At 69.0% G+C, this 57,671-nt stretch carries 50 protein-coding genes and 1 pseudogene (2 of these 51 running past the window's edge); 20 read left to right on the top strand and 31 right to left on the bottom strand.

All coding sequences use genetic code 11. The annotated features are described in order from the left end of the window. Both AB0E69_RS17645 and AB0E69_RS17640 read left to right on the top strand, forming a co-directional pair. A protein-coding gene (locus tag AB0E69_RS17645) for a YciI family protein (protein ID WP_360146274.1) crosses the window boundary here: on the top strand, nt 1-170 show its 3' portion. 226 nt of this gene lie to the left of the window's left edge; 170 of the gene's 396 nt are visible here — the last part of the coding sequence; its start codon lies off the left edge, out of view; it ends in the stop codon at nt 168-170. Continuing rightward, nucleotides 171-1,382 carry a sigma-70 family RNA polymerase sigma factor gene (locus tag AB0E69_RS17640; protein WP_360146271.1) on the top strand — a complete coding sequence of 404 codons (1,212 nt, stop codon included), beginning with the start codon at nt 171-173 and terminating at the stop codon, nt 1,380-1,382. Here the strand turns inward: AB0E69_RS17640 and AB0E69_RS17635 are convergent. The 7 genes from AB0E69_RS17635 to AB0E69_RS17605 form a co-directional block, all read right to left on the bottom strand. After that, a complete protein-coding gene (locus AB0E69_RS17635) occupies nt 1,346-2,716 on the bottom strand; it encodes an FAD-binding oxidoreductase (RefSeq protein ID WP_360146268.1) in 1,371 nt (456 codons plus the stop codon). The two genes, AB0E69_RS17640 and AB0E69_RS17635, sit on opposite strands and share 37 nt — an antisense overlap. A gap of 276 nt (nt 2,717-2,992) precedes the next feature. Continuing rightward, a complete protein-coding gene (locus AB0E69_RS17630; RefSeq protein ID WP_360146265.1) occupies nt 2,993-3,403 on the bottom strand; it encodes an HIT family protein in 411 nt (136 codons plus the stop codon). Nucleotides 3,404-3,769: 366 nt separating this feature from the next. Then, a complete protein-coding gene (locus tag AB0E69_RS17625; RefSeq protein WP_360146262.1) occupies nt 3,770-5,533 on the bottom strand; it encodes a proline--tRNA ligase in 1,764 nt (587 codons plus the stop codon). Nucleotides 5,534-5,648: 115 nt separating this feature from the next. Continuing rightward, nucleotides 5,649-6,473 carry a GNAT family N-acetyltransferase gene (locus tag AB0E69_RS17620; RefSeq protein ID WP_360146259.1) on the bottom strand — a complete coding sequence of 275 codons (825 nt, stop codon included), beginning with the start codon at nt 6,471-6,473 and terminating at the stop codon, nt 5,649-5,651. 46 nt (nt 6,474-6,519) lie between these two features. Next, complete coding sequence (locus tag AB0E69_RS17615; RefSeq protein WP_360146256.1) at nt 6,520-7,764, bottom strand: MFS transporter; 1,245 nt, start codon at nt 7,762-7,764, stop codon at nt 6,520-6,522. Between the two features lie 33 nt (nt 7,765-7,797). Continuing rightward, nucleotides 7,798-8,451: a VOC family protein gene (locus AB0E69_RS17610; RefSeq protein WP_360146253.1), complete on the bottom strand. Its 654-nt coding sequence runs from the start codon at nt 8,449-8,451 to the stop codon at nt 7,798-7,800. Then, a complete protein-coding gene (locus AB0E69_RS17605) occupies nt 8,448-8,612 on the bottom strand; it encodes a CopG family transcriptional regulator (protein WP_360146250.1) in 165 nt (54 codons plus the stop codon). Before AB0E69_RS17605 ends, AB0E69_RS17610 begins: the two co-directional genes overlap by 4 nt. Before the next feature lie 167 nt (nt 8,613-8,779). Between AB0E69_RS17605 and AB0E69_RS17600 the strand changes: the two genes are divergently transcribed. The 4 genes from AB0E69_RS17600 (at nt 8,780) to AB0E69_RS17585 (ending at nt 20,107) form a co-directional block, all read left to right on the top strand. Beyond that, complete coding sequence (locus AB0E69_RS17600) at nt 8,780-15,202, top strand: RHS repeat-associated core domain-containing protein (protein ID WP_360146247.1); 6,423 nt, start codon at nt 8,780-8,782, stop codon at nt 15,200-15,202. 16 nt (nt 15,203-15,218) lie between these two features. Then, a complete protein-coding gene (locus tag AB0E69_RS17595) occupies nt 15,219-15,554 on the top strand; it encodes a hypothetical protein (RefSeq protein WP_360146244.1) in 336 nt (111 codons plus the stop codon). Nucleotides 15,555-15,635: 81 nt separating this feature from the next. Next, nucleotides 15,636-19,676 carry an RICIN domain-containing protein gene (locus tag AB0E69_RS17590; RefSeq protein WP_360146241.1) on the top strand — a complete coding sequence of 1,347 codons (4,041 nt, stop codon included), beginning with the start codon at nt 15,636-15,638 and terminating at the stop codon, nt 19,674-19,676. 65 nt (nt 19,677-19,741) lie between these two features. Beyond that, on the top strand, nt 19,742-20,107 hold the full coding sequence (locus tag AB0E69_RS17585) for a nuclear transport factor 2 family protein (RefSeq protein WP_360146238.1): 366 nt from the start codon (nt 19,742-19,744) through the stop codon (nt 20,105-20,107). Nucleotides 20,108-20,113: 6 nt separating this feature from the next. Here the strand turns inward: AB0E69_RS17585 and trxA are convergent, their stop codons facing one another. The 9 genes from trxA to AB0E69_RS17540 all read right to left on the bottom strand — a co-directional run bounded on the left by trxA (nt 20,114) and on the right by AB0E69_RS17540 (nt 28,442). After that, the gene (gene trxA / locus AB0E69_RS17580; protein WP_360146235.1) at nt 20,114-20,449 is read right to left on the bottom strand and encodes a thioredoxin; all 336 of its coding nucleotides are present in this window, start codon (nt 20,447-20,449) and stop codon (nt 20,114-20,116) included. Continuing rightward, nucleotides 20,446-20,814: a MerR family transcriptional regulator gene (locus AB0E69_RS17575; protein ID WP_360146232.1), complete on the bottom strand. Its 369-nt coding sequence runs from the start codon at nt 20,812-20,814 to the stop codon at nt 20,446-20,448. The genes trxA and AB0E69_RS17575 overlap by 4 nt, the downstream gene beginning before the upstream one ends. 70 nt (nt 20,815-20,884) lie before the next feature. Then, nucleotides 20,885-22,486, bottom strand: a complete 1,602-nt coding sequence (locus AB0E69_RS17570) for a thiamine pyrophosphate-binding protein (RefSeq protein WP_360146229.1) — start codon at nt 22,484-22,486, stop codon at nt 20,885-20,887. Continuing rightward, nucleotides 22,483-23,244, bottom strand: coding sequence for a cyclase family protein (locus AB0E69_RS17565; RefSeq protein WP_360146226.1), 762 nt, complete (start codon nt 23,242-23,244; stop codon nt 22,483-22,485). The genes AB0E69_RS17570 and AB0E69_RS17565 overlap by 4 nt, the downstream gene beginning before the upstream one ends. A gap of 63 nt (nt 23,245-23,307) precedes the next feature. Then, the gene (locus AB0E69_RS17560) at nt 23,308-23,856 is read right to left on the bottom strand and encodes a nucleosidase (protein WP_360146223.1); all 549 of its coding nucleotides are present in this window, start codon (nt 23,854-23,856) and stop codon (nt 23,308-23,310) included. Beyond that, nucleotides 23,853-25,001 (bottom strand): flavodoxin-dependent (E)-4-hydroxy-3-methylbut-2-enyl-diphosphate synthase, encoded by a 1,149-nt coding sequence (gene ispG / locus AB0E69_RS17555; RefSeq protein ID WP_360146220.1) that lies wholly within the window; start codon nt 24,999-25,001, stop codon nt 23,853-23,855. The genes AB0E69_RS17560 and ispG overlap by 4 nt, the downstream gene beginning before the upstream one ends. 28 nt (nt 25,002-25,029) lie before the next feature. After that, nucleotides 25,030-26,340: a M50 family metallopeptidase gene (locus AB0E69_RS17550; protein ID WP_360146213.1), complete on the bottom strand. Its 1,311-nt coding sequence runs from the start codon at nt 26,338-26,340 to the stop codon at nt 25,030-25,032. After that, nucleotides 26,337-27,557, bottom strand: a complete 1,221-nt coding sequence (gene dxr, locus AB0E69_RS17545) for a 1-deoxy-D-xylulose-5-phosphate reductoisomerase (RefSeq protein ID WP_360146210.1) — start codon at nt 27,555-27,557, stop codon at nt 26,337-26,339. Before dxr ends, AB0E69_RS17550 begins: the two co-directional genes overlap by 4 nt. 39 nt (nt 27,558-27,596) lie before the next feature. Beyond that, complete coding sequence (locus AB0E69_RS17540; protein WP_360146207.1) at nt 27,597-28,442, bottom strand: FHA domain-containing protein; 846 nt, start codon at nt 28,440-28,442, stop codon at nt 27,597-27,599. A 78-nt stretch (nt 28,443-28,520) separates the two neighbouring features. On the opposite strand from AB0E69_RS17540, the gene AB0E69_RS17535 reads away from it, so the two are divergent. From AB0E69_RS17535 to AB0E69_RS17510, 6 genes are all read left to right on the top strand, one after another. Then, complete coding sequence (locus AB0E69_RS17535) at nt 28,521-29,201, top strand: type 1 glutamine amidotransferase (RefSeq protein WP_360146204.1); 681 nt, start codon at nt 28,521-28,523, stop codon at nt 29,199-29,201. 65 nt (nt 29,202-29,266) lie between these two features. Then, on the top strand, nt 29,267-29,842 hold the full coding sequence (locus tag AB0E69_RS17530; protein ID WP_360146201.1) for a DUF1707 domain-containing protein: 576 nt from the start codon (nt 29,267-29,269) through the stop codon (nt 29,840-29,842). 34 nt (nt 29,843-29,876) lie between these two features. Continuing rightward, nucleotides 29,877-31,040: an acyl-CoA dehydrogenase family protein gene (locus tag AB0E69_RS17525; protein WP_360146198.1), complete on the top strand. Its 1,164-nt coding sequence runs from the start codon at nt 29,877-29,879 to the stop codon at nt 31,038-31,040. Nucleotides 31,041-31,107: 67 nt separating this feature from the next. After that, complete coding sequence (locus AB0E69_RS17520; RefSeq protein WP_360146195.1) at nt 31,108-31,401, top strand: DUF6458 family protein; 294 nt, start codon at nt 31,108-31,110, stop codon at nt 31,399-31,401. A gap of 34 nt (nt 31,402-31,435) precedes the next feature. Continuing rightward, a complete protein-coding gene (locus AB0E69_RS17515) occupies nt 31,436-31,828 on the top strand; it encodes a nuclear transport factor 2 family protein (RefSeq protein WP_360146192.1) in 393 nt (130 codons plus the stop codon). A 10-nt stretch (nt 31,829-31,838) separates the two neighbouring features. Continuing rightward, complete coding sequence (locus tag AB0E69_RS17510; RefSeq protein ID WP_360146189.1) at nt 31,839-32,279, top strand: group II truncated hemoglobin; 441 nt, start codon at nt 31,839-31,841, stop codon at nt 32,277-32,279. An 82-nt stretch (nt 32,280-32,361) separates the two neighbouring features. On the opposite strand, the gene rny is transcribed toward AB0E69_RS17510, so the two are convergent. From rny to AB0E69_RS17495, 3 genes are all read right to left on the bottom strand, one after another. Beyond that, nucleotides 32,362-34,047: a ribonuclease Y gene (gene rny, locus AB0E69_RS17505; protein ID WP_360146186.1), complete on the bottom strand. Its 1,686-nt coding sequence runs from the start codon at nt 34,045-34,047 to the stop codon at nt 32,362-32,364. Nucleotides 34,048-35,181: 1,134 nt separating this feature from the next. After that, the gene (locus tag AB0E69_RS17500) at nt 35,182-35,628 is read right to left on the bottom strand and encodes an Rv0909 family putative TA system antitoxin (protein WP_360146183.1); all 447 of its coding nucleotides are present in this window, start codon (nt 35,626-35,628) and stop codon (nt 35,182-35,184) included. A 141-nt stretch (nt 35,629-35,769) separates the two neighbouring features. Continuing rightward, nucleotides 35,770-37,995 (bottom strand): excinuclease ABC subunit UvrA, encoded by a 2,226-nt coding sequence (locus AB0E69_RS17495; RefSeq protein WP_360146180.1) that lies wholly within the window; start codon nt 37,993-37,995, stop codon nt 35,770-35,772. Nucleotides 37,996-38,056: 61 nt separating this feature from the next. Here AB0E69_RS17495 and AB0E69_RS17490 point away from each other — a divergent pair, with 61 nt between their 5' ends. Further along, nucleotides 38,057-39,010 carry a WYL domain-containing protein gene (locus AB0E69_RS17490; RefSeq protein ID WP_360146177.1) on the top strand — a complete coding sequence of 318 codons (954 nt, stop codon included), beginning with the start codon at nt 38,057-38,059 and terminating at the stop codon, nt 39,008-39,010. Here AB0E69_RS17490 and AB0E69_RS17485 read toward each other — a convergent pair. From AB0E69_RS17485 to recA, 4 genes are all read right to left on the bottom strand, one after another. After that, a complete protein-coding gene (locus tag AB0E69_RS17485) occupies nt 39,007-39,396 on the bottom strand; it encodes a hypothetical protein (protein WP_360146174.1) in 390 nt (129 codons plus the stop codon). The genes AB0E69_RS17490 and AB0E69_RS17485 overlap by 4 nt on opposite strands. Before the next feature lie 53 nt (nt 39,397-39,449). Then, the gene (locus tag AB0E69_RS17480; protein ID WP_360146171.1) at nt 39,450-39,965 is read right to left on the bottom strand and encodes a regulatory protein RecX; all 516 of its coding nucleotides are present in this window, start codon (nt 39,963-39,965) and stop codon (nt 39,450-39,452) included. Nucleotides 39,966-40,078: 113 nt separating this feature from the next. After that, nucleotides 40,079-40,288, bottom strand: a complete 210-nt coding sequence (locus tag AB0E69_RS17475) for a hypothetical protein (protein WP_360146168.1) — start codon at nt 40,286-40,288, stop codon at nt 40,079-40,081. Between the two features lie 1,787 nt (nt 40,289-42,075). Then, nucleotides 42,076-43,149, bottom strand: coding sequence for a recombinase RecA (gene recA, locus AB0E69_RS17470; RefSeq protein ID WP_360146165.1), 1,074 nt, complete (start codon nt 43,147-43,149; stop codon nt 42,076-42,078). A gap of 243 nt (nt 43,150-43,392) precedes the next feature. On the opposite strand from recA, the gene AB0E69_RS17465 reads away from it, so the two are divergent. The 3 genes from AB0E69_RS17465 to AB0E69_RS17455 are packed head-to-tail and all read left to right on the top strand — an operon-like array spanning nt 43,393 to nt 44,777. After that, nucleotides 43,393-44,184 carry a hypothetical protein gene (locus tag AB0E69_RS17465; RefSeq protein ID WP_360146162.1) on the top strand — a complete coding sequence of 264 codons (792 nt, stop codon included), beginning with the start codon at nt 43,393-43,395 and terminating at the stop codon, nt 44,182-44,184. Nucleotides 44,185-44,212: 28 nt separating this feature from the next. Further along, nucleotides 44,213-44,494: a GrpB family protein gene (locus tag AB0E69_RS17460; RefSeq protein ID WP_360146159.1), complete on the top strand. Its 282-nt coding sequence runs from the start codon at nt 44,213-44,215 to the stop codon at nt 44,492-44,494. A 10-nt stretch (nt 44,495-44,504) separates the two neighbouring features. Continuing rightward, the gene (locus AB0E69_RS17455) at nt 44,505-44,777 is read left to right on the top strand and encodes a GrpB family protein (protein WP_360146156.1); all 273 of its coding nucleotides are present in this window, start codon (nt 44,505-44,507) and stop codon (nt 44,775-44,777) included. Nucleotides 44,778-44,807: 30 nt separating this feature from the next. On the opposite strand, the gene AB0E69_RS17450 is transcribed toward AB0E69_RS17455, so the two are convergent. Beyond that, nucleotides 44,808-45,002 carry a DUF3046 domain-containing protein gene (locus AB0E69_RS17450; RefSeq protein ID WP_360146153.1) on the bottom strand — a complete coding sequence of 65 codons (195 nt, stop codon included), beginning with the start codon at nt 45,000-45,002 and terminating at the stop codon, nt 44,808-44,810. Beyond that, nucleotides 44,999-46,162: a hypothetical protein gene (locus tag AB0E69_RS17445; RefSeq protein ID WP_360146150.1), complete on the bottom strand. Its 1,164-nt coding sequence runs from the start codon at nt 46,160-46,162 to the stop codon at nt 44,999-45,001. The genes AB0E69_RS17450 and AB0E69_RS17445 overlap by 4 nt, the downstream gene beginning before the upstream one ends. Before the next feature lie 148 nt (nt 46,163-46,310). On the opposite strand from AB0E69_RS17445, the gene AB0E69_RS17440 reads away from it, so the two are divergent. Genes AB0E69_RS17440 through AB0E69_RS17430 form a run of 3 tightly spaced genes read left to right on the top strand, consistent with a single transcriptional unit; the run spans nt 46,311 to nt 52,300 of the window. After that, nucleotides 46,311-50,957: an ATP-dependent helicase gene (locus AB0E69_RS17440; protein WP_360146147.1), complete on the top strand. Its 4,647-nt coding sequence runs from the start codon at nt 46,311-46,313 to the stop codon at nt 50,955-50,957. Nucleotides 50,958-50,968: 11 nt separating this feature from the next. Beyond that, a complete protein-coding gene (locus tag AB0E69_RS17435) occupies nt 50,969-51,754 on the top strand; it encodes a DNA-formamidopyrimidine glycosylase family protein (protein WP_360146144.1) in 786 nt (261 codons plus the stop codon). 60 nt (nt 51,755-51,814) lie between these two features. After that, nucleotides 51,815-52,300, top strand: a complete 486-nt coding sequence (locus AB0E69_RS17430; RefSeq protein WP_360146141.1) for a DUF4262 domain-containing protein — start codon at nt 51,815-51,817, stop codon at nt 52,298-52,300. 23 nt (nt 52,301-52,323) lie between these two features. On the opposite strand, the gene AB0E69_RS17425 is transcribed toward AB0E69_RS17430, so the two are convergent. From AB0E69_RS17425 to AB0E69_RS17405, 5 genes and pseudogenes are all read right to left on the bottom strand, one after another. After that, nucleotides 52,324-52,614 (bottom strand): helix-turn-helix transcriptional regulator, encoded by a 291-nt coding sequence (locus AB0E69_RS17425; protein ID WP_360146138.1) that lies wholly within the window; start codon nt 52,612-52,614, stop codon nt 52,324-52,326. A gap of 163 nt (nt 52,615-52,777) precedes the next feature. Continuing rightward, the gene (locus AB0E69_RS17420; protein ID WP_360146135.1) at nt 52,778-53,272 is read right to left on the bottom strand and encodes a CinA family protein; all 495 of its coding nucleotides are present in this window, start codon (nt 53,270-53,272) and stop codon (nt 52,778-52,780) included. A gap of 47 nt (nt 53,273-53,319) precedes the next feature. Further along, nucleotides 53,320-53,943 carry a CDP-diacylglycerol--glycerol-3-phosphate 3-phosphatidyltransferase gene (pgsA, locus tag AB0E69_RS17415; protein WP_360146132.1) on the bottom strand — a complete coding sequence of 208 codons (624 nt, stop codon included), beginning with the start codon at nt 53,941-53,943 and terminating at the stop codon, nt 53,320-53,322. Then, nucleotides 53,940-54,158, bottom strand: coding sequence for a hypothetical protein (locus tag AB0E69_RS17410; RefSeq protein ID WP_360148489.1), 219 nt, complete (start codon nt 54,156-54,158; stop codon nt 53,940-53,942). The genes pgsA and AB0E69_RS17410 overlap by 4 nt, the downstream gene beginning before the upstream one ends. 357 nt (nt 54,159-54,515) lie before the next feature. Then, nucleotides 54,516-55,931, bottom strand: a pseudogene (locus tag AB0E69_RS17405) (radical SAM protein); the annotation flags it as partial. 154 nt (nt 55,932-56,085) lie between these two features. On the opposite strand from AB0E69_RS17405, the gene AB0E69_RS17400 reads away from it, so the two are divergent. Further along, nucleotides 56,086-57,108, top strand: coding sequence for a threo-3-hydroxy-L-aspartate ammonia-lyase (locus AB0E69_RS17400; protein ID WP_360146129.1), 1,023 nt, complete (start codon nt 56,086-56,088; stop codon nt 57,106-57,108). Between the two features lie 270 nt (nt 57,109-57,378). Here AB0E69_RS17400 and AB0E69_RS17395 read toward each other — a convergent pair whose 3' ends face one another. Then, nucleotides 57,379-57,671 carry the 3' end of a RodZ domain-containing protein gene (locus tag AB0E69_RS17395; RefSeq protein WP_360146126.1) on the bottom strand. The gene runs 481 nt beyond the window's last position, so only the last 293 of its 774 coding nucleotides appear in the window; its start codon lies off the right edge, out of view; it ends in the stop codon at nt 57,379-57,381.

Below are 57,671 nucleotides of genomic sequence, written 5' to 3'. Positions count from 1 at the left end.
AGACCAAGGAGTTCCTGGCCGGGGCGATCGTGGTCGACTGCGCCTCGCTCGACCGGGTGCTGGAGCTCGCGGCCCGGATCCCGCTGGTGGAGCTGCGCCGCGTGGAGATCCGCGAGGTCCACCTCGACGAGGAGGACTTCATCTCCGCCGCGGAGATCGCCGGCCTGTAGATGGCGCCCCACGTCGAGGCGGCGATCCGGGCGGGGGCGCCGCGGGCGCTCGCGGCACTGGTCCGGCGGTACAGCGTGTTCGACCAGTGCGAGGACGCCGTCCAGGAGGCGCTGCTCGAGGCGTTCGTGCGGTGGCGCGCGAACGGCGTACCCGAGCAACCAACCGGTTGGCTGATCAGCGTGGCGACGCGCCGGCTGATGGACGGCTGGCGGCGCGACAACGCCCGCCGGCGACGCGAGCTCAACGACTTCCTCCGCGAGTCGCCGGCTGACGCCGAGGACTACCACGAGGACTCCGACGACACCGTTCGGCTGCTCGTGCTCTGCTGCCACCCGGCGCTGACCCCGGCGTCGCAGATCGCGCTCACGCTGCGGTCCGTCGGCGGTCTCACCACGGCCGAGGTCGCCGCGGCGTTGCTGGTCAGCGAGACCACGGTCGCGCAGCGGATCAGCCGGGCGAAGCGGTTGATCGCCGGAGTCCGCTTCGAGCTCCCGACCGCGGCGGAGTACGACGTCCGGCTGCGCGCCGTACTGCATGTTCTCTATTTGATCTTCAACGAAGGGCACACCGCCAGCACCGGCGACAAACTGCAGCGCGTAGACCTGGCCGAAGAAGCGCTGCGCATCACCCGCCTGCTGCACCGGGCCAGCCCGGGCGGGGAGGTGACCGGACTGCTCGCGCTCATGATCCTCACGCATGCCCGGCGCGACGCGCGGACCGGTCCCGGCGGTGATCTGATTCCCGCCGATCGGCAGGACCGGTCGCAGTGGTACGCCGATGAGATTGCCGAGGGCACGCGGCTCGCCGAGGACGCGCTCAGCTCGGGCGCCGTGGGTCCCTACCAACTGGAGGCGGCGATCGCGGCCGTGCACAGCGAGGCCGACTCGGTCGAGAGCACGGACTGGGAACAGATCGCCGGTCTCTACCGGATCCTCGAGCAGGTCGACCCGGGGCCAATGGTCCGGCTGGCGTCCGCGGTGGCGATCGCGATGACCGAGGGCCCGGAGGCCGGGATCGCGATCGTCGAGAAGCTTGCCGACGACCGCTACCTCGGCGACCACCATCGCCGGCTGTCCGTCCTGGCGCACCTGCACGAACTGGCCGGCCGCCCGGAAGTGGCCCGTGACAACTACCAGGCGGCCCTCGACCGCACCCGCAACACCGCCGAGCAGAACTACCTGCGCGCCCGCATCGCCCACCTCAGCAGATGACGACGACCACCGGTCCACTCCTGCTTCGGTAGGTCGAGACCCGCCGGCGGTACGGCGAGTGCGCTCCGGAACACGTGGCCGGGGTCGACCCGCTGCTTGAGCTCGGCCAGCCTGGTGCGGTGCGGCTCGGGGTAGCAGGTTGCGAGGTCGGCCTCGGTCGGGTGGGACAGGAAGTTGACGTATGCGCCGTTCGGTTCCAAGGTCTGCCACCACGCGTCGAAGTCGGCGGCCTGGGAGCTTTGGTCCAGCAGCACCGTGTTCACCAGGAAGCGGGCGTCGCGATGGGCGAAGGCGGTCGCGTCCGCGGGCATCGCGCCGTACGCGCCACCGAGCGCGCGGATCTCCATCGCCAGCGCGGGCAGGTGCTGACGGGCGTAGAGGAGCTTGGCGGCCAGGTCCGGCGACCACTCGTCGAAGAGGCCGTTCCGGATCCGGGGCGCGAAGCCCGGTGGCATCGTCATGTCCTCGAACACCTTCGGGTACGGCACTTCGGCCACCTTGTCGGTGAGCAGCGTGCCCAGTCCCCGCAGTGGTTCGAGGATCTTGTCGACGTCGCCGCCGGTCACGCAGGCGATGACCGCGACCGGGACCTGCCGGTCGGCCATCATCGTCGGCGCCAGCTGCAAAGTTGACGTCAGCTCGTCCGGAGCCTCCGTCATGTGCGCCGCCCACCCGGCGAGGGCCTGCTCCGTCTGCGTCCACGGGAACAGCAGGGAGCCGTAGTGCACGGTCAGCTGCGGTACGGCGGTCAGCTCGTACGACGTGACCACACCGAGGCTCCCTGCTGCGCCTCGTACGCCCCAGAACAGCTCCGGGTCCGTGGCGGCGTCAACTCGCCGTACCGTTCCGTCGGCGGTCACCAGCTCGGCGGCGATCACGTTGTCGATCGCGAGCCCGTACTTGCGAACCATCCAGCCGATCCCGCCGCCGGCCAGCAATCCGCCGACCCCGACGCCGGCGGTGTCGCCCGATGAGATCGCCAGCCCATCCTTCGCCAACCGTTCAGCCACCTGCCCCCAAGTAGCGCCCGTCCCAATCCGCACCACGCCGTCGCCCAGCACCTCGACGGAGTCCATCGGCCGGACGTCGATGACGACCCCGCCGTCGTTGGTCCCCAGCCCTGCCGCGTGGTGCCCGCCACTGCGCACCGCGATCGGCAGATCGTTGGCCTCGGCAAACTTCAACGCGGCCGCCACATCGGCCGCCGTCGCACACCGCACCACCACCGCCGGCCGGCCAGTCGCAACCATCGTCCGCCCCGCCACCTCGAACCCGTCATCCCCGGCAACAAGCACGTCACCCGTCACGACCCCACGCAGTTCCATTTCCCGCATCTCACTCCTCAATCCCGGCACCCCCTCAGGCACCACACCCCCAGATCGCACCCAACCTCCATTCCTCGACATCACGCCGCCCGCAACATTCACCGAATGTTCCGCCGGGTGTACCCCTGAAGAGATCTGGGGTGTGGGGGCGGGACGCCGGAGGGCTGGGGTGTGGGGACCGGGTGCCGGATGGCTGGGGTGTGGGCGTGAGGACCGGTGGACGGGACCCGGCGTGGGGCGGGACGGGGCGTGGGGCGGGTGGGGTGCGGCTTGGTGGTGTGGGGATTAAGTGGTTAGGAGGTGGTGGGTTGCGGGCAGGTTGTCGCGGGCGGTTTGGTCGGCGGTCCAGTTGGTTAGGGGGTGGTCGGCGGTCCAGCGTGGGATTAGGTGGAAGTGCAGGTGGAAGACTTCCTGGCCGGCGGCGGCTCCGTTGGCCTGGAGGAGGCTGACGCCGTCGGCGGGTAGGCGTGTCTTCAGCAGACGCGCCGTCTTCTGCAGCGCCGGGCCGACTGCAGCGACAGCTTCCGCGGCGTCGTCCGTCGTCAGGTCGGATACGTGGCGACGTGGTACGACGAGGGTGTGGCCGCGGCGCAGCGGGCGGATGTCGAGGAACGCGCACGCCGCGTCGTCCTGGTAGACGAACCGACCCGGCACCTTCCCGGAAAGGATGTCGCAGAACACACAGGACTCGTCCACAGGCCTCCTCGTACTCTCGCTCGCCCCAGCCCCCGCCGGTCTCTCAAACTCCCCAGCACCGCGCCAACGGCCCCAGCCCACCACCCAGCGCCCGCCGGTTCCCGACCACCCCAGCCCCCGCCGGTCTCCCCAACTCCCCAGCACCGCGCCAACGGCCCCAGCCCACCACCCAGCGCCCGTCGGTTCCCCGAACACCCAGCACCCACGGGTTTCCCGAACACCCCAGCACTCGCCGGTCCCCCGAACACCCGCTGGGTTCCTCGTGCTGGAGGTGCGTGGAGTTCGTGGAGTCGTGGCAACGTGCTGCTGGTTAACGACGCCGGCCCCCACTCCGGGGTGGAGTGGGGGGCGGGCGGAGTGGGTGGGTCAGCCGCGGACGGTGGTGACCAGGTGGTCTACGACGTCGGCGACGGGGACGTCGGTGCGGTTGCCGGAGCGGCGGTCTTTGACTTCGATTGTGCCGTCGGCGAGGCCCTTGCCGACCACGGCGATGGTGGGGATGCCGAGGAGTTCGGCGTCCTTGAACTTCACGCCCGGTGAGACCTTCTCGCGGTCGTCGTAGATGACCGTGAGACCGCGGGACTCCAGCTCGGCGGCGAGCTCCGCCGCCTTCGCGAAGACCTCGGAGTCCTTGCCGGTGGCAACGAGGTGGACGTCGGCCGGCGCGATCTCGCGCGGCCAGACCAGGCCGAGGTCGTCGTGGTTGCCCTCGGCGATCGCGGCCACCGCGCGGGTGACACCGACGCCGTACGACCCCATCGTGACCGTGACGAGCTTGCCGTTCTGGTCCAGGACCTTCAGGTCCAGCGCGTCGGCGTACTTCCGGCCGAGCTGGAAGATGTGGCCCATCTCGATCCCGCGCGCCGCCTCTAGCGGGCCGGAGCCGTCCGGCGCCTGGTCACCGTCGCGCACCTCGGCGGCCTGGATCGTGCCGTCCGCGCTGAAGTCCCGCCCGTACACAAGGTTGATGACATGGAAGCCGGTCTTGTCCGCGCCCGTCACCCACGCCGACCCCTCGGCCACCCGCGGGTCGAGCAGGTACCGGATCTTGGACGTGTTCTCGGCACCGAGCACACCCGGCCCGATGTAGCCCTTCGCCAGCGACGGGTGCTTCTCGAAGTCCGCCTCCTCGAACGCAACCACCTCGGCGGGCTCCACCTGCGCACCGAGCCGCTTCTCGTCGATCGCCCGGTCACCCGGCACGCCGATCGCCAGCGGCTCGCGCGAACCGTCCGGGTGCACCAGCATCACGAGCACGTTCTTCAGCGTGTCGGCCGCGGTCCAGTCCCGGCCGTCGGTCCGCGGGTGCTTCGCGTTCAGCGCGTCGACCAGCGTATCGATGGTCGGCGTGTCCGGCGTGTCCACGACCTCGGACGCCGGTACGGCGGACGCGTCGACGGCCGGCGACTGCGGCACCACGACCGCCTCGACGTTGGCGGCGTACCCACCCGGCGACCGGACGAAGGTGTCCTCACCGTTCTCCGCGATCGCGAGGAACTCCTCGGACCGCGACCCGCCCATCGCGCCGGACATCGCCTGCACGATCACGTAGTCGAAGCCGAGCCGGTCGAAGATCTTGATATACGCCTCGCGGTGCTTCTCGTACGACGCGGCGAGACCCTCGTCGTCGACGTCGAAGGAGTACGAGTCCTTCATCACGAACTCGCGCCCGCGCAGCACGCCGGCCCGCGGCCGCGCCTCGTCGCGGTACTTGTTCTGGATCTGGTAGATCGACAGCGGCAGGTCCTTGTACGACGAGTACAGGTCCTTCACCACGAGCGTGAACATCTCCTCGTGGGTCGGACCGAGCAGCATGTCCGCGCCCTTGCGGTCCTTGAGCCGGAAGATGTTCGGCCCGTACTCCGTCCAGCGGCCGGTCGCCTCGTAGGGCTCCCGAGGCAGCAGCGCCGGGAAGACCAGCTCCTGCGCGCCGATCGCGTCCATCTCCTCGCGGACGATCTGCTCGACGTTGCGCAGCACCCGCAGACCGAGCGGCAGCCAGGTGTAGATGCCGGGCGCGGCGCGACGGATGTACCCGGCGCGGACGAGCAGCTTGTGGCTCGGGACCTCCGCGTCCGCCGGGTCCTCGCGAAGGGTGCGGAGGAACAACGACGACATACGCAAAATCACGGGAGTCTCCAAGCGGGCAAAGTCAGGAACAGGACATCACAGAGAATATCGGTCCGCCGGTGATGCTCTCACCAAGTTATCCACAGGTCACTCGCGGGAAACCATGGGGCGGAGCTTAGAACAAGATGGTCGCAAAGGTTTCGATGGTGCGGAATCCGACTCGTTCGTACGCTGCGCGTGCGGGCAGATTGAACGCGTTGACGTACAACGTCACCACGGGCGCGATCTGCTGGGCCAGCTCGACCACGGCTGCCATCCCCGGCGCGGCGAGGCCGCGGCCGCGGTACTCCGGGTCGACCCAGACGCCCTGGATCTGGCACACCCCGGTCCCCACCGAGCCGACCTCGGCCTTGAACACGACCCGCCCGTCCTCGATCCGGGCGAACGCCCGCCCGGCGCGGATCAGCTCGGCCACCCGGGACCGGTAGAACGTACCGTCCGGTCCGGTCTGCGGCGGTACGCCGACCTCCTCGGTGTACATGGCCACGCAGGCCGGGTAGAGCACCGGCAGCTCGACCGGCTCCACCGCGCGCACCAACGGGTCCGGCACGACCAGCGGCCGGCCCTCGATCTCCATGAACGGCTGGTTGTCCCGCACCTCGCGGGCCGGACCCCAGTGCGGCTCGAGGATCGTCCACAGCTCCTCCACCGCGCGGGCCTGGCCGAGGATCTGGAAGCAGTTCCGCCCGCGGCGGATCGCGTACGCCGCGAACGCGCGCAACGCGGCGTCGTCGGCGCCGACCGGGACCATGTTGCCGCCGGCGTGGCAGAGCGCCTCCAGCGAACCCTTCTCGACGTACCCCCAGACCTCCGCGCCGCGCCGCGGGTCTAGCCCCGACGCCTGCACGAGGCTGTCGACGAACACGTTCACGACCGGGTCGCGGGCGATGACCGCGCGCGCCGCCGCGAGGTCACGAGGACCGAGAACCCGTACGCCCACGCGCAGAACCTAACCGATGCCGGCCCGAAACCATGCAACCAGGGCGTCAAACCGCCGTCGGATCGTGCGCGGCGGCGATCTTGCGCAGCGGCGAGGTCCACGCCACCACGACCCCGGCGAACGCGCACAGCCCCATCAGCACCATGCCGGACCTGATCCCGACCGCCTTCCCCAGCAGGCCGCCGGCCACCGAGCCGAGCGTCCAGCCCACACCCCAGGACAGCATCCGTCCGGCCGTGTTGACCCGGCCGAGCAGGTGCTCCGGTGTCACCTGCTGGCGGTAGGAGATCGCGTTGACGATCACCAGCACGTACGCCGAACCCCACACCAGGAGGGCGACCGCGGCGACGACCCAGTTCGGTGACAGCGGTGAGAGTACGCCGAGCAACGCGGACACCGGCAACGCGTAGAGCGTGATCGCCGCCGGCGGCCGTCGTTTCAGCAGCCGCGGCAGGCTCACGGCCGCGATCATGCCGCCGATCCCCCACGTCCCCCAGACCAGGCCGAACCGGAGTCCCGACGTACCGACCTGCAGCACGCGGTCGCACCAGACCACGATGAGCGCCATGAAGCCGCCGCCGGCGAACGACTGCACGCTGCCGATGATCGTCATCGTCCGGACGCCCGCATGGTGAATCAGGTAGCGCAGGCCCTCGCCGATGTCACGCAGTACCACTCTCGGACGCAGCGGCGGCAGGTCGGCACGCTCCTCGGACAGCGCACGCGCGATGCCGCGGACGGCGAAGGCCGAGGCGGCGAAGCTCAGTGCGTCAAGGGTCAGGAGGCTGGCCGGGTCGAGTACGGCGAGCAAGAGACCGGTCAGCGGTGGCACGAACAGCTCGATCAAGCTGGACGCCGTCCACACCGCCGAGTTGGCCGCCGCGACACGCGCCCGGCCGACGAGAACCGGGAGCGCGCCGAAGTTCGCGCCGTCGAAGAACGTGTAGACGGACTGGACGGTGAACGCGACCACCAGCACCTGCGCGACCGACAGGACGCCGAGGAGGTGTGCCAACGGCACCGAGCCGACCAGTACGGCGTTGACCAGGTCGGCGCTCACCATCACACGTCGACGGTTCCAGCGGTCGGCCAGCGCGCCGGCGAACAGGCCGGTCAGCAGGTACGGCGCCGACTCGAGAGCCGTCACCAGAGCAGTCAGCACGGTCGACCCGCTCAGCCGGTACACCAGCACCGGTAGCGCGATCGCCGTCACCATCGACCCGGTGACCGACAACGCGCGGGCGATCCAGTACCTGCGGAAGTCGGGGTCGTCCCGAAGCCGTTCAGTCACAGGCGCATCCTGCAAGTTCATCTCCACTGGAGGTCAACGATTCGGGTGTACTACGACAAGTTGGCCATCGGGATCGGTGATCTCCAGGCCGGTGGCGGTCCGGGTCACCTGCAGGCCGTCGAGGCGGCGCGCGACCTCGTCGAGATCCTCGGTCGTCGTCAGCTCGAGCCGTACCGCGAACGGCTCGTCCGACGGCCCGAACCGCACGGCCGCGTCGGCACGCAACCCCCGAAGGAAGCGGCGCCAGCCGGCTTCCTCCATGCCGGTCAGGTACGGCGTGACCGACCAGCGGTCGTCCGGACTCGCGTCGTGCAGCTTGTACCCGTACAGGTCGTCGCTCCGCTCGTCCACCCAGATCACCACGCCGTCCGGAGCCGTCACCGACAGCACCCGCCCGTACGCCTCGTCGAAGACCGTCGCGTCGACGAACCCGATCTCCTGCAGCCGGTCCTTCAACTCGTCGATCTTGTCCGCCTCGAACGACAGGTTGGTCTGCCCGGGCCGCCCACCGGTCGAGCTGCTCGCCGCGTCGTGCAACGCGACCATCCCACCGCCGCCGGCGACCATGTCCACCCAGCCACCCCGCTCGGACTCGATCCGCGCCCGCAACCCGAGCCGCTCGAGAAACACCCGCATCCCGGCCACGTCATCGGTGAACCGCAACGGCCGCAGCACCACGTCGTTCATCCCCGCGCCTCCCCGTGCTTCCCGAGATACTCCGTCAACGCCGCTTCCACCAGGGCCGACAAGCTCGCCCCGTCGTCCACCGCCTTGTGCTTCACCCGCCGCACCAGCTCCGGCGGCAGGTACACGTTGAACTGCACCTTCTTGGCTGCCTCCTCCACCATGGCTATATTGCTAGCATCCTAGGCCCCCAACGGTCAAGACCCTGACCGGGTTCGACCCTGTTCGAATGGCCTCGGGCTCGCTTCGAGCACGGTGGAACCGGTTGTCCGGCTTGTTATTCAACGTTGGAATTGCCAGGCCCAACGCACGCCTGCCCGAGGAGCGCACCATGTCCAGTGCCTACTCCCCCCGCCGCCGTCCAAGGCGCCGGGCCGGGCGGACAGCAATCGCCACCGCGACTGCCACCGCCCTCATCGCCACCCTCTGGGGACCCGCCGCCAACGCCGCGCCACTACGCGACGACCCCGCCTGGAAACCCCAGAAGCAGAAGTCCGTCCACACCACGCCGTTCAAGGCGCTTCCGAAACTGGCTGATCCGGCCGAGGCCGCGGCCGCGAAAACCTTGTCCCACAAGGTGCAGTGGCCGACGGGCGGAAGCGCCGAAGTGACCGTTCCCCCCGCGCCGTCGGCCTGGTCGACACTCTTGGCCGGTGGTCGCGCCGCCGGCACCAAGGCCCAGGCCGGCAAACTGCCGATCTGGGTCGGTTCCGCGCCCGCGCAGACGGTCACGGCAGCGACCGCGGACGCCACCCCCGCCAAGGTGAAGGTGGAGCTGTCCCGGCGGAACGACGACGGCCTGCTGCTCAAGCTGACCCGCGCGGACGGCGTCGCGAAGGCGGGCAAGGTTTCGCTTCGCCTGCGTTACGAGGACTTCCGCGACAGCTTCGGCGGCGACTGGGCCCTGCGCCTGCGGCTGATCGACCAGTCCACCGGGAAGCCTGTCCCCACCCAGAACAACGGCTCCGGCACGCTGACCGGCGAAGTACCGGTCAATGCCACCACCTCTACCTTCGCCGTCCAGGCGGCTGCCTCCGGCGGCACCGGGAGCTTCGGCGCGTCGCAGCTCGCCCCGACAGCGACCTGGCAGGTGGGCGGCTCGTCCGGCGACTTCGCCTGGAACTACCCGATGAACGTGCCACCCAGCAACGGCGGACCGACCCCGAAGCTCAGCCTCGACTACAGCTCCGGCTCGGTGGACGGCCGGACCAGTTCGACCAACAACCAGCCGTCCTGGGCCGGGCAGGGCTTCGAGATGCAGCCCGGCGGCTCGATCGAGCAACGCTACGCGTCCTGCGGCTCGAAGACCGAGAGCACCGGCAACAACGGCAAGAACGTGACTGGCGACCTGTGCTGGGCCGGCGAGAACGCGACCTTCACGCTCAACGGCAAAGGCGGCGAGCTCGTCCAGGACGACGCCACCAAGGCCTGGCACCCACGCAACGACGACGGCTCGGTGATCGAGAAGCTCTCCGGCGCCGACAACGGCGACGACGGCCGGACCACGTCCGAGAAGGGTGAGTACTGGCGACTGACCACCAAGGACGGCACCAAGTACTACTTCGGCCTCAACAAGTTGCCCGGCGCAACAACCCAACGGACCAACTCGAGCTGGACCGTGCCGGTCTACGGCAACCACCCCGGCGAGCAGTGCCACGCCACCGCGTTCGCCGACTCGTGGTGCCAGCAGACCTACAAATGGAACCTCGACTACGTCGTCGACCGCCAAGGCAACACCATGAGCCTGTTCTACGACACCGAGACCAACTACTACGGCCGCAACCAAACCGCCACCGCCCCAACCCCCTACATCCGCGGCGGCAACATCGCGCGGATCGAGTACGGCCAGCGCGACGGCACCGTCTTCGCCTCCACAGCCGTCGGCAAAGTCGAGTTCACCACCAAGGAGCGCTGCCTCGACGGCAGCCTGTGCACGAACGCCGCCGACTACCCCGACGTCCCGATGGACCAGAAGTGCATCGGTCCGGACAACACCCCACCCACCAAGTGCGACAACAAGTTCAACCCGGTCTTCTTCACCACCAAGAAGCTCTCGAAGGTCAGCACGTTCGTGGCGCGTGGTACGGCGTACGACCTCGTCAGCACCTGGGACCTGCGGTACTCGTTCCCCGACAACGGCGACGGCACGAGCCGGGCGCTGTGGCTCGAGGGCATCACGTACGCCGGGCACGTCGGCAACGCCGGCGGGATCCAGATCCCCGAGGTCAACCTGGACGGGATCCAGCTGGCGAACCGGGTCGACGCGGTCGGCGACAACCTGCCCGAGATGAGGTGGTGGCGGGTCAACCGCGTCTCCTACGGGACCGGCGGCGAACTGGCCGTGGACTACTCCGGACCGGACTGCAAGGCCGGCGACGTCCCCGCGCCGGACAGCAACGGCCGCCGTTGCCATCCGTCCAAGTGGACGCCGACCGGTTCGACCACCGAGCGCACCGACTGGTTCCACAAGTACGTCGTGACGAAGGTGACCGAGTCCGACCGGATCTCCGGCAACGAGCCGGTGGTCACGTCGGTGGAGTACCCGGACCCGCCGGCCTGGCGGCACGACGACGAGGACGGTCTCGTCGAGATCGGCCAGAAGACCTGGGGCCAGTGGCGAGGCTACGACCGCACCATCGTCCGCAAGGGCAACCCGAGCGGGCCGCAACTCGTCACCGAGAACCGGTTCTTCCGCGGGATGGACGGTGACCAGAAGGCCGACGGCACCCTCAAGGACGTCAAGGTCCAGGACTCGACCGGTGCGACCGTCGAGGACCAGGCACCGCTGTCCGGCCAGCCGCTCGAGACGCGGACGTTCAACGGCAGCCAGGAGGTCGACCGGACGATCACCGATCAGTGGGTGTCCGCACCGACCAGTACCCGCGTCCGCTCGTGGGGAACGGCCAAGGCCTACCAGATCCAGCAGGCCGCCAACCGGCAGAGCGAGGCACTCGCAGGGGGTGGTGAGCGCAAGAGCCAGTCGATCAACACCTACGACGCCGACGGTGTCCAGCTCACGAAGTCCGACCTCAAGGACCTGTCCACCGACGCCGACGACACCTGCACGACGTTCGAGTACACCAAGAACCCGGCGGCCGGCATCGAGGAGATCCCGAAGCGCGAGCTGATCGTCGGCGTCGCGTGCGGCAAGCCGTACACGAAGGACCAGGTGATCGGCGACAACCGGACGTACTACGACGACGCCACCTCCCTGGACGCGGCGCCGGTCCACGGCAACCCGACGAAGACCGAGCGGTTGTCCGGATTCAACGCCGACGGCACCGCGCAGTACCAAGTCACCGGTACGACGAAGTACGACGCGCTCGGCCGCGCGATCGAGATGACGAACCCGAAGGGCGAGACGAGCCGGGTGGCGTTCACGCCCGCCGGTCCGGGCCCGGTCACCGAGGTCCAGACCACCAAGCCGAACGGCCAGACCACCAGCGTCGAGTTCGAGCCGGCGTTCGGCCAGCAGGTCGCGATCACCGACGAGGCCGGCAAGCGAACCGAGGCGACCTACGACCCGCTCGGCCGAACCACCAAGGTCTGGTACCCCGGCCACACCGGCTCGGCGGTGCGGATGGCCAAGGCCGGGACGAACGTGGCCGGGCTGGCCGCGGCGGCCGACAACACGGCGACGCCGGACGTCGAGTACACGTACGGCGTCTTCGCGAACGCGCCGATGTCGGTCACCACCAAGTCGCTGCAGACCGACGGCAGCATCGAGTCCACGATCCAGCTGTACGACGGCCTGATGCGGCCCCGGCAGACGCAGGAGCCCGCGCAGCGCGGCGGGCGGATCGTCAACGACGTGGTGTACGACAGCCGCGGTCTCGAGGTGAAGGAGAACGGCCCGTACTACAACGACGCGCCGCCGGTCGAGGACGTGATCATCCCGGTCGAGACGGAGCTGCCGACCCAGAAGGTCACCCAGTACGACCTGGCCGGACGACCGGTGAAGGAACAGGTCAAGTCGCAGGACCAGCTGCTGTGGCAGACGACGCACTCGTACAGCGGCGACAGCGAGACGGTCGACCCACCGACCGGTGAGACGCCGACCACGAAGATCACCGACGTCCAGGGCCGCGTACTCGAGCTGCGCCAGTACACCGGCGACTCGGCCACGGGTCCGTACGACACGACCAGGTACAGCTACACCATCAAGGGCCAGTTGGCGTCGATCACCGACCCGGCCGGGAACCAGTGGACGTACAAGTACGACGTCCGCGGCCGCAAGATCCAGGAGACGGATCCCGACCACGGCGCCGTTACCTACACCTACGACGAGCTGGACCGGCCGGCCACGAAGACCGACGCCACCGGGCAGACGCTCGCCTACAAGTACGACGCGCTCGGCCGGACCACCGAGGTCCACGAAGGGTCGCTGACCGGACCGAAGCGGGCCGACTGGGTCTACGACACGCTGGTGCCGGGGATGCCGACGTCCTCGACCCGGTACGACAAGGACGGTAACGCCTACACCAACCGGGTGACGGGGTACGACGACCGCGGCCGGGCCACCGGCAACGAGTACGTCATCCCGGCGAACGAGGGCGCGCTGGCAGGTACGTACAGCTTCTCCAGCACATACAAGGACGACGGCCAGCTCGCCACCGAGACGCTGCCGGGGAAGGGCGGACTGCCCGCGGAGACACTCAGCTACGAGTACGACGACCGGGACCAGCCGACCACGATGCGGTCGGCGGACACGACGTACGTCCGCGGCACGTCGTACACGGCGTTCGGCGAGGCCGAGAAGGTCACGATGGGATCGTCCACCGGCAAGTGGGTCTCGATCGGCTACGCATACGAGGAGGGCACCCGCCGGCTGACCAGCGTGACCACCGAGCGGGAGACACTGCCGCGGCGGATCAGTGAGGTCGACTACACCTACGACGCGGCCGGCAACGTCAAGCAGATCGACGACATGCCGTCCGCGGCCAGCGGCGAGAAGACCGACACCCAGTGCTTCAACTACGACTACCTGCGCCGGATGACGAGCGCCTGGACGCCACAACCGGCGGAGGACAACACCTCGGGTGACTGCAGTGCGGCTCCGACCGCAGCGGCACTGGGCGGGCCCGCGCCGTACTGGGAGAGCTGGACCTTCGACAAGGTCGGCAACCGCAAGACCGAGACCAAGACCTGGTCTGGCGGCTCCACCACGGCGACGTACAACTATCCCGCGGCCGGCGCCGGCCAGCCGCATGCCGTCCAGAGCGTCGTCACCTCCGGCACTGGGATGCCGGCCGGGGGCAGGACCGACGCCTACTCCTACGACAGCACGGGTGAACGCAAGACCCGCTCGGTAGGCGGAGCCACGCAGGAGAACTATGCCTGGGACATCGAGGGCCGGCTGAGCAAGGTCACCAACGGAACCCAGGACACCTCCTACCTGTACGACGCCAACGGTGAGCGGTTGATCCGCCGGGACAACACCGGAACGACGCTCTACCTCGGCAACACCGAACTGCTGTTGAAGCCAGGTGCCTCCGCAGCGGAAGGCACGCGGTACTACGACTTCGGCGGCAAGACCGTGGCCGTCCGGACCCAGGGCAAACTGACCTGGCTCGGCGCCGACCACCACGGCACGTCGACCACGGCGATCGCCGACGACGCGGTCCAGACCGTGCAGCGCCGCCGCGAGGACCCGTACGGCAACGCCCGGGGCACCGCTCCGGCCAGCTGGCCGGGCCAGCGCGGATTCGTTGGCGGCACCAACGACCCGTCGACCGGGCTGGTACATCTCGGGGCCCGGGAGTACGACCCGGCGATCGGCAAGTTCATCTCGGTCGACCCGAAGATGACACCGGAGGATCCACAGTCGCTGAACGCCTTCGAGTATGGCAACAACAACCCGATCACGTTCAGCGACCCGGACGGGATGTCCTGGTTCACCAGCATCGTCGACAGCATCAAGACGGTCGCGACCACGGTCACCAACCGGATCGTCGAGACCGTCAAGGAGACGATCCAGGTCGTCACCCCGGTGATCAACTACGTCAAGGACCGCTTCGACGAGACGTTCTCGGCCGTCAAGTTCTACGTCACGCACCCGGCCGAGATCGTCAAGAAGATCGAGAAGATCGTCAAGACGGTGGTCAAGACCGCGGTGAAGGTCGCGATCAAGGTGGCCAAGAAGGTCAACGAGATCCGCAAGGACCCGGTCGGCTCGTTGAAGAAGGCCGCCAAGTTCGCCCTGAACACGGCCAAGGCGGTCGCCCACGGGGTGAAGGCGGCCGCCGAGAAGGCGGGCAGATGGATCTACGAGAACCGCAAGATGATCCTGGAAATAGTCGCGGAAGTGGCCCTTCAGGTGGCCATCACCGCGATCACCGGCGGAGTCGGCACCGCGGTCTTCTGGGCGGCCAAGGGCGTCATGCTCGGCATGCGGATCGCCGCCGGCGTCAAACGCGTGGAGATGATCGCCTCCGGCGTCCAGAAGTTCGTCAAGGCCGAGAAGGGCCTCAAGGACGTCGAGGAGATCTTCGCCAGTCCGGCGAAGATCTCCGGTAAGACTCTCGACGAGGTGAAGGGACTGGTGCAGAAGAGCGGCAACTTCCGGGAGGGCGCGCTGACCAAGGGCAGCCAGGCCGGCAAGGGGTACAAGGCCAACGAGCTCAATGAGCAGGGCACCGGGTTGACCGACCGGTACATTCAGTACCACCCGGGCGGCGGCCACCACGGGCCCGATCCGTACTGGAAGGTGTCCAGCGGCAAGACCGGCACCGAACGCTTCCCGGCCGGCCAGTGATCGAGGAAACGAACGGATGAACGCGGAGAACAGGCAGTTGATCCAGCTGCTGCGGTCGATCGCCAGGCTGGCGCTGCCGGCCGACGACCAACTCGCCTACCTGGCCGGGATCGGCGTGGGTGACCTGGCCGACGAGCTGGCGCTCGACCTCGACGACGCGACGGCGCTCGGCGAACGGCTCGGCTTCACGCCGGCCGAGCTCGAGCTGGTCGCCCGGCTCGAGCAGTTGCTGGACGACCTGACCGAGACGCGCACCGAGCAGACGTGGCGCGCCGAGGGCCTGCGGACCGATCCGCGCTGGGAGCAGACGCGCCTGGTGGCGCGCGAGTTCCTGTTCCGGCAAGGGCAGTAACGCACCATCCCGGACACCGTTTCGAGCTTGCTCGAAACGGTGTCCGGCCCTGCACGGTTCCTTCAGTGTGAGGTGATGAGGATGAGGTTCGGTCGGGTCAAGATCATGGTCGCGGTCGCCGGGTTGCTGGTCTCGATGGCGGTCCCGGTGCTGAGTACCGCCGCGCCCGGTGTCGCGACCCGGGACGCTGCCGCGGCCGCCGCGCCGGCATCCGTGGACAGCACACCGATGGGCAGGGCCCAGGCCGCGGCCCGGCAGCAGGGCCGGCGGGTCGAGGTTGAGGGCATGCGGTCCGAGACCGGGGAGGTGTACGCCAACCCCGACGGCACCAAGACGATGGAGCAGCACGCGCTGCCGGTGCGGGTGCGCCACGCGGACGGATGGGTCGCACCGGATGCCACGTTGGTGCGCGCGGCCGACGGGACCGTGCGGGCGAAGGCCGCGGTCACGCCGATCGTGCTGGCGGGCGGCGGGTCGTCGCACCTGCTGACGATCGGGAAGCCCGGGCAGCAGCTGCGGCTCGGGTGGCCGGGCACCCTGCCGGCGCCGCGGCTCGCGGGTGACACGGCAACGTACCCCGAGGTGCTGCCGGGCGTCGACCTGCGGATCGTCGTCGGGATCACCGACTTCTCGCACCTGCTGGTGGTCAAGAACCGGGACGCCGCGCGCAACCCCGCGCTGCGCACAGTGCGGTACTCGATCAGCGGCGACTCGCTCCGGCTGAGCGTCCGCGCGGACGGCACGACGGTTGCCAAGGGCACCAAGGGCGAGACCGTCTTCTCCGCTCCCCCGCCGACGATGTGGGACGCCGCGCACCGGACGGCACGGCTCGGGCTGCGCATCGCCGGCTCGACGATGGCGCTCACCCCGGACCAGCGGGTGCTGGCCGGCCCGGCGACGAAGTACCCGGTGCTGATCGACCCGCAGATCGGTGGCGGCCTGGTCAACTGGCTGCACGTCAGCACCAAGATGTCCGGCAGCGACCAGGGCTGGACCTACGACCGCAACGACGAAGGCGCCAAGATGGGCGCCATCTACGACGACCCGGCCAACAAGTACCGGTCGATGTTCCTGCTGAACACCACCAGCGGCGCCCAGACCATCGCGGGCAGCCAGATCATCAGCGCCACCTTCCGGATCACGATCAACAAGTCCCCGGACGGTACGCCCCGACCCGTGCAGCTGTGGTGGCTGAACGACCTGCACACCACCGACGTCGTGAACTGGGGCAACCAGGAGGGCTACTGGAGGCAGAACGTTGCCACCGCCAACGGTGAGGCCTACCCGTGGAACGAGGACAACCCGATCGAGTTCAGCAACGACACGCTGAAGGGCATCATCCAGGGCGTCGCCGACGCGCGCCGCACCCAGGTGTCCTTCGGCCTGCGGGCCGCGAACGAGGCCGACAAGTGGCAGTGGAAGAAGTTCCTCCCGAACACCGCGACCATCTCGATCACCTACAACACCCCGCCGCGGACCCCGAAGAACCTGAACTTCGTCCGGCCGCTGCCCTGTGGCACGCAGGGCGCGCCGACCGCGATCGCGACCCTGCAGCCGCAGTTCGGCGCGATCGCGAACGACCCCGACGCCGGCGACAACGTGACCAGCAAGCTCACCATCACCGACGCGGCCGGTGTCCAGGTCTGGACCGCGGATGTCGGCCCGACCGTGAGCGGCGCCGCGTTCTCCTGGCCGGAGGTGCCGGCCGGGACGCTGGCCGCGAACACGCCGTACCGGTACTTCGCGAACACCCGGGACGGGCAGGCCACCAGCCCGGACACCCCCAACTGCTGGTTCCTCGCCGATACCGTCAAACCGGCCACGCCGGTCGTGCAGTCCACCGACTTCCCGAACGGTGAACCGGTGCTGCAGATCCGCACCGCCGGCACGGTGACGTTCAAGATCGGCAGCGCGGCGGACACCGACGTGGCCGAGTTCCTGTTCGGGTACGCGCAGGACAAGATGACGATGCGGGTCAAGGCGGTCAACGGCACCGCGTCGATCCCCGTCACCCTCACCACCGACCCGGTCACGCACATCCCGGCGGCCACGCTGTTCGTGAAGGCAGTCGACCGGGCCGGCAACCTCAGCGACAAGTTCAAGCAGTGGAGCCTGCAGGCGCTTGACGACGCTCCTCCGGCGGTCACGCACGTCCGGAACGACGTCAACGGCGACGGCCGCGCCGACATCAGCGCGGTGGTCGACCAGGGCTACGGCCGGACCACGGTGTGGAACTTCGATTCCCGTCGCGACAGCACCTACTACCCCGGGTACATCGGCTGGGACAGCCGGGAGGGCTCCGGGTTCAACCTGTACCGGACCCGGCCGGTGCAGGCCGACCTCGACGGCGACGGCCGCACCGACCTGGCGCTCTTCCGGGAGGGGGCGGGCCGGACCAACTACCTGTACAAGCTGATCTCGGACGGCAATCGGTACGACTCACCGCCCGCCGTTTGGACCAATGCGAGCGACGCGGTCCGGTACCCGCTCAGCACCGCGCGGATGATCGGCGGCGACGTCGACGGGGACGGCAAGGACGACCTGGTCGTCCAGAACGCCGGCAGCACCAACTGGAGCGCTCAGGTGTTCCGAGGCGCCGACCTGGCGCACCCGTCGATCTGGGCGACCGCGGCGACCGGCAACCCGTGGCCGGCCAGCACTCCGTTGCTGGCGGACGTCGACGGCGACCACAAGCTCGACCTGCTCAGCATGCGGAACCTGAGCGGCTGCAGGACGACGGTCGAGCTCTACCGCTCGACGGGGAGCGCCTTCGCGGCTGCGCAGACCATCTACGACTCCGGCGCCGGCGGGTTCTGCTGGGAGAAGAGCCGTCCGGCCGTGGCGGATGTCGACGGTGACGGCAAGGACGACATCGTCGCACTGTACGAGTACGGCGTCTCGGGGTCGCAGACCGACGCGGGTCTGACCGTGTTCCGTTCCACCGGGACGGCGCTGACCCCGTCGACCTGGTGGCGCAGGACGGTCGACCTCGATCTGTCGAAGGCGACGCTGACCACCGGCGACTACAACGCGGACGGCAAGGACGACGCCGCCGTCCTGTACGCCGGCGGCACGGCACCTGTCGACCGGCAGCTGTTCAGCTTCACCTCCAGCGGTACGGCGTTTGCCGACAAGGTGCTCGGCTGGCAGGGCGAGCTCGACGCAGTCACGGGACCGAAGTTCGACATCGAGCACCGCGAGTACGAGCTGGTGAACCGCAACAGCGGCAAGTGCCTGAACGTCCAGGACTCGAGCGTCGACGATCGGGCGAAGTACGTCCAGTACCAGTGCCTGCCGCTCGACATGAACGCCCGCTTCCACGTCGACCCGATCGCCGGCACCGAGCAGTACTCGCTGCGTCCGGTGCACACCGCGGTTGGCGCCGGGCCGATGAAATGCGCGGACATGGACAACTGGAGCATGGTCGACGGCGGTCAGCTGATCCAGTGGCCGTGCGGCAACGGCAGTGGCGAGCCGACTGCGAACCAGCAGTTCACGGTGTCGTACGTGGACGGCGCCAGCTACGACACCGTCGTACAGCTCAAGCTGGCACACAGCGGGAAGTGCCTGTCGATCGTCGACGCGTCGCCGGCCGACCTCGCACCCGTGCAGCAGGAGTCATGCGGGCAGGGATCGAACCAGCAGTGGATCCTGCGGCCGACGTTCAACCCGACGCCCGTGGGTGCGAACGGCGCCGGACGGTACCGGACGAACCCGGCGACCAACGCGAACGGCGTCCTGGACATCCAGGACTGCCATACCGAGGACGGCAGCAACGTCCGGATCTGGGACGACGTCGCCGGCAGCCAGTGCGAGTCGTGGCAGCTCGTGAGCCAGGGCGACGACGTCTACAAGGTCGTCGACCCGCACTCGTCCAAGGCGCTCGACGTCCAGGGTTGCTCGCGGCAGCCGACAGCACCGGTGACGATCTGGACGAGCAACGATTCCGAGTGCCAGCTGTGGCGGATCGAACCGAGCCCCGGCGGGACGTACAGCGTGCTGCAGGTCGGCACCGGCTACTCGCTCGACGTGGCCGGCTGCGGAACGAGCACGCACGAGGAGGTCATCCAGTGGTTCTACCACGGTGGCCCGTGTCAGCGCTGGACCTTCCAGCAACGGTGAGAAAGGCTTGCGCATCCGGCTCTTGAGCTGCTTATGGTCGGACCCTCGACCAGGGAGGGATCGGTATGGCGATACGCGAGGAGCTGCTCGAGCTCGAGGGTCAGATGTGGCAGGCGAACCGAGAGGGGGAAGGTGGGTTCTACGCGCGGAATCTGCGCGACGACGCGGTTGTGGTGAGCAAATACGGCGTGATGGGCAAGGCGGCGACCGTGGCCGGTATCCAGGCGAATCGCAACCCGTTCCTGAAGACCGATCGGTCCGAGGAGCGGGTGGTCGTGGTCGACGAGCACACGGCGATTGTCAGTTACAAGGTCGACGTGGTGGCGCTCGTCAACGGTGCCGAGGTCGAGCTGCCGTCGTACGCGACCAGTGTGTGGAACAACGCCGCCGGCGAGTGGAAGCTCGTCTTCCACCAGCAGACGGCGTTGTAATCGGCGTCAGACTGCGGCCAGCAGGGCGTCGTCGAGCTCCTTCTGCAGCCGCGCCTTCGGCCGCGCGCCGACGACGGCCCAGATCATCTCGCCGCGGTGGAACAGGATCAGCGTCGGCATCGCCATCACCCGGTAGCGCGCGGAGACGACCGGGTTCTCGTCGGAGTTCAGCTTGACCACGGTCAGCTGGTCCCTGCGTTCGGCGGCGATCTGGGCGAGCACCGGCGCGAGCTGGTGGCAGGGCGGGCACCACTCGGCCCAGAAGTCCACCAGCACGGGCTTCTCGGACCGCAGTACCACCTCGTCGAAGGTGGTCTCGTCGACGGTCAGCAGATCAGTCATAGTTGCTTCGTCCTCCAGCTCTCGGCATCGGTCAGGAGGTCGGTCAGCCGCGCCCGCAGGTCGGTGAGCTCGGCGATCCGCCGATCCACCTCCGCGATCCGGGTCCGGTACGCCGTCAACGACGCCGGGCACACGTCGGCCCGTTCGTTCCCGGCGCGCAGGCACTCGATGAACGGGCACGTCTGCTCCGCGGTCAGCCCGAGGCTCAGCAACGCCTTCACCTCGCGCACCACGTGTACGTCGTCCGCGTCGTACGTCCGGTAGCCGTTGGCCTCCCGGCGCGGCTTGAGCAGCCCCTGCGACTCGTAGTACCGGACAGCCTTGACCGTCACACCGGCCTCGGCCGCCAGATCGCTGATCCGCATCCCGCCTCCTTCACCTGACGCTAAACCCTGCCCCCAGGGTCAAGGTCAAGCCAGGATAGTCAGCGGATCATCAGTGGCCGCGGAACGCCTCCTCGAGCCACCACGACGGCTGGTCGGAGACCACCTTCGCGTCCAGCAGCAGGGGCTTGGAGCGCGGCCCGTGCAGCCAGTCGCGGACGGCATCCAGGTCGGCGACGGTCCGCACGGTCGCAGCCTCGAAGCCGTAACCGCGGCCGATCGCCGCGATGTCCGTCGGCGGGAACGTGACCGTGTCGAGCGGGTATCCGGTGAAGTGGTGCACCTCGGCGCCGTACGCCTCGTCGTTGTAGACGACAACGAGCATCGGCAGGCCCAGTCGGCGTACGGTGTCCAGCTCGGCGGCGCTCATCAGAGCGCCGCCGTCGCCGAGCGCCGCGACCGGCAGGCGGTCCGGTCGGGCGAGCGCGGCGCCGATCGCGGTGGCGAGCCCCAGCCCGACGGACTGGAAGGCCTGGGTGAAGCACAGGCCGTTCTCGTCCGGCACCTCGAGGTAGGCGCTCGGGTAGCCCATGAAGTTGCCGGAATCGACGGCGATGACGCGCTCGGCCGGCAGCAGGTCGTCGAGCGCGATGCTCAGGGTGCGGGGGTCGATCCGGTCAGCTGTGCTCATGTCGTCGTACCCGACGTCCCGCCAGCGGACGCTGCCTGGGTCGGTCGTGCGGTACCCCCTCCGCTGCTCACCGAGGACCAGCGCGGCGGTCAGCCCCACGTCCCCAGTGACGCCGAGCTGGATCTCGCGGTGGGCGCCGAGTGCAGCCGCGTCGTCGTCGACCTGTACGACGGTTGCGTCGGGGGCGATCAGCTGGCCGTGGCGCATCGTCCACATGTTCAGGGCGCAACCCCAGCCGACGATGAGGTCGGCGCCGCGGATCAGCTGGGCGGTGCGAGGTGAGGCGAAGCCGCCGGAGATGCCCAGCGACCAGGGGTTGCCATTGAACAGCCCGTGCGCAACGGCCGAGGTCGCGAGCAGCGCACCGCAGCGTTCGGCCAACGCTTCGAGGGCCTGTCGAGCTCCACGCGCTCCACGCCCAGCAACGAACACCGGCCGCTCCGCCCGCCGGAGCAGGTCCGCCAGCGCAGCGACCGCACCGGCCTCGGGCAACACCGGCTCCCGCTCGGGCACCGGTGCTGCGTCGAGTGTCCCCTCGGGCGCTTCCAGCGGCTGAAGGGACAGCGGGACGTTGAGCAGGACCGTCCGGCGCTCGTGCGCGGCTGTCGCCACGGCCTTTGACGCCTCCGCGACGGCTGTGTCCGCCGAGGTGATCCGCAGCGGCAGGGCACCGACCGAGCGGGCGAGAGCGTCCTGGTCGACGTAGAAGTTCGACCGCGGTTCGGAGGCTTCCGCCGCGACCACGATCATCGGCGTCCGGCTCTTCGCCGCCTCCGCGATGCCGGTCATCGCGTTGGTCAGCCCGCACCCCTGATGGACCGACAGTGCCGCGACCGTCCCGCTCATCCGCGCGTACGCGTCGGCCATCGTGGCGGCACCGCCCTCGTGCCGCGCGGCGACGAAGCGCGCGCCGGCGGCCACCATCGCGTTGGTCAGGTGGAAGTTGCCCGAGCCGACCACGCCGAACACCTGGCGGACCCCCGCGGCGGCCAGGGCCTGGCCGACGGCGGCCGCGACGTTCACCGGCGTTCGACCAGCGCGAGCACGCGTGCGGGGGCGCCGGAACCGCTGACGATCGGCAGCGGTCCAGCGATGACGACGGCACCGGTCGGAGGCAGCCGGTCGAGGTTCTGCAGCTGCGTCAGGCCGTACTTGTCGCTGCCCATCAGGTAGGAGTGGCACGGGAACGGCGGGTCGAACGAGTGCGCCTTGCCGGCGTCGGTACCGACGGTCTCCACGCCGAGGCCGAGGACCGGCGTATCTTGCGCGACCCACCGCGCGCACTCCGGGGACAGGCCCGGCGTGTGCGGCCCGTTCTCGTCGGCGTTGAGGAACGTCTCCTGCGAGTGCGACCGGGCGCTCCAGCCGGTGCGGACGAACAACCACCCACCCTCCGGCAACGGCACGTCCTTGAGGTGCTCGACCTCCACCAGGAAGTCCGGGTCTTCAGCCACCTCAGCGGTGAAGTCGAGCACCACGGCCGGCGCGATCAACCGCCGCGCCGGCACCGACGCCACATCGTCGAGATCCTTGCCGGTCACCCAGTGATTGGGCGCGTCGAAATGCGTCCCCGTGTGCTCACCGGTGGTGAAGTTGTTCCAGTACCAGGCCGGCCCACGGTCGTCGTACCGGCTGATCTCCTGCAACGCGAACGACGCCGTCTGCCCGAACTCCGGCGGCAACTGAATCACCGGCGTCTGCGCCGACAACGGCGACGTCAGATCGACAATCTCTACCGACCCGTCCGCCAACGCCGCCAGCAGCCCACCCAGAACCGACATCCCGACCTCCAGTGAGTTGAGCCCCCGACGCTAGGCCGCCACCCACCCTCGCGTCCAGATGGTTCAGGGGGTGTTGGCGGTGACCCATTCGCCGAGGATCTTGGCGCTGGCGTCCACCAGCGCAGGCCAGTCAAGAGCTGCTTCGTCGGCCGAGTCGGAGACGTGCTTCACAACTCGCACCGGTACGCCGAACTCGCGGCACGCGTAGACAACGCCGTACGCCTCCATGTCGACCAGGTGCGCCCGCTCCGCCAACCGAGCCCGCACGGCCGGATCCGTGACGAACACATCGCCGGACGCGAGGACGGTCCCGTCGCCGCCGTCGACGGGTAGCTCCTCCTGCGGGTCCAGCCCGATCGCACGAATGGCATCCGCGTTGAGGTCGTGGTTGATCACCACGCTCGGGAGGTAGAGCCCAGCCAGGCCGTCGCGCAACGCGCCGGTGGTCCCGACGTTCAGGACCACCAGATCGGAGATGTCGCCACCGGCCAGCGCTCGGCTGACCGCCACTGCCGCCGCCGTCTTTCCCGCCCCGGTGATCAGCACCGGGATGCCCTCGGGGACGTAGCGGGCTTCGCCGGGGACTGCGCTGACTACCAGGTAATCGGTCACCCGACGGAGACGGTGGGCTCGCCGGGCTCGGCCGCTTCCATCTGCTCGGCGATGCGCATGGCCTCTTCGATCAGGGTCTCGACGATGGCCGACTCGGGGACGGTCTTGATCACCTCGCCCTTGACGAAGATCTGCCCCTTGCCGTTGCCGGATGCAACGCCCAGGTCGGCCTCGCGAGCCTCACCCGGGCCGTTCACGACGCAGCCCATGACGGCGACCCGGAGCGGGACCTCCATCCCCTCGAGACCGGCGGTGACCTGCTCGGCCAAGGTGTAGACGTCCACCTGGGCGCGCCCGCAGGACGGGCAGGAGACGATCTCGAGCTTGCGCTCGCGGAGGTTCAGCGACTGCAGGATCTGCAGACCGACCTTGACCTCCTCGACCGGCGGCGCGGACAGCGAGACCCGGATCGTGTCCCCGATGCCCTTCGACAGCAGCGCGCCGAAGGCGACCGACGACTTGATCGTGCCCTGGAACGCCGGCCCGGCCTCGGTCACGCCGAGGTGCAGCGGCCAGTCACCCCGCTCGGCCAGCATTTCGTACGCCTGCACCATCACGACCGGGTCGTTGTGCTTGACCGAGATCTTGAAGTCGTGGAAGTCGTGCTCCTCGAACAGCGACGCCTCCCAGACCGCGGACTCGACCAGCGCCTCCGGCGTCGCCTTGCCGTACTTCTCCAGCAGCCGCTTGTCCAGCGACCCGGCGTTCACGCCGATCCGCAGCGACGTGCCGTGGTCCTTGGCCGCCTGCGCGATCTCCTTGACCTGGTCGTCGAACTTGCGGATGTTCCCCGGGTTCACCCGGACCGCGGCGCAGCCGGCCTCGATCGCGGCGAACACGTACCCCGGCTGGAAGTGGATGTCCGCGATCACCGGGATCTGCGAGTGCCGCGCGATCTCCGCCAGCGCGTCGGCGTCCTCCTGTCGCGGGCAGGCGACCCGGACGATGTCGCACCCGGCCGCGGTCAGCTCGGCGATCTGCTGCAGCGTCTTGTTCACGTCGTTGGTCGGCGTCGTGGTCATCGACTGCACCGAGACCGGCGCGTCCCCGCCGACCAGCACACTGCCCACCTTGATCTGGCGGGTCTTGCGGCGCGGAGCGAGGGTGGGTGGCGGCAGCGCGGGCATGCCCAGGTTGATGCTCATGATTCCTTTGACTGTCGGTTCGGGGTGTTCAGCCGTTGAAGAGCCGGATCGGGTTCACGATGTCGGCGATGACGAGCAGCACGCCCATCACCACGATCACGCTGGCCGCGACGTACGCGACCGGGAGCAGCTTGGCGACGTCGACGTACCCGGGGTCGGGCCGGCCGAACAACTTGGCCAGGCCGCGCCGGATGCCTTCCCAGATCGCGCCGATCATGTGCCCGCCGTCGAGCGGCAGCAGCGGGATGAAGTTGAACAGGGCGAGGAACAGGTTCAGCGACGCGAGCAGCGAGACCAGGAAGGCGACCCGCTCACCGCCGGTCAGCGACTGGTTCGACGCGATCTCGCCGGCCACCCGGCTGGCGCCGACGACGCTCATCGGGCTGTCCTCGTCGCGGTCGCCGCCGACGATCGACTTCGCGACGCCGACCAGCTTCTGCGGGAAGTTGCCGATCGCCTTCACGGTGGCGACGGTCAGCTCGCCCATCTTGTCGACGACGTACCCCGGTCCCTGCCGCTCGACCCGCATCTCCGGCGAGACGCCGAGGAAGCCGACCGAGACGAACTTGTCCGACCCGGCGTCGTCGCGGACCTGGTTGACGATCGTGCTCGTCCTCAGGGTCTGCTCGTGACCGTTGCGCTCGACAACGATCGTCGCGGGCTTGTCGGTGTTCGCCCGGATCAGCGGGGTGAGCTGGTCCCAGCTGGAGATCTGCGTGCCGTTGAAGGACACGATCCTGTCGCCGACCTGGAAGCCGGCCTGCTTGGCCGGCGAGACCTTGTCGGTGTCGGTGCACTTGCGGTCGGCGGTAGCCTGCGAGGCCGGTACGACGCAGTCCGTGACGGTCGCCACCGTGGTCTGCGCGACGTTGGCGCCGTACAGCATGAAGAGCCCGCCGAACAGCACCGTCGCGATCACCACGTTGACCAGCGGCCCGGACGCCATCACGATCAGCTTCTTCCACCACACCTTCTGGTAGAAGAGCCGGCCGTCGTCCTCGGGCGCGACCGTCTCGTAGTCCGCGGTCCGCGCGTTCTCGACCATCGACTGGATCGGGCCGGTGTTGGCCTTGCGGACCTTGGTCGGGTCCGCGCCCTTCGCGGGCGGCATCATCCCGATGATCCGGACGAAGCCGCCGGCCGGGATCGCCTTGAGCCCGAACTCGGTCTCGCCGCGCTTGACCGACCAGACGGTCCGGCCGAAGCCGACGAAGAACTGCGTCACCTTCATCCCGAAGGCCTTGGCGGGCAGCATGTGGCCGAGCTCGTGCAACGCCACCGAGATCAGGATCCCGAGCACGAAGAGCACGATGCCGAGGATGGTGAGAAGCGCGGTCATGCCGTTTTGGTCTCCTGTAGGCCGGTGATCTCACGGGCTCGGGTTCGGGCCCACTCGTCCGCGGCGAGCACGTCGTCGACGGACAGTTCCTCATACGAGGGTACGTCGTGTTCGGTCAGCACCTGGGCCACTGTGTCGACGATCGCCAGGAACGGCAGCCGGCCGTCCCGGAACGCCTGGACGCAGACCTCGTTCGCCGCGTTGAACACCGCCGGCGCCGTCCCGCCGCGCTCCCCCGCCTCCCGGGCGAGCTGGACGGCCGGAAACGCCTCGTTGTCGAGCGGCTCGAACACCCAACTGCTCGCTTGGGTCCAGTCACACGCCGCCGCGGCGTCCGGAATCCGGTCGGGCCAGCCGAGCGCGAGCGCGATCGGCAGCACCATGTCGGGCGGCGAGGCCTGCGCCACGGTCGAGCCGTCGACGAACTCGACCATCGAGTGCACGATCGACTGCGGGTGCACGACCACCTCGATCCGGCTCATCGGCAGCCCGTAGAGCAGGTGCGCCTCGATCACCTCGAGGCCCTTGTTGACCAGGTTGGCCGAGTTGATCGTGATCACCGGGCCCATGTCCCAGGTCGGGTGGTTCATCGCCTGCTCGGGTGTGACATCGGTCATCTCGGCCCGCGTCCGGCCCCGGAACGGGCCACCACTCGCGGTCACCACGAGCCGCCGTACCTCGTCCGCCGTACCGCTGCGCAGGCACTGGGCGATCGCGCTGTGCTCGGAGTCGACCGGCACGATCTGGCCCGGCTTGGCCAGCCGGGTGACGATCGGGCCGCCGATGACCAGCGACTCCTTGTTCGCGAGGGCCAGCGTCGTACCGGCGTCCAGCGCGGCGAGCGTCGGCCGCAGCCCGACCGAGCCGGTGATCGCGTTCAGGACCGTGTCGCACGGCATCGCCGCGAGCTCGCTGGAGGCGTCCGGGCCGGTGACGATCTTCGGGATCCGGAACTCGCCCTGCGCGTAACCCTTGCGCTGCGCCTCCGCGTAGAACGCGAGCTGCAGGTCCTGGGCCACGGTCGCCTTGGAGACCGCCACCACCTCGACGTCGAACTCCAGCGCCTGCTCGGCGAGCAGCCCGACGTTGTCGCCGCCGGCGGAAAGCGCGAGCACCCGGAAGCGGTCCCGGTTGCGCCCGATCAGCTCGAGCGCCTGCGTACCGACGCTGCCGGTCGAACCGAGGATGACGACGCTGCGCTGGTTCACGCCGGCCATTCTTCCAGGTGTGTACCCATCGTGACGATCCCGGTGCGCTCAGGCGGCCGGTTGCCCCAGGTACAAGCGGTACGCCAGTGCCCCGAGCCGGAGTTCGTCGCCGTCGCCGACCATCGCGACCTCGATCGGTACGCCGTTCACCAGCGTCCCGTTGGTCGAGCCGAGGTCGCGCAGCTCGTAACTGGACGCGTCGATCCGGAGCAGTTCCGCGTGATGCCGGCTCACCTCCTGCCGGTCCAGGATCAGGTCGCAGTCCGGTGCGCGGCCGATCCGGACGAGATCGAGCAGCGGTACGACGTCCGCGTCCGGACCGATCAGGATCGGCTGCGGGGCGTCCCCGAGTGCCTTGGCGATCTCGGCCACGCCACCGGTCTTGATCGGCAACGAGACGATCAGGTCGTCGCCCTTGGCCACATACAGGTTGTGCTGCGCGCCGTACGCCTGCAGCAGGTCGCCGTACTCGTCCAGCACGACCGCGGACACGTGGTAGTACCCCGGTGGGAGCTGCGCGTACGCCGCGGCGCCCAGTGCGGTCGTCAGGATCAGGGCGTCGTACTCCTCGTGGCTGATGTCGGTGATGGTGATCAGGACCGGGTTGTTGGCAGTCAGGTGTGCCTCGGCGCCGGTGTCGCCCGGCGTGAACTCCACGGTGAGCATCGGTGCCGGACGTACGTCGTCCATGCCGGTCAGGCGATCTACGGCCGGGACCGTGCCGGGCGGGACGGACAACGGCACGTACTGGCCGGGCGACCGCACGAGCAGGTCGAGCTGGGGTCGCTGCAGGCCGGTACTGCGGGCCAACAGGTACGCGCTCACCAGGCCCTTGCCGAAGATGAAGGCGACGTCGCCCACGACTGCCCGCACGAATCCACTGGTCGGCTCCATCGGCACCCCCCAGTGGACCAGTATCCCGGAATCAGGACTCCGGTACGACGGGACCGGTGTGCCGCGTACCTTGTCCCGGTGAGCGTGCTGATCATCGAGAACGACGTCAGTAGCGGACCTGGGCGACTGCTCGACTGGCTGGACCAGCGTGGTACCGCGGCGACCGTCGTCCGGGCGTGGGACGGTGAAGAGATACCCCCGACCATCGATGGCTATGCAGCGCTGGTTCTACTCGGTGGCGGGATGCTCCCGGACGAGGACGAACGCTCCCCGTGGTTGCCGGCTGAGCGGGAGCTACTGCGCGCCGCGCACGGCCGCGTGCCGGTGCTGGGGATCTGCCTCGGCGGTCAGCTCGTGGCGCACACCTTCGGCGGGGAGGTGCGCGGTGCTTACGGGCTGCCGGAGAAGGGGGTCACCTCGCTGAGCGTGGTGGCCGAGGACCCGTTGCTGGTTGGGCTGGGGTCGTCGGTGCGAGCGGTGGAGAGTCACCAGGACCAGATCACCCGGCTGCCCGACGACGCCGTACTGGTGATGTCCAGCGAGCGGTGCCCGGTCCAGATGCTGCGGATCGGTCAGACGTGGGGTGTGCAGTTCCACCCGGAGGCGGCCGCAGACAGGGTCCGGCGGTGGGACGTGGAGCGACTGCAGACCATGGGGTTCGAGCCTGCGGCAGTGTTCGAAGACGCGGACCGCTACGCCGACGAACTGGAGCGGACGTGGTCGACGGTGTTCGGCCGCTTTCTCGATCTGGCGGCCTGATTTGGCGCTGAGTTGACGCTGAGTTGACGCTACCTTTGGCTCCATGAGTCTGGAGCAGCCGCCGCATGAGTCTGGAGCAGCCGCCGCCTGGTCCCCGGGCATCCGACAACGACCGTGAGCGTGCCGCCGCCGTGGTCCAGGAAGCGCACACCGACGGGCGGCTGGACTTCCAGGAACTCGACGAGCGGCTGACCCTGATCTACACCGCGAAGACCCAGCTCGAGCTGCGGAACGCGACCGCGGACCTGGTCCCGGTGTCGCACGGCAGCTCGCAGGAGCTCACGCTCCGGGCCCGGCACAGCGCGCAGAAGCGTGAGGGTGCGTGGACCGTGCCCGAGAAGCTGACTGCGGTCGCGGAGCACTCGTCGGTCAAGCTCGACTTCACCGACGCGGTGGTGCACTGGACCGAGATCACGGTCGACGCGCATGCAGTCCACAGCTCCGTGGTGATGATCATCCCGGAAGGCTGGAGCGTCGACATCGACCAGGTCGACATGGTCCACAGCGCCGCTAAGAACAAGGCCGTACCGCCCCGGTCCGGCGGCGTCCGCCTCCGCGTCACCGGCGAAGCCCGCCACGGCAGCATCGTCGTACGGCACCCACGCAAGCGCCACTGGTGGTGGCCCTGGTACCGCAAGTGAGCCCTCTGGGGCGCACAGCGGCTAGCGTTCGGGTATGAGTGCTTCGGTGGATCTTCTGGACGTCGACTCCCTGCTCACCGAGGAGGAGGTCGATGTCCGGGCGGCGGCGCGGCGGTTCGCGGACGAGCAGCTGCGGCCGTCCCTGCCGGAGTGGTTCGAAGCGGCGTCGATCCCGGCGCGGGAGCTCGCCAAGGAGCTGGGCGCGCTCGGGTTCCTAGGGATGCATCTGACGGGGTACGGGTGCGCCGGGCTCGGGCCGGTGGCGTACGGGCTGGCCTGTCTGGAGATCGAGGCGGCGGACTCGGGGATGCGGTCGCTGGTGTCCGTGCAGGGGTCGCTGGCGATGTACGCGATCTGGAAGTACGGCAGCGAGGAGCAGAAGACCGAATGGCTCCCCCGGATGTCCGCGGGCGAGGCGATCGGCTGCTTCGGGCTGACCGAGCCCGACTTCGGGTCCAACCCGGCCGGGATGCGGACCAACGCCCGGCGCGACGGCGACGACTGGATCCTGAACGGCTCGAAGATGTGGATCACCAACGGCTCGGTCGCCGACGTCGCGGTGGTCTGGGCGCGCACCGACGACGGCGTCCGCGGCTTCGTCGTACCGACCTCGACGCCCGGGTTCTCGGCGCCGGAGATCAAGCAGAAGCTGTCGCTGCGGGCCTCCGTCACGTCGGAGCTGGTGTTCGAGGACGTCCGGCTGCCCGGTACGGCGATGCTGCCGGAGGCGCGCGGCCTGTCCGGTCCGCTCGGCTGCCTGAACGAGGCGCGGTTCGGGATCATCTTCGGCGCGATGGGCGCGGCGCGGGACTGCCTGGAGACCGCGATCGGGTACGCCGGTGAGCGGCTCGTGTTCGACAAGCCGCTGGCGGCGTACCAGCTGACCCAGGCGAAGCTGGCCGACATGGCCGTCGAGCTGAACAAGGGCACCCTGCTCGCCGTCCACCTCGGCCGGCTGAAGGAGAAGGGCACGCTGCGGCCGGAGCAGGTCTCGGTCGGCAAGCTGAACAACGTCCGCGAGGCGATCGCGATCGCCCGCGAGTGCCGCACGATCCTGGCCGCGAACGGGATCAGCGGCGAGTATCCGATCATGCGGCATGCCAACAACCTGGAGTCGGTGCTCACGTACGAGGGCACGTCCGAGGTGCACCAGCTGGTGATCGGCCAGGCGCTGACCGGGCACGCCGCGTTCCGCTGATTACCTGCCGCCCACTTTGGGCACAGGGGGTGAGAATGGTTACTCCCAGTGTTCGAAAGGAGCAGGTATGCGGATCGGAGCAGGCATCGCACTCGTGGTTTTCGGCGCGATCATCGCGTTCGCGGTGCGGGACACGTCCGACACGCTGAACCTGACCGCCCTCGGGATCATCATCATGCTCGGCGGAATCGCCGGCATCTGGATGTCCTACCGTCTGGCCAACCCGCGCCGACGGCACGGCAAGCCTCTGATCGACCCCCAGGTCGAGAAGCAGTACAACACCACTCCCCCGCAGAAGGTCGCCGGCGAGACCATCGACGTCACCCCGACCCACCTCCGCGAGGAACGGGACCGCCTTTAAGGCTGCTTGAAGCTCGCGTGCAACCGTCAATCCCATGGACACCAACCGAGAGACGCTCGAGCGGCTCTGGTCCACCGACGGCACCCTGACGCTGTCCGCCGAGGCCGAGCACGAGCTCCGTACCGACGACTACGTGCTGGAGATGCCGCAGTCCGGCGAACGCATCGCCGGCCGCGACCGGATGCGCGCGATGCAGCGCGAGTACCCCGCTCCGCCGTCGATCCAGATCCTCCGGATCACCGGCGAGGGCGACCACTTCGTCGTCCTCGGCCGGTCCGACTACGGCGGCGACATCTACTACGTCGCCAACATGGTGGAGTTCCGCGCGGGCCGGATCGCGCGCGAGACCCGCATCTACGGCGCCCCGTTCGACCCGCCGGAGTGGCGGGCGAAGTACGCCTCTTCCGCTGCGGACGGAGCGATGTAATCATGTAACGGTGACGGAGCCGACGATCTACGAGCACCTCGGCGGGGACGACGCCCTGCGTCGCGCGGTCGACATCTTCTACTCGTCGGTGCTGGCGGACCCGATGCTGAAGCCGCTCTTCGGCGCGGGCCGGCCGGAGCACGTCGACCACCTGACCGCGTTCATGGGCGAGGTCTTCGGCGGCCCGGCCCGCTACACCGAGGAGCTGGGCGGGTTCGACCACATCGTCGCGACCCACCGCGGGCTCGGCATCGCCGAGGCCCAGCGGGCGCGGTTCGTCGAACTGATGATCGCTGCCGCCGACAAGGCGGGCCTACCGACGGACGAACGCTTCCGTGCCGCCTGGGACTCGCATGCCGAGTTCGGCTCCCAGGTGGCGATGCAGAACTCGAACGCCAGGTCCGACCAGGAGCTGCACCCGCTGCGGGAGATGCCCCTCTGGACCTGGTGACCGTTGCTTAAGGCAATGGTACGACGGCCGACCTGGGCCCCTCGGTCTACTTGGCGACCTCGGTCTACTCGGCCGCTTCGGTCTACTTGGCGACCTCGGTCGCTCTCGACTCGCGGACGACGGTGACCCGGATCTGACCGGGGTACGTGAGCTCCTCCTCGACCTGCTTGGCGATGTCGCGCGCCATCACCTGCGCGGCGATGTCGTCGACGGCGTCCGGCAGGACCATCACCCGGATCTCCCGGCCGGCCTGCATCGCGAACACCTTCTCCACGCCGTCGTGGTGCATCGCGATCTCCTCGAGCCGCTCGAGCCGCTGCACGTACGCCTCCAGCGACTCCCGCCGCGCGCCCGGCCGGCCGCCGCTCACCGCGTCCGCGGCCTGGGTCAGCACGGCCTCGACCGTCCGCACCTCGACCTCGTTGTGGTGCGCCTCGATGCAGTGCACGACGTCGTCGGGCTCGCCGTACTTGCGGGCCAGCTCGGCGCCGACGATCGCGTGGCTGCCCTCGGACTCGTGCGTGAGCGCCTTCCCGATGTCGTGCAGGAACGCCCCACGCTTGCACAGCTTCGGATCCAGCCCGAGCTCGGACGCCATCATCCCGGCGATGTGTGCGGACTCGACCAGGTGCTTCAGCACGTTCTGCCCGTACGACGTGCGGTAGCGGAGCAGACCCATCGTCCGCACCAGCTCCGGGTGCAGGTCGGTGATGCCGACCTCCGCCATCGCGTCCTCGGCCGCCCGCTCGCACAGCTCGGCGACCTCACCCTTGCTGCGCTCGTAGATCTCCTCGATCCGGCTCGGGTGGATCCGGCCGTCGAGCACCAGCGAGTCCAGCGTCAGCCGCGCGGTTTCCCGCCGGACCGGGTCGAAGCACGACAGCAGCACGGCTTCCGGGGTGTCGTCGATGATCAGGTTCACGCCGGTGGTCTGCTCGAACGACCGGATGTTCCGGCCCTCGCGGCCGATGATCCGGCCCTTCATGTCGTCGCTCGGCAGGTGTACGACGGAGACCACTGACTCGCTGGTCTGCTCGGACGCCAGCCGCTGCACCGCGCCGGTGATGATCTTGCGGGCCTTGACCTCGCCCTCGTCCAGCGCCTGCCGCTCGATGTCGCGGACGATCGTGTGCGCATGCCGCTTCGCCTCGGCCTCGATCGAGGCGACCAGTTCGGCCTTGGCCTGCTCGGTGGTCAGGTTCGCGACGCCTTCGAGGATCCGGCGGCGCTCGTCCTCGAGGTTCCTGATCTCTGCCTTGCGCTGGTCCAGCTCGCCCAGCTGCGCGGTCAGCTCGAGCTGCCGCTCCTCGATCCCGCGGTGCTGCTCGTCGAGCCGCTCCTCGCGCTCGGTCAGCCGGTGCTCGCGGCGCTCCATCTCCAGCCGCTGCTCGCGCAGGTCGTCGCGGATCGACTGCGCCTCCGCCTCCGCTTCCCGCCGTAGCTCGGCGGCTCGCTGCTCCGCGTCCCGCCGTACCTCGGAGGCACGGTCCTCGGCGGCGCGGCGGATCTCCTCGGCACGCTGCTCGGCCGCCTCGGCGCGGGTCCGCAGTACCGCGGCCTCCTCCTCGGCCTGGCGGCGGACCAGCTCGGCGGCGGACTTGGCGCCGGCGGCGATGTGGGCCGCCTCGAGCTGCGCATTGGTCGCGGAGACTGAGCTCTGGACGGCGCTTTCGGCGGCCTTGCGGCGGGAGAGGGTCAGGCCGATCCACGCCAGCAGTCCGGCGATCAGCAATCCGATCAGGGTCAGGCCAACAGACATCGCGGTCATCGGCGTCTCCCCTCTCCTTCGAGTCCACGCGGGACTTTGGCGTCGGTCGAAGGGACTCGCCACTCGGACGGTTGCGGAGATACGGCTGTACGCACCACCGTGGGTACGGCGGTGCGTCGTCGGCGTTTGCTCACCGTGAGCCACCACTGCGGTGACTCTGACTGCTCTGCGCTGCTACCTATCCGACGGCGGTTACTGCGTCGCCGCGGTCCTTCAAGGCTTTGTCGAGCGTGGTTTGCGTGTCTCGTCCCGGCCGTCCGGATCAACCGGCCCACCGGTGCTATGTCCGCCACCGTCTAGGTGGAGTGATCCCTTCCTGATTCCGAGGCTAGGCGCGCCCCATCACAGGGTCAAGACGGACACTCCTGCACCCCCCATCCATCACCCGCCGCATTCCCCCCGTCACACCACCCACCCCAGTGGTCTACAACCCCCAACCCACCAACCACCCAGCCCTCAACTCGTGACCCGCTAGCCCCACGGACGCCCCAGGCCCCTCAGCGTTCACCAACCCACGGTGCACCCACTCAACACCTGGGTGCCCGCCAACCCCACGCTCAACCAACCCATGCCCGCCCACCACCCACCCCGGCCCTAACGGCCACCCGGCACAGACAGACCAATTCACCCACCACGCGACGTGCACCCGCCGCCAAGCACCCGCCCGGGCACCGTCCAGCTCCCGCCCAGCGACCGGCGCACCCCTCAACTCCTGCCCCACGGGCCGGGGGTACTACGCCGGTTCTACCGCACGACATGAAGCACCGGCCGGTTCCTGCCCCACAGCTCAGGCCTCCGGCCGCCTCCTGCCCACACTCCCGGCAGCACGTCCGGCTACCGACGCGCGGTCCGGCTGTTTCTACTGACCGAGGATGGACCCTGCGGAGCTCTCGAGGTTGGGAGTGGCGGCTCGCCATCTACGGCCCCGGCCAACACCGCGCGACGTGCGAAGCCCGCCGAGCTCCTGCCTCACGGGCCGGGAAACAAGCCGGTGCTGCCGCACGACATGAAGCACCGGCCGGTCCTGCCGGACAACCCGCAGCACGGTACGGCTTCTGTCCGCGGGCTCGGCCGGCTTCTGGCGCACGGGCCGGGGGCCGTGGGCTTGGCCCGCGGCGCCCGGGGCGGCTGGTTCTACTGGTTCGAGGGTTGGGATCCTGCGGAGCTCTCCTGGTTGGGGGCCGGGGGCTCGCCGCCTACCACCCCGGGGCCGCTGCCGGTGTGCGTGGACTCGTCCGGGTTGCCGGTCTGCGCCGCGGCTTCCTGCGGGCCGTCGCTGACCGCCTCGGCCGGCTTCTCCTCGGCGGGGTCGCCACCGCTGCCCGAGTCCGGCATGCTGCCGGCCGGCTGGTTCGTGCTCGCCGTACCGGCCGCCGCCTCCGGCGCAGCGTCCTCAGTGGTCTGCTTGTCGACGAACGTGCCGACCTTCTGCTGGACCGCGTCGACCTTGTCCGCGTACTTCCCGCCGGTCTGCTTGTCGATCAGGTCGCCGGCTTTCTCGACGCCGGCCTTGATCTTGTCCGGGTTCTGCTTGACGACATTCCGGAGCCAGTTCTTCGCCTGTTCCTGGAAATCGTTCATCTGCACCCTCCGCGGTGTCTGGGGCGGATCGACGGAAAACCACAGCCTACGGCCCGGGCAAAAACCGGTCCTACCTCGGATAACACACCGTCACACCCCAGCCGTCAACGCCCCTCGCCGCCGGGCCGCCCCGAAACCACGTCACGCTCCGTGACACAGCGCCCGGCTGGTCGGCGTCGTACCGTCCGTGTAGCCCTCGACGTACCCCTCGAACAGCACCGTCCCGCCATGCCGGCCGGGCCCCGGCCCGAGGTCGATCAGCCAGTCGGCCTGCCGGATCACCTCGAGGTTGTGCTCGACAACGACCACCGTGTGCCCGTGCTCGACCAGGCCGTTCAGCACCGCGAGCAACATGTCGATGTCGTCCAGGTGCAGACCAGTCGTCGGCTCGTCCAGCACGTACGTCGTGGGTCGCTCCGCGGCGCGTAGCTCCTTCGCGATCTTGACCCGTTGGCACTCACCGCCCGACAACGTGTTGAGCGACTGCCCGAGCCGCAGATACCCCAGCCCGACCGCGCTGAGCTGCTGAAGGGCCTTCACGACCGCCGCCTCCGGCAACTCGTCGATCGCCTGGTCGATGGTCAGCGCCTCGACGTCCGCGATCGAGTGCCCGTTCACCTTGTACGCAAGGACTTCCGCCCTGAACCGTTGCCCGTGGCACGTCTCACACACCACCTCCTGATCCTCCATGAACGCGAGGTCGGTGTGGATCACGCCGAGCCCATTGCACTCCGGGCAGGCACCCGCCTTCGAGTTCGAGCTGAACAGCGCGACGTCCACGTCATTTCGTTTGGCAAACAACCGGCGGATCGCCGGCGCGATCCCGGTGTATGTGATCGGCGTCGACCGGCGGCTCGCGCTGACCGCCTTCTGGTCGATCACCACCGCCTCGCACTGCGTCACCAGCTCCTGCGCCAGGCTCGACTTCCCCGATCCCGCGACGCCGGTCAACACGGTCATCACACCGAGCGGAATACCGACCGTCACGTCCTGCAGGTTGTTCCGCCGCGCGTTCTTCACCATCAGCAAACCGTTGGCGGGCCGTGGGTTCGGCTTTACCGGGCGCTGGTGCGCGAGCGCTTTCCCGGTCGGCGTACCGGCGTTCCGCAGTTCGTCGAAAGTGCCCTGAAAGACCAGCCGACCACCGGCGGCACCGGCGCCCGGGCCGATCTCGACGATCTGGTCGGCGTGCCGCATCACCGCCGGGTCGTGCTCCACCACGAGCACGCTGTTCCCGTTGTCCCGCAGCCGTTCGAGCAGCTCGATCATCGATTCGACGTCGGTCGGATGCAGGCCGACGGTCGGCTCATCGACGACGTACGTCATCTCGGTCAGGCTCGACCCGAGGTGCTTCACGGTCTTGATCCGCTGCGACTCGCCGCCGGACAGCGTGGTCGTCGGGCGGGCGAGGTTCAGGTACCCAAGGCCGATCGTCACCATCGCCTCGAGCCGTGCCGTGAGTGCCTCGACCACCGGCGCGACCTTGGCGGCGTTGATCTGCCGGGCGAACTCGAGTACTTCGGTGAGCTCGACCCTAGCCAGCTCGCCGATCGTCCGGCCGTGGACGGTCGCGGTCCGCGCCGCCTTGTTGAGCCGCTCTCCCCCGCACTCCGGGCACGTCGTCGAGCGGGTGAACTTCCGGATCGCGTCCTGCTTGCGGTCCGACAGGTTGTCGGAGGTGTGCAGGTAGATCCGCTCGAAGCGCTCGACCACGGGCTGGTAGTCCTTGGGTACCGACCAGCCGGCGGCCGCGGCCGCGTCCCCGCCGTACAGCAGAGCCTCCCGTTCGAGCGGTGTCCACTCGTGCAGCGGGGTGTGGATGTCGACCGCCTTGATGTACTGCGCGTACCAGCGGGCGGCGTTGCCGAAGCCGGGCACGAGTACTGCGCCGTCGGCGAGCGACTTGTCGAGGTCGAGGAAGCGGTCGACCGCGCTGACCACGATCTCGCCGAGGCCCGAGCAGGTCGGGCACATACCGGCCGGGTCGTTGAAGGAGAAGTGTGTCGACTCGCCGACGTACGGGTCGCTGAGCCGGCTGTACAGCAGTCGCAGGTACGTCCACGCGTCGGTGATCGTGCCGACGGTCGACCGCGCGTTGCCGCCGACGCGGCGCTGGTCGATCACGATCACTGGCGTCAGTCCGCCGATGTGCTCGACCTCTGGCCGGGTCCACTTCGGCAGCCGGTTGCGGGCGAACGGCGGGAACGTCTCGTTCAGCTGGTATCCGGCCTCGGCGGCGATCGTGTCGAACACCAACGACGACTTGCCGGACCCCGATCGGCCGACGAACACGACCAGCTGGTTCCGCGGTACGTCGAGATCGAGGCCGTCGAGGTTGTTCGTCCGGGCGTTCTGCAGCGTGATCATGCTTCGACGCTAACGGCAGATGTGGCCGGATTTTGACCGCATTTACTGGCAAGCTGAAGGCATGGCGGATGTGACCGCGCGGATGCTCGCGCTGCTGTCGACGCTGCAGAGCGGCCGCTCGTTCAGCAGCGCCGAGCTGACGCGCCGGCTGGACGTGAGCCCGCGGACGCTGCGGCGGGACGTCGATCGCCTCCGCGGATACGGCTACCCGGTTGAGACGCAACCGGGTCCTGGGGGCTACTACCGGCTGGCGGCCGGTCGGACGTTGCCGCCACTTGTCCTGGACGACGACGAGGCCCTCGCGACTTTGCTTGCCTTGGCTGGGTTGGCCGGCCTGTCCGCCTCGGTCGAGGGCGGAATCGACGACGCGGCGCTGCGCGCGTACGGCAAACTCGACCAGTTCTTGCCCGCGCATCTGCGCGGTCGGGCCGTGTCGCTCCGTTCCAGCCTGGAGACGAGCCCGCAAGCTGCGCCGCGCGTCACCGCCGCCCAGCTGGGGACGCTGGCCGAGGCGATCGTGCAGTCCGAGACCATCTCGTTCGCCTACGAGAACGCGTCTGGTGAACGCTCGATCCGGCGGGGCGAGCCCTATCGCCAGGTCCAGCACCTGCTCCGCTGGTACCTGCTCGCGTGGGACCTGGACCGCGCCGACTGGCGAACGTTCCGGGTGGACCGAATCTCCGACGAGCGCCGTACGCACACGCCCTACACGCCGCGCCCGCTACCCGCCGCATCCGCCACCGAGTACCTCCGCCAGGGCCTCAACAAGTCCAAGCAGGAGATCGAGCTGATCATCGACGCCGGGCTGGTACCTGTCGCCGACGCCCTGAAATACCTGGACTCATCAGTGGAGTCGATCGACGCGGACCACACCCGCGTCGTCGTCGGCCTGGACACGTGGCAATGGCTACTCACCAACCTGGCCTTCCTCGACGCCGACTTCCACATCGTCCGCGCCCCCGCCACCTTCACCAACGGCTACCGCACCTTCGGTCAGCGGTTGCTGGAGGCCTAACGGTTCAGGTGCTCCTTGGCAACATCCTTCGGCGCATACACCAGCCACCCGTCGAGCAGCGCCTCCTCGAGCACCTCCACCGGCACGCGGTCCAACTGCACCAGCACCGCGGCGTACCCGTTGAAGTGCGGAATCGTGAAGAACCCGTCGCCGGCCCGCGCAGTCAGCACGGCTTCCTTCTCGGCCAGATCCTCCGTCCGAATCGCCAGGATCGGCCCCTGCGGCGGCGTCTCGTCCCCGAACCTCTTGAGGTCAGCCTTGCTGAACCCCCGCTCCCACGCGTACGCCTTCCCCGCAACCGTCCACGTCCGCGCCCCGTGCCGAACGATCTCCTCGGTCCCCGGCAACCCCCCAACGACCCGCGCCACGTCCTCAATCCCAGCCATACCCCGCACGCTACCCGCCCACCGCCTGCATCACCTGTAGCCGACAACTTGGATCATTCAGGTTCCAAGCCCGACTCATTCAGGAGTGGGAACTCTTCGTGGCTCGCGTCCAGCTCCTGCTTGACGATGCTCATCGCGAGGCCGCCCGCATAACCCTTGCGCGCAAGCATTCCGATCAGCCGGCGCATCGCGACCTGGCGATCCAGCGAACGCATCGACCGCAGCTTCTTCCGCACGAGATCCCGAGCAGTCTCCTCTTCCTGCTCCGGATCGAGCTCTTCCAGCGCATCTCGCGCGAGCTCGTCATCCACCCCACGCCGCCGCAACTCCTGCGCCAACGCCCGCTTCCCCAACCCCCGCCCACGATGCCGGGACTCAACCCAGGCATTCGCAAACGCCGCATCATCAATCAACCCAACCTCAGCAAACCGATCCAGCACCTCACCGGCCACCTCGTCGTCAATCCCCCGCTCAGCCAACACCCCAGCCAACTCGGCCCGAGTCCGCGGCTGCCCACTCAACTTATCCAGCAAAATCCCCCGAGCCACCTGCCCCGGATCCTCATCCACCGGAGAATTCCCCACCACCTCATCCCCCGACCCCCGCCTCCGCCGCCCCCCAAACTCCCGCCGAACAACCCCACGCCGCCCCGCCCCCACCCCACCAACACGCTCCCCCGCCCCTACCACCGGAGCCGACGTACTCCCACCCGAAGCCACACCACCAGTCCCCCGCCGACCCACCACCGGCCCGTCCTCCACCGGCGCCTCCACCGCTCGTACGTCGTCCGCTCGTACGTCGTCCGCTCGTACGTCGTCCGCTCGTACGTCGTCCGCCGGTCCCCCGTCCGCTGGTACGTCGAGAGCTGGTGCCCCGTCCGCCACCACACCACCTGCCGGCACGTCGGCCCCCGCCACGTCCTCAGCTCGTACCTCGGGAGCTCTCACCCGACCCACCGCCAACGCCCGACCATCAGCCGAACCCACGTCCGCGGTCACAGCCGCCTCAATCAACTCCGGACCATTGGCCAAACTGACGTCAGCAGCAGCAGCCCCCCGCCCACCACCCGAACCCACATCCATCGAAGCCGCGCCGACCGCCTGAGTCGATTCCAGACCACCGGCCGAGCCCTCGCCCGCGCCAGCCGCCTCTACAAAGTCCGGACCAGCAGCCAAGCTGTCGTCCGCTGCAGCACTAGCCTCGCGTCGGTCGCCTGAGCCCGCGTCCACCGCGTCCACCGCAGCCGACCCAGCCAACGCGGCCGACCCACGCACCGCGGCCGATTCCCGGCCGCCGGTCGAGCTATCGTCCGCCCACACCTCGAGCCCCACGCCGACCTGTCCGCCGGCCCAATGACCCACGTGTCCGTCCGGCAGCTCACCGACCGGCTCGTCGGTCAGCTCGTCGCCGGCCTCGTCGAGCCGCGCGTCGGACGGCCCGCGTCTGGATGCACGCCTCTCAACTGCACCGCTGACGCCGCCGCCAAACTCGGCAGTGTCTGCACCCAGGTCGGTCTCACCCGCCCGACCAGCACCGACAACATGCGTCAGCCCAGAGGACCCATCAAGCGATGGCACATCGTCAGCGAATGCTCGAGCCTCAGCCAGCCGGGCAGCCGCGTTGGCCTCGTACGTCTTCGCAGGTCGCTCCCCCAGGTCACCCCAAGGATCAGCCGACCCCGCTGACGAATCACGCGCCGCAGCCCCCTGACGCCCCGACTTCCGACCTCGGCGACCACCCGATCGCTTCGCCCCAGCACCCGCGTCAGTCACGTCGCCAGCTCCGCCACCAGCGCCGCTCGCATCCCCGGACGCGCCATCAGCACCACCCGCGTCGCATGCTGAGCTGCCGGCGACGTCCGTTACTTCAGCGGAGGCAGTGTCCGGCTCGTCCCAGGGGTCTACGTACCCAACGGTCCGCCGAATAGAGCCGGTACGTCGGCGAGAACCATCCCAGTCCGCATCCGCAGCCTCGAACGACTCGTCTGCGTCTCCCCACGGATCACCCTGTCGACCACCAGAACTCCCACGACGAGCACTCACACCACCAGCACGACCCGAACCCGACCGACGCCCAGCGCCGGTGCGTTCAACAGACGCCTCGCCAGGAGAAGATCCCTCAGCATTATCACCACCAGAGCCGGAGCCGCCCTGCTCGCCGGCCCCACGCCCCGACCACCGCTCAGAGCTCGCCTTCCCCCGACCCCCACCTCGAGAGGCAGCGTCGCGGCCGGAGCTCCGGGAAACATCCCCACGGCGCGTCCCCCGAGAGCTGGCCCCACCGCTCACACCTCGGAAGCTGTCACCACTCTCCGCACCTCGAGGACCGTCGCCCGTAGAGCCGGAGGTTTCACCGCGGTTCGCGCCCCGAGAGTCGTCGCCACCACTCGTACTGCGGGACCTCGCATCGCGATCGGCGTACCGGGAATCCTCCCCACGGCCCGCACCACGGGGACTCTTGCCGCGACCCGCACCCCCACCCCCGTCCGCGGTGTCCGGACTGCGGGAAGGATCACCGCGGTTCGGACGGCTTGCAGGAGATGGCGAGGGCGGACCCTGGGCCAGGAGTTTCCGAGCGAGGGCCAGGCGCTCCTCGTGGGGTAGAGACAGGGCCGCGGGGGCAGCGTCGTCGGCAGGGGTGGTTGGCTGCCGGGGGACGCTGCCGCCCGCGGGGGGTCGATCAGAAGTCGACATCGACCTCGGCCGTGGCGGCCTCGGCGGCCGGGGCGTCGAGGGTCGGGCCGATGCCCATCTTCTCCTTGATCTTCTTCTCCAGCTCGTTGGCGAGGTCGGGGTTGTCGCGCAGGAAGTTCCGCGCGTTCTCCCGGCCCTGGCCGAGCTGGTCGCTCTCGTAGGTGAACCAGGCGCCGGCCTTGCGGACGAAGCCCTGATCCACCCCGAGGTCGAGCAGGCTGCCCTCACGGCTGATGCCCTGCCCGTAGATGATGTCGAACTCGGCCTGCTTGAACGGCGGGGCCACCTTGTTCTTCACGACCTTGACGCGGGTCCGGTTGCCGACCACATCGGTACCGTCCTTCAGCGACTCGATCCGGCGCACGTCCAGCCGCACCGACGCGTAGAACTTCAGCGCCTTACCACCGGTCGTCGTCTCCGGGGAGCCGAACATGACGCCGATCTTCTCGCGCAACTGGTTGATGAAGATCGCGGTCGTGTTCGTCCCGCTGACCGCACCGGTCATCTTCCGCAGCGCCTGGCTCATCAGCCGGGCCTGCAGACCGACGTGGCTGTCACCCATCTCGCCCTCGATCTCGGCGCGCGGCACCAGCGCGGCCACCGAGTCGATCACGACGATGTCGATCGCGCCGGAGCGGACCAGCATGTCGGCGATCTCGAGCGCCTGCTCACCGGAGTCCGGCTGCGAGACCAGCAGCGCGTCGGTGTCGACACCCAGCTTCCGCGCGTACTCCGGGTCGAGAGCGTGCTCGGCGTCGATGAACGCCGCGATACCGCCGGCCCGCTGCGCGTTCGCCACCGCGTGCAGCGCGACCGTCGTCTTACCGGAGGACTCCGGACCGTAGATCTCCACCACGCGACCGCGCGGCAGACCACCGATCCCGAGCGCGATGTCGAGCGCGATCGAACCGGTCGGGATGACCTCGATCGGCGGCCTGTTCTGCTCCCCCAAGCGCATGACCGAACCCTTGCCGCACTGCCGCTCGATCTGCGTCAGCGCGGTCGCAAGCGCCTTCTCGCGATCGGCCGCCGCGCGCTCCGCACTCGCTGCACCCGCCATGTGATTGCCACCTGACCCATCTGAATAATCCGGGGCCGTCACCGGCTGCCCGAAGGAACTTCGTTGTCGACAGAGAAGGTATTGGTTGCCACCGACAGTTTTCGTCGTCACTTCGAATCTGTGGACAACAACCCGCCACCTTCAGGGCACCAAAGTATCCCGAACACGTGTTCGAATCACAACTGACACGCCGAAGCTGCCCCGGCAACCATTCCGGCCCCCGGAGTCCCTACCCTTGCGGTCGTGACAGAGCGTCCCGACGTCCCCGACTCGGCGGTGGTCCTGGCCCTCAGCCGGGTCGAGTTCGGCATCGACTCCGTGCTCGACGCGCTGCGTACCCAGGACCCGTTCGGCATCCGGAGCATCTTGACCGAGTACTCCGCCCAGGAGCAACCCAACCTGGCCGAGAAGGCACTGATCCTGGCGATCGACCGGCTGCTGAAGATGAAGGTTCCGGGGCACGCCGAGTGGCCGACGTTGCCGCTGGCGCAGCGCTGCGACTGGTGGGTCGAGCGGCTGGGCGGGTTCGCCGCGGTCGTTGCCGGACTCCCCCGGCTCAGCGGTGCGGCCGCCGATCGCCTGCCGATCAAGGACACCCTCGGCGCATCCGTCCAGGCGATGGTGATCGGTGCCGTCTGCCGCGAGTACGGCGTGGACGCGCACGCGGACCGTACTGCGGTCATCGCCCGGATCCTGACCGACCGGCCGATCACTCCGGACGACGTGCTCAAGTACGACGACCCGACCGTCGCCGGACAGGATGTCGCGAAGCAGCTGGGCCTCGGCGACGACTCCGACGAGGCTGGGCTGCGCAAGGGCGTGCGACTGGTGTGGCGGATCAGCAAGCTGTTCGGTGGCCTCGGTGAGGTCTTCGAGGAGCGCCCTCGCGGCAGCCTCGGTGCGCGGTTCATCGGCAAGTTCCCGGGCGTCGGAGTCGTCGGTGGGTTCTTCGACGAGCGGAAGGCCATCAAGAAGGCGGCGTACGAGGCGGGCGACCTGCTCACCACCAGCGCGTTCCGGGTCAAGCCTGTTTGAACGGCGGCCGTCCTGAAATGATCTCGGCATGACTGGGATCGTCATCGCGCGACCGGACGAGAGCTGGCCCGCGCAGTACGAGAAGACCGCGGACGCAGTCGGCCGTCTCCTCGGCGATGTGGCCCAGCGGATCGACCACATCGGGTCTACCTCGGTGCCCCGCCTGCCGGCCAAGGACATCATCGACATGCAGGTCACGGTGGCCACCGAGCCCGAGCTGGACGACGTGGTGGAGCGCATGGTGGCCGGCGGACTGGGAGCTCCGTCCGCCGCGACGCGACCACCCCGTGCCCGGCCTACCCACCGATGAGGGGCAGTGGGTGAAGCGCCTGCTGGTCGAGCCGATGTACCGGCGCCGGGTCAACCTCCACATTCGCGTCGCCGGACGGGCCAACCAGCGCTACGCGCTGCTGTTCCGCGACTACCTCCGCAGCCATCCCGAGACCGCCCGGGCGTACGCCGTCTTCAAGCAGCAGGCGGCCGCACTCCGCCTCGAGATCGGCGACTACAGCGATCTGAAGGACCCGGTGTGCGACCTGATCTACCTGCCAGCAGAGGAATGGGCCGCTCGGACCGGCTGGGACGTGCGCTGAACGTAGTACCTGGCAACGATTAGCAGGACGTCACCGATCGCTCGCCGGGAGCTGGAGGTGAGCCCAGACGGCTCGCCAGACCAGCTTGGCCGGCTCGCCGTCGGCCAGGGCCTCGACGACCGTGCGGCCGTCGAGCTCCTGGACCACCTGGGTCTCTGCCCAGGTCCGTGCGTAGGCGGGACCGAGATGCTGATCCATCCGCGCCCAGAATTCCGTCAGTCTCATGCCTGCCCGTCGTCGTCCTTCGGCGGCGGTCCCCACCCGCCCTGCTGACCCCGCTGAGGCGCCGACGGACCACCCTGCTGCTGTCCCCAACCACCCTGTTGCTGCGGAGGCTGCTGACCGTACTGCGGCGGCTGGCCGGGCTGCTGGCCCTGACCAGGCTGCTGTGGCTGCTGCCCCCATCCACCCTGGCCCTGCTGGCCTTGTTGCGGAGGCTGCTGCCCCTGCTGCGGCGGCTGTCCCTGCGGTCCCCACTGCCCTTGGCCTGGCTGGCCGTGCGGCGGCTGAGGTTGTCCAGGGTACTGCGGCTGCCCAGGCTGACCTGGGTATTGCTGACCCGGCTGTCCCTGACCCGGGTACTGCCCCGGCTGACCGCCGTACGGACCCGGCTGCCCCGGGTACTGACCACCGGGACCAGGCTGTCCGTACGGCTGCTGACCGTACCCAGGCTGACCCGGATACTGCCCGTACTGACCAGGCTGGCCTGGGTACTGCCCCGGGTACTGCGGGCCGTAGCCCTGCTGCGCCTTCGCCTTGCGACCGCGCAGGAGGAAGAACACGACCGCACCGATCGCCAGCAACAGCAGCACAACGATCAGCGCGATGGCCCAGGCCGGGAAGCCGCCGCCGGCCTCGGACGTCAGCGAGACCTTGCCGAGCTTGTCGAGGCTGTCGTACGTCGCCGTCCGGCCGCTGATCTTGGCACCGTCGTCGTGCTCGAGGATCTTGCCGGGCATGGTGATCTTGAAGTTCACCTCGGGCGACGAACCGGACGGGACCTGCCCCAGGTTGGAGTCCTTCACCGCGACCGTGACCTTGTTGCCGTCCTTGCGGAACGACACGCCGTCGCCGCTGGAGCTGCCCATCTTGTCGAACGGCACGCTCTCGAACGTGCAGCTCGAACCGACCCACTTGTCCTCTTCGTACGGCTTGCAGGTGACGCCGTCGGTGGTCGTCTGCTTGATCGAGTCGTCGATCCGCTTCCGGATCTGGTCGAGCGACTGGCCACTGGACTGCAGCAGCTGTTTGTCGACCCCGAGCTTCATCGTGCCCGAGACCGTCTCGTTCGACCCGACCTTCAGGTCGGCGTCGAGCTGGACGCACCCGGTCAGGCCGACCAGACAGGCCACGACGACGAGCGCGGCACGTACGCGGTTCATCATGCGCCGATCATTCCAGACGCGGGGGACAACATCGGCACCGGACGGAGGGGTGTGCTCACCGTCGGCGACAGAAGTCCGGATGAGTTCCGGAAACGGCAGGAAAAGTGCCGACGGAGTTCCGTGAAAACTGTCGGTAGCACCCGGCAAGATGGGCGACGTGAAGAAAACCAGCGCGTTGAGCCGGTTCTCGCCCGCGACCCGGGCGTGGTTCGGCGACGTCTTCGAGGCGGCCACCCCGGCCCAGCTCGAGGCGTGGGACGCGATCACCGCGGGCCGGGACGCACTGGTGGTTGCCCCGACCGGCTCCGGGAAGACCCTGGCGGCCTTCCTCTGGGCGCTCGACCGGCTGGCCACCACGCCACCGCCGAGTGATCCGAAGCTGCGCTGTCGCGTGCTGTATGTATCGCCGCTGAAGGCGCTCGCGGTCGACGTCGAGCGCAACCTGCGCGCGCCGCTGATCGGCATCCGCGAGACCGCCCGCAGGCTGGGCGAGGCACCGCTCGACGTCGAGGTCGCGGTACGTTCGGGTGACACCCCGGCTGGCGAGCGGCGACGGTTCGCCACCCGCCCTTCCGACGTACTGATCACCACTCCTGAGTCCTTGTTCCTGCTGCTGACCTCGCAGGGCCGCGAGTCGTTGCGTGGCGTGGAGACGGTCATCGTCGACGAGGTGCACGCGGTCGCCGGGACCAAACGCGGTGCCCACCTGGCGCTGACGCTGGAGCGGCTGGACGCACTGTTGCCGAAGCCGGCGCAGCGGATCGGTCTATCGGCGACTGTGCGGCCGGTCGACGAGGTAGCGCGGTTCCTCGGCGGCGAGCGGCCGGTGACGGTCGTGCAGCCCAAGTTCACCAAGCAGTGGGATCTGAGCGTCGTCGTGCCGGTCGAGGACATGGCCGAACTCGCTGCGACCGAGATCGAGACGTCAGGATCGGCGGCCGGTCCCCCGCAGCACGCGTCCATCTGGCCGCATGTCGAGGAGCAGGTCTTCGATCTCATTGCCCAGCACAGTTCGACGATCGTCTTCGCGAACTCGCGCCGTCTGGCCGAGCGCCTCACCGCCAGGCTGAACGAAATCGCTGCCGAGCGAGCCGAGTTGGAGCTGCCCGAGCTAGGGTCACCGGCCCAGCTGATGGCGCAGTCCGGTGGATCGCTCGCGGCACCGCCCCTGATCGCGCGGGCTCACCACGGCTCGGTCAGCAAGGAGCAACGGGCTTTGATCGAGGCTGACCTGAAGTCCGGTCGGCTTCCGTGCGTCGTCGCCACCAGCAGTCTCGAGCTCGGCATCGACATGGGAGCAGTCGATCTAGTCATCCAGGTCGAAGCACCGCCGTCGGTGGCCAGTGGGCTCCAGCGCGTCGGCCGAGCGGGTCACCAGGTCGGTGCCGTGTCGCGTGGCGTGCTGTTCCCCAAGTTCCGTGGCGATCTGATTGACACGGCTGTAGTCGTGCAGCGCATGCGCGAGGGGCTGATCGAGAACCTGCACATCCCGGCCAACCCGCTCGACGTGCTGGCGCAGCAGATCGTGTCGATCGTCGCGCTCGACACGATCAATGTGGACGACCTCTTCGCTCTGGTACGGCGATGCGCACCGTTCGCGACGCTGCCGCGATCGGCCTACGACGGGGTGCTCGACATGCTCTCGGGTCGGTACCCGTCGGACGAGTTCGCGGAGCTGCGACCGCGGATCGTGTTCGACCGGGTCAGTGGCGAGATCTCGGGTCGGCCGGGTGCGCAGCGGCTCGCCGTGACGAGTGGTGGGACGATCCCGGACCGCGGCCTCTTCGGTGTGTTCCTGGTCGGCGAGTCGACGAACCACCGGGTCGGCGAGCTCGACGAGGAGATGGTCTACGAGTCGCGAGTCGGCGACGTGTTCACCCTCGGCGCGTCGAGCTGGCGGATCGAGGACATCACCCACGACCGGGTCCTGGTCTCCCCTGCTCCGGGTCAGCCAGGCCGCCTGCCGTTCTGGAAGGGCGATGCGGTCGGTCGCCCGGCCGAGCTCGGCGCCGCGACCGGTGCCTTCGTCCGGAAGATGGCATCGCTCTCCGCCGGCAAGGCGGTAGCGCGAGCGCGGGACGCCGGCCTGGACGAGTACGCCGCGAACAACCTGGTTTCCTATCTCGCCGAGCAGCGCGAGGCGACGAGCCGGGTGCCGGACGACGTGACGATCCTGGTGGAGCGGTTCCGCGACGAGCTTGGCGACTGGCGGGTCTGCATCCACTCGCCGTACGGCGGCCAGGTGCACGGACCGTGGGCGCTCGCGATCGCCGCGCGGCTGCGCGAGCGGTACGGGATGGATGCGCAGTCGGTGTCGGGCGACGACGGGATCGTGCTGCGGCTGCCGGAGACGGACGAGGCGCCGCCCGGTGCGGATCTCGTGTTGTTCGATCCGGCGGAGATCGAGGACCTGGTCACTGCCGAGGTCGGGGGGTCGGCGCTGTTCGCGGCGCGGTTCCGGGAGTGCGCCGCGCGCGCGTTGTTGCTGCCGCGGCGCAATCCTGGCCGACGCTCGCCGTTGTGGCAGCAGCGGCAGCGGTCGGCGCAGTTGTTGAGCGTGGCAAGCAAGTTCGGCTCGTTCCCGATCGTGCTGGAGACGTTGCGCGAGGTGCTGCAGGACGTTTACGACCTGCCGGCGTTGAAGGACCTGCTCACCGGGATCAGCGAGCGGCGGATCTCGGTGGTCGAGGTCGAAACGCCCGAGGCTTCACCGTTCGCGAAGTCGTTGCTGTTCGGCTACGTGGGCGCGTTCATGTACGAGGGCGACAGCCCGCTCGCCGAGAAGCGTGCAGCCGCGCTCGCGCTGGATCAGAGCCTGCTCGCCGAGCTGCTGGGCCGGACCGAGCTGCGCGAACTCCTCGATGCAGAGGTCGTGCTGCGGACCGAGGCCGAGCTGCAGCGACTGGCGGAGGATCGCAGAGCGCGCGACGCCGAAGGATTGTTCGACGTCCTGCGGCTGGTCGGTCCGCTGTCGTTGCCGGAGGCGTCGCAGCGTTGCGTGGACGGATCGGATGCGGAGTCCTGGCTGACGTCGCTGGCGGCAGCCCGACGCGTCGTGCGGGTTCGCATCGCCGGTGAGCATCGGTGGGCCGTGGTCGAGGATGTCGCGCGGCTGCGCGACGCACTCGGCGTACCGCTGCCACCTGGCGTTGCCGAGGCGCATGCCGAGCCGGTTGCGGATCCGCTGGGCGATCTGGTGTCTCGGTATGCGCGGACCCACGGTCCGTTCCGGGCGATCGATCTTGCGACGCACTTCGGGGTCGGAGTGGCGGTCGTGACGGATGCACTGCGGCGGTTGGGTGCGGCCGGTCGCGTCGTCGAGGGCGAGTTCCTGCCGGGTGGGATCGCGCTCGAGTGGTGTGACAGCGAAGTCCTGCGTCTGCTCCGTCGGCGGTCGCTGGCCGCGCTGCGCAAGGAGGTCGAGCCGGTCGATCCGTCGGCGCTCGCCCGCTTCCTGCCCGCGTGGCAAGGGATCACCAGCAGCCGCGGCCGTGGGTACGACGTACTCCTCGGAGCGGTCGAGCAGCTCGCCGGATGCGCGGTGCCGGCGTCGGCGCTCGAGTCGATCGTGCTGCCGTCGCGGGTGCCTGGGTACCAGCCGTCGATGCTGGACGAGCTGACCGCCACCGGTGAGGTGGTGTGGGCGGGTTCCGGTTCGTTGCCGGGCACGGATGGTTGGGTATCGCTGCATCTGGCGGACAACTGCGACTTGACGCTGCCGGATCCAGATCCTGGGTTGGAGCTTGGCGACACCCACCAGGCGGTGCTCGACGCGCTCGCTGGTGGCGGTGCGTTCTTCTTCCGGCAGCTGAGCGACGCGGTCGGTTCGGCTGCGGGTGTGGTCGACGACGAGACCTTGGTCGGCGTTCTGTGGGACTTGGTGTGGGGTGGATATCTGACCAACGACACGCTCACGCCGGTCCGATCTCTGGTCGGTGGCGGCCGCGGCAGTCATCGGACACGCCGTACGACGCCTCGCGCTCGGCCTGGTCGTCCGATGCGACCTGGTCGGCCCGCGATGCCTGCGCGCAGCGGACCGCCGACAGCCGGCGGGCGCTGGTCGTTGCTGCCGGCCCGCAGCGAGGACGCGACTCGACGAGCGCATGCCGCGGCGGAGACGCTGCTGGATCGCTACGGGATCGTCACGCGCGGCTCGGTGATCACCGAGCGGACGCCGGGTGGGTTTGCGGCGATCTACAAGGTGTTGAGTGCCTTCGAGGAGTCCGGTCGGTGTCGGCGCGGGTACTTCGTTGCAGGCCTGGGTGCCGCACAGTTCGCGCTGCCGGGGGCAGTGGATCGGCTCCGTGCATTGGCTGAGCTGCCGTCGTCGACTCCCGGTTCGGATGGACCGTTCGGTCCGGCGGGGCGATTCGGTCCGGGTGGCCGCAGTACTGGCGCCGGCCGGCGAAAGGACGAGGAACTGACAGCGCGCGCCGTCGTACTGGCCGCGTCCGATCCTGCGAATCCGTATGGTGCCGCGCTCCCCTGGCCTGAGCGAGAAAGCGCAGGTGGTCATCGGCCTGGACGGAAGGCCGGTGCGCTCGTCGTGATGGTCGACGGCCAGCTGATCGTGTACGTCGAACGCGGCGGGCGGACCGTGCTGAGCTTCACCGAGGATCCGGACTTGTTGCAGCCGGCGGTGGATGCGCTCGCGTTGTCGATCCGTGACGGGCAGCTCGGCAAGCTCAGCGTGGAGACTGCCGATGGCGAGCAGGTCCGCCATACTGCGTTCGGTGATGCACTGGCGAAGGCCGGCTTCCATGCGACGCCGCGAGGCCTGCGGCTCCGGGCCTGAGGGCGGGTGAGATGCCCGAGGGCGACACCGTCTGGCGAGCCTGCAAGCGGCTCAACCAGGCGCTCGGTAGGCAGGAGCTGCTGCGCACGGACTTTCGCGTCCCATCGCTGGCAACGACCGACCTGAGCGGACGGACCATGCTCGAAGTCGTTGCTCGCGGCAAGCATATCCTGATGCGGATGTCCGGCGGACTGACCTTGCACAGCCACTTCCGGATGGACGGGAGCTGGCACGTGTACCGGCCGGGTGAGCGGTGGCGTGGCGGACCTGACCACGAGATCCGGGCGGTTCTCGAGACGGGTGCGTGGACGGCGGTCGGCTATCGGCTGCCCGTGCTCGACCTCGTCGCGACCGATGACGAGAAGAGCGTGGTGGGGCATCTCGGGCCGGATCTGCTGTCGCCGTCGTTCGATCGGGAGCTCGCGATCGCCAACGTCTCGGCGGATCCCGGCCGCACCATCAGCGAGGCATTGCTCGATCAGCGGAACCTCGCCGGGATCGGCAACTTCTATCGCGTCGAGGTGTGCTTCCTGCTCGGACTGCACCCCTGGCGCCCGGTCTCGAGCGTCGACGTCTCGGCGGCCGTCGACCTCAGCCGCAAGCTGATGAAGGCGAACGTCCGCAACGGCACGCAGGTGAGCACGGGTGTCGACCGGCCCGGCCAGCGCTCCTGGGTGTTCGAACGCGGCGGCAAACCCTGCCGCCGCTGCGGTACGACGATCCTCAGCGGAGAGCTCGGTGAGCCGACACGCCAGCGGATCACCTACTGGTGCCCCGCCTGCCAACCCGAGAACTGACCTGTGGACAACGCGCTCGGCGACGCAGAACGCGGATATCTTCTCTGACAAATCGAACGAATGTTCGAGCGAGAGGAGATGACGATGTGCGACCGGTGCGCGGGAATGACCGACGAGCAGTACTCCCGGCAGATCGAGCGAAACCTCGAGACGTACGGCTGGACCATGCAGTACGTCGAGGGTGACGGTGACCGCAATCCCGGCTTCGGATACACGATCGGGCTCAGTCTCCGCCAGCATCCCGAGATCATCCTGTTCGATCCTGATCCAGCCTGGAGCTACCTGGTGCTCAAGCCGCTCGCCTGGGCGGTGCTGGAGGGCGCCGTGTTCGACGAGGGCGACGACCTGTCCGCCTTCTTCCCGCCGCCGGACTCCGCGGAGCTGCTCCGCTTCCCCGACCCGGCGACGCACCTCTTGGTGGCAAACGAGCTGTTCCAAGGGCGGGGCGAAGGGCCGCTGACTGCGCTGCAGCTCGTTTGGCCCACGCGGACTGCGCTCATCAAGCCGCTCGGCGATCGCCGTCCAGCTGAGGGGAACGCCCGATGAACAACCTCGAGCAGCGCCTGACGTCAGGCGGCGGAGGCGACGACCTCGGCCTCGATGGTCGGGTGGGCCAGGACCAGGGCCTCCTCGCGGGCAAGATCCTCGCTGACCTCGGCGAAGACCGTCGACAGCGGCACGTCGAGAGCCGTGCAGATGGCGGCCAGCAACTCGCTGGAGGCTTCCTTCTGACCCCGCTCGACCTCGGACAGGTAGCCAAGACTCACCCGGGCGTCAGCAGACACCTCGCGGAGAGTGCGCCCCTGGCGCAGCCGCTTACGCCGCAGCACGTCGCCCAGCAGGCCACGAACCAGCACCATGAGGTTTCTCCCTTCCGCCCGACCGGTCGTCTCTACCCGCACGGTAGCTCGACCGTAGGAACCAACGGTACCCGTTGCCGGGTCACTACTTCTCGCAATGTCCACCTTCGGTGCGCCGTGCCAGTCTGCCTTACCTGTCCCCATGCTGGTCTCAACACCCCGTTCAGTCGAGTTCTTCCGTCACTAATGTGGCTCCGAGTTCCAGGACGGCCAGCACACTTCCCCGACGGACAGCAGTGCGGTCACCGGTCAGCTGGAGCTTCTGCACCCGCACGGACTCCGGTCCAGCCGCTGCGACGTACACCGTGCCGGCCTGAATACCTGCCTGCGGGTCCGGACCTGCCACACCGGTCGTCGCAAGCCCGTAGTCGGCCTCCAGGCGCTCTCGCACACCTTTGGCCAGGGCTGCGGCCGTGTCCGGGTGCACGGGGCCCACAGCGGCCAGAAGATCCTCTGGCACGCCCGCAAGCTTGGCCTTCAGGTCAGTCGCGTAGACGACCACACCACCCCGATACACAGCGGACACCCCCGGTACGTCCGTCAACGCTGCCCCGACCATCCCACCCGTCAACGACTCAGCGGTGGCCAGCGTCACGCCGTGCTGCTTCAGCAGTTCGACCAAGCGGGTCGTTGCCGCCTCGAAGCCGTCTCCGGTCACTCGTTACCTCCTGCGGATCTGGCCGGCGCCCGAGACTCGCGGACCGACTAGGGAAGCGGTCGTTTCGCGGCTGCGCGGAGGCGGAGGGCGCGGCCGACGTAGTCAACACCCGTCGCGATCGTGACGATGACGGCTGCGGCCATGATCACGATCGCGGCCCAGTGCAGCACTGCGATCTCCTGCCAAGGGAGCAGGTAGAGGCCGAGGGCGATCGCCTGCAGCACGGTCTTGAGCTTGCCCCCACGACTGGCCGGCATCACGCCGTGCCGGATCACCCAGAAGCGGAGCGCAGTGACGCCCCACTCGCGGACCATGACGACGACGGTCACCCACCACGGGAGTTCGCCGAGGTAGGACAGGCCGATGAACGCGGCGCCGGTGAGCGCCTTGTCGGCGATCGGGTCGGCGATCTTGCCGAAGTTCGTGACCAGGTTCCAGCGGCGGGCGATGTCGCCGTCGAAGCGGTCGGTGACGATCGCGACGACGAAGGCGGCGGTGGCGAGCAGGCGGTTGCCGTCGGTGTGGCCGCCGTCGCGGAGCAGCAGCCAGACGAAGAGCGGGACCAGGACCAGCCGCAGGACCGTCAGCGCGTTCGGCACGTTCCAGGCGCTGGGCGCGTGCAGGTGCCCGCCGGCAGCGTGTGGTGCCGGGTTCGGCGGCGGGTTGGTCACGCGGTCAGGTTAGCTGCCCGGCGGCTGTCCGGCGTGCTCACGAGTGCCGCGAACTCCGCAATCAGGTCAACTCCGTCGCTCCCGACCACCTTTGCCGAGACCAGGTCGCCGACCCGGACGCCGGCGGGCAGCCCGATCACGGTCGTCGAGCCGTCCACCTCGGGGCCCTGGTGTGCGGCGCGTCCTTCGCCGGTCCGCCCCTCGGTGGCCTCCACCGCGGCCCACTCGCCGTCGACGCTCTCGGCCTCGGCACCCTCGGCCTCGGAGCTGTCCGGCTCGGCGTTCTTCAACTCGGCGCTGTCGGCGTCAGTCGTCTCGTCGGGGTCAGTCGTCTCGTCGGGGGCGTCGGCGGAGTCGGTGAGGGACTCGATGATGATTTCGGCGAGCTCGCCGATGCGGGACTCGGCGCGGGCCGAGGTCAGGTCTTCGGCGAGGCGAGTGACGCGGTCCAGGCGGGCGGCGATGACGTCCTCGTCGAGCTTGCCGTCGTACGTCTCGGCCTCGGTGCCGTCCTCGTCGGAGTACCCGAAGACGCCGATCGCATCCAGGCCGGCGCGGGACAGGAAGTCGCAGAGGATGTCGACGTCCGCTTCGGTCTCACCCGGGAAGCCGACGATGACATTGCTGCGGATCCCGGCGGTCGGCGCGGTGGCGCGGACCTGGGCGATCAGTTCGAGGAACCGCTCGGAGTCACCGAAGCGACGCATCCGGCGGAGCAGCGGGCCGGACGCGTGCTGGAAGGAGAGATCGAAGTACGGGACGACGCCTGGCGTGGACGTCATCGCGGCGATCAAGGTCGGGCGCATCTCGGCGGGCTGGAGGTACGAGACGCGGACGCGGGTGATGCCGGGGACCTCGGCGATCTCGCCGACCAGGGTCTCGAGCAGACGGAGGTCACCGAGATCCTTGCCGTACGAGGTGGAGTTCTCGGAAACGAGGAAGAGCTCGCGTACGCCGTTCTCGGCGAGCCACTCGGCTTCGCGGAGTACCTCTCCGGGCCGGCGGGACATGAACGCGCCGCGGAACATCGGGATCGCGCAGAACGCACACCGCCGGTCGCAGCCGGATGCCAGCTTCAACGGCGCCATCGGCCCACCGTCGAGCCGCCGCCGCACCACTCGCGGCCCACTGGCCGGCGCGGTGGCAAGGTCCGGCGCATCAATCCGCAGCTCCTCCGGCGCGCCCGTAACCATCCGCCCCTTGAGCTCCCGCCGCCCACCCCCGCCTGCGACGCCATCCTGCCCAGCGGAGCCGTCGAGCCCGGCGATGCCTTCGCCCTCCAGGGCGCGGTCGGGCCCAGCGGTGCCGTTGAACCCAGCGATGACCTCGCCCTCCGGGGCGCCGTCGCGCCGATCGGCATTGCCGTGCCCATCGGCGCTGTGGTGCCCATTGGCGCTGCTGCGCTTGGTGGCGTCTGGCTTGGCGCCTGCGTCCTGGCCGGCGGTTTGGTCCGCGGTTGGCTTGAGGGCGTCGGGGATGTGGGTGCCGACTGCGGTGGTGATGGCGTTCGGTGCGTGGGGCTCTGGGTGGTTACCGTGGCCGGGGATGGCTACGCCGGGGGTGGCGTGGCGGTCGGCCGGGGCTAGTGGCAGGAGCTTGCGCCGGTCGTGCGGGACGTGGGCCTGGTGCTTGGTGCCGGAGAGGATGCTGCGGAGCCGGTCGGAGATGTCGGCGTAGTCGTCGAAGCTGAGTACGGCGTCGGTCTCGGGGAGCGCGTCGGCGAGTTGTTCGCCGTACCGCTCGGCGAGGCAGCCTACGGCGACGACGGCCTGAGTGCGGCCGGTCTCCTTGTAGTCGGCGGCTGCGAGGAGGGTGTCGACGGAGTCCTTCTTCGCGGCTTCGACGAACCCGCAGGTGTTCACCACCACCGTGTCTGCCTCGGCGGCGTCGTCAACGAGCTGGAACCCACCGGCTTCGAGCCGACCGGCCAGTTCCTCGGAGTCGACATCGTTCCGGGCACAGCCCAGCGTGACCAGGGCAACGGTGATGGGTGGCGTAGTCATCCCCCCGAGTATGACTCCCCGTGCACGCCCACACCTAACTCACCCAACCGTCCTCACCCGCACACCACCCCACCCGCTCACCACTCCAGGCCCCCCAGCCCAGTCTCGCGCGGGAGGTTGGGTGTGGTGTGAGGGTGGGGTGGGCGCGCGTATTTATAGTCGGGCGTTCGGGCTGAGGTGGTGGTTAGGAGCGGTGTTGATGGTTGTGGTGCCGGGTTATGGGGATGTGGTGGGGGCTGCGGCGCGAGTTGGTGGGGTTGCGCATCGGACGCCGGTGTTGCGGTCTCGGCGGGTGGATGGGGAGGTGGGGGCGGAGGTGGTGTTCAAGTGTGAGAATTTTCAGCGGATGGGGGCGTTCAAGTTTCGCGGGGCGTTCAACGCGTTGTCGCAGTTCAGTGCCGAGCAGCGCCGGGCGGGGGTGGTGGCGTACTCGTCGGGGAATCATGCGCAGGCGATTGCGTTGGCGGCGCAGTTGCTGGGGATTCCGGCGACGATTGTGATGCCGGCTGATGCGCCGGCGATGAAGGTGGCGGCTACCAAGGGGTACGGCGGGGAGGTCGTCGTCTTCGACCGGTACACCGAGGATCGTGAGGAGATCGGGCGGGCGTTGGCGGAGGAGCGGGGGCTTACGTTGATTCCGCCGTACGACCATCCGCACATCATTGCTGGGCAGGGTACGGCGGCGAAGGAGTTGTTCGAGGAGGTCGGAGAGCTGGATGCGCTGTTTGTGCCGGTGGGTGGTGGTGGGCTGATTTCCGGCAGTGCGCTGAGTGCTCGGGCGTTGGCTCCTGCGTGCGAGATTTATGGCGTTGAGCCGGAGGCGGGGAACGACGGGCAGCAGTCGTTGCGGCAGGGGTCGATCGTGCACATTGAGACGCCGAACACGATTGCGGACGGGGCGCAGACGCAGCACCTCGGGGTGTACACGTTCGAGATCATTCGTCGGGAGGTGACCGACATTCTCACCGCAACTGACGCGGAGCTGGTGGACGCGATGCGGACCCTGGCGGCCACGTTGAAGATTGTGGTGGAGCCGACGGGGTGCCTCGGGTTTGCTGCGGTTCGCAAGCTCCCGGATCACCTGCGCGGAAAGCGAGTCGGCGTGATCCTCAGCGGGGGCAACGTAGACATGGACCGCTTCGCAGCCCTACTCGCCGGTTAAGCAACCTGCCCGTCGGCGAGGGTCGGCTTGCCGGCTGACGCTCCACTCGCGGGCTGAGCGCTCTGCACGGCCACCTGGGCTCCGCGCGTCCGCACGATGAGGCCGATGCTCCGGCATGCTCGCCGGTTGCTTGCCATGCCTGCAGGCGAGCGTCGGATTGCCGGGTGATGCGCTACTCGCCGGGTGAGCGGCCTGCGCCGCCGCCCTGAGGTCCACGCGGCGGCTTGATGGGGGCGAGGTTTGGCGGTGGTGGCCCGGGCGGCGAGGGGGTTAGGAGTTGGGGTTGGTTACCGGGGTGGGTTTGGTGAGGGTGCCGTTGGGGTGGGCGGTGAAGCGGTAGAGCTTGGTGTCCAGGCGTTTGCCGTTGAGGGTGATGATGAGGTTGGCGGGGTTGCCGACGGTGACGCGGATGTCGCCGGTGCTGGTCACGGACTGGGCGATGCCGGGGCTCAGGTGGCCTTGGAAGAGGCGTTTGTTCTTCTTGTCGCGGATGGTGAGGTACGTGCCATCGTCCTTGGCCGTCAGGGTGAGCGCTGTCTTCAGCACTGGTGGCTTCTTGGACG

Source organism: Kribbella sp. NPDC026611, from assembly GCF_040638345.1.
Taxonomy (GTDB): Bacteria; Actinomycetota; Actinomycetes; order Propionibacteriales; family Kribbellaceae; genus Kribbella.
The sequence above is the reverse complement of the archived record's forward strand: the minus strand, read 5'-3'. Positions and strand labels throughout refer to the sequence as shown.

Bases quoted from the DNA above. Each gene is read 5' to 3' on its own strand.
- AB0E69_RS17640 (WP_360146271.1), top strand. From the start codon at position 171: ATGGCGCCCCACGTCGAGGCGGCGATCCGGGCGGGGGCGCCGCGGGCG.
- AB0E69_RS17635 (WP_360146268.1), bottom strand. From the start codon at position 2,716: ATGCGGGAAATGGAACTGCGTGGGGTCGTGACGGGTGACGTGCTTGTT.
- AB0E69_RS17610 (WP_360146253.1), bottom strand. From the start codon at position 8,451: ATGAACGACGTGGTGCTGCGGCCGTTGCGGTTCACCGATGACGTGGCC.
- AB0E69_RS17605 (WP_360146250.1), bottom strand. From the start codon at position 8,612: ATGGTGGAGGAGGCAGCCAAGAAGGTGCAGTTCAACGTGTACCTGCCG.
- AB0E69_RS17600 (WP_360146247.1), top strand. From the start codon at position 8,780: ATGTCCAGTGCCTACTCCCCCCGCCGCCGTCCAAGGCGCCGGGCCGGG.
- AB0E69_RS17595 (WP_360146244.1), top strand. From the start codon at position 15,219: ATGAACGCGGAGAACAGGCAGTTGATCCAGCTGCTGCGGTCGATCGCC.
- AB0E69_RS17590 (WP_360146241.1), top strand. From the start codon at position 15,636: ATGAGGTTCGGTCGGGTCAAGATCATGGTCGCGGTCGCCGGGTTGCTG.
- AB0E69_RS17585 (WP_360146238.1), top strand. From the start codon at position 19,742: ATGGCGATACGCGAGGAGCTGCTCGAGCTCGAGGGTCAGATGTGGCAG.
- trxA (WP_360146235.1), bottom strand. From the start codon at position 20,449: ATGACTGATCTGCTGACCGTCGACGAGACCACCTTCGACGAGGTGGTA.
- AB0E69_RS17575 (WP_360146232.1), bottom strand. From the start codon at position 20,814: ATGCGGATCAGCGATCTGGCGGCCGAGGCCGGTGTGACGGTCAAGGCT.
- AB0E69_RS17565 (WP_360146226.1), bottom strand. From the start codon at position 23,244: ATGTCGGTTCTGGGTGGGCTGCTGGCGGCGTTGGCGGACGGGTCGGTA.
- ispG (WP_360146220.1), bottom strand. From the start codon at position 25,001: ATGAGCATCAACCTGGGCATGCCCGCGCTGCCGCCACCCACCCTCGCT.
- AB0E69_RS17550 (WP_360146213.1), bottom strand. From the start codon at position 26,340: ATGACCGCGCTTCTCACCATCCTCGGCATCGTGCTCTTCGTGCTCGGG.
- dxr (WP_360146210.1), bottom strand. From the start codon at position 27,557: ATGGCCGGCGTGAACCAGCGCAGCGTCGTCATCCTCGGTTCGACCGGC.
- AB0E69_RS17540 (WP_360146207.1), bottom strand. From the start codon at position 28,442: ATGGAGCCGACCAGTGGATTCGTGCGGGCAGTCGTGGGCGACGTCGCC.
- AB0E69_RS17530 (WP_360146201.1), top strand. From the start codon at position 29,267: ATGAGTCTGGAGCAGCCGCCGCCTGGTCCCCGGGCATCCGACAACGAC.
- AB0E69_RS17525 (WP_360146198.1), top strand. From the start codon at position 29,877: ATGAGTGCTTCGGTGGATCTTCTGGACGTCGACTCCCTGCTCACCGAG.
- AB0E69_RS17520 (WP_360146195.1), top strand. From the start codon at position 31,108: ATGCGGATCGGAGCAGGCATCGCACTCGTGGTTTTCGGCGCGATCATC.
- AB0E69_RS17515 (WP_360146192.1), top strand. From the start codon at position 31,436: ATGGACACCAACCGAGAGACGCTCGAGCGGCTCTGGTCCACCGACGGC.
- rny (WP_360146186.1), bottom strand. From the start codon at position 34,047: ATGACCGCGATGTCTGTTGGCCTGACCCTGATCGGATTGCTGATCGCC.
- AB0E69_RS17500 (WP_360146183.1), bottom strand. From the start codon at position 35,628: ATGAACGATTTCCAGGAACAGGCGAAGAACTGGCTCCGGAATGTCGTC.
- AB0E69_RS17495 (WP_360146180.1), bottom strand. From the start codon at position 37,995: ATGATCACGCTGCAGAACGCCCGGACGAACAACCTCGACGGCCTCGAT.
- AB0E69_RS17490 (WP_360146177.1), top strand. From the start codon at position 38,057: ATGGCGGATGTGACCGCGCGGATGCTCGCGCTGCTGTCGACGCTGCAG.
- AB0E69_RS17485 (WP_360146174.1), bottom strand. From the start codon at position 39,396: ATGGCTGGGATTGAGGACGTGGCGCGGGTCGTTGGGGGGTTGCCGGGG.
- recA (WP_360146165.1), bottom strand. From the start codon at position 43,149: ATGGCGGGTGCAGCGAGTGCGGAGCGCGCGGCGGCCGATCGCGAGAAG.
- AB0E69_RS17460 (WP_360146159.1), top strand. From the start codon at position 44,213: ATGACTGGGATCGTCATCGCGCGACCGGACGAGAGCTGGCCCGCGCAG.
- AB0E69_RS17450 (WP_360146153.1), bottom strand. From the start codon at position 45,002: ATGAGACTGACGGAATTCTGGGCGCGGATGGATCAGCATCTCGGTCCC.
- AB0E69_RS17445 (WP_360146150.1), bottom strand. From the start codon at position 46,162: ATGATGAACCGCGTACGTGCCGCGCTCGTCGTCGTGGCCTGTCTGGTC.
- AB0E69_RS17440 (WP_360146147.1), top strand. From the start codon at position 46,311: ATGGGCGACGTGAAGAAAACCAGCGCGTTGAGCCGGTTCTCGCCCGCG.
- AB0E69_RS17435 (WP_360146144.1), top strand. From the start codon at position 50,969: ATGCCCGAGGGCGACACCGTCTGGCGAGCCTGCAAGCGGCTCAACCAG.
- AB0E69_RS17430 (WP_360146141.1), top strand. From the start codon at position 51,815: ATGTTCGAGCGAGAGGAGATGACGATGTGCGACCGGTGCGCGGGAATG.
- AB0E69_RS17425 (WP_360146138.1), bottom strand. From the start codon at position 52,614: ATGGTGCTGGTTCGTGGCCTGCTGGGCGACGTGCTGCGGCGTAAGCGG.